This is a genomic window from Paracoccus contaminans (genome assembly GCF_002105555.1).
Taxonomy (GTDB): Bacteria; Pseudomonadota; Alphaproteobacteria; order Rhodobacterales; family Rhodobacteraceae; genus Paracoccus; species Paracoccus contaminans.
The window spans coordinates 1,087,712-1,144,599 of record NZ_CP020612.1 but is presented as its reverse complement, the minus strand read 5'-3'; the positions used below and the strand labels follow the sequence as shown (position 1 = coordinate 1,144,599).

52 protein-coding genes and 1 pseudogene (2 of these 53 running past the window's edge) are annotated in these 56,888 nt (G+C 65.2%); 31 read left to right on the top strand and 22 right to left on the bottom strand.

Annotation, left to right across the window (positions count from 1 at the left end):
• The 4 genes in view from B0A89_RS05410 to B0A89_RS05400 are tightly spaced (at most 14 nt apart) and all read left to right on the top strand, a layout consistent with a single transcriptional unit that may run on beyond the window.
• Window positions 1–222: the 3' portion of a site-specific DNA-methyltransferase gene (locus B0A89_RS05410; protein ID WP_085377265.1), read on the top strand. It extends 1,155 nt beyond the left edge of the window; the window shows 222 of its 1,377 coding nt (coding positions 1,156–1,377); the start codon falls outside the window, past its left edge; its stop codon occupies window positions 220–222.
• A gap of 1 nt (window position 223) precedes the next feature.
• Window positions 224–940 (top strand): DNA cytosine methyltransferase, encoded by a 717-nt coding sequence (locus tag B0A89_RS05405; protein WP_240558651.1) that lies wholly within the window; start codon window positions 224–226, stop codon window positions 938–940.
• Window positions 937–1,335: a hypothetical protein gene (locus B0A89_RS15125; protein ID WP_240558650.1), complete on the top strand. Its 399-nt coding sequence runs from the start codon at window positions 937–939 to the stop codon at window positions 1,333–1,335. The genes B0A89_RS05405 and B0A89_RS15125 overlap by 4 nt, the downstream gene beginning before the upstream one ends.
• Window positions 1,336–1,349: 14 nt before the next feature.
• Complete coding sequence (locus B0A89_RS05400) at window positions 1,350–1,598, top strand: DUF7220 family protein (RefSeq protein WP_420814423.1); 249 nt, start codon at window positions 1,350–1,352, stop codon at window positions 1,596–1,598.
• Here B0A89_RS05400 and B0A89_RS05395 read toward each other — a convergent pair.
• The 4 genes from B0A89_RS05395 to B0A89_RS05380 form a co-directional block, all read right to left on the bottom strand.
• On the bottom strand, window positions 1,534–1,845 hold the full coding sequence (locus tag B0A89_RS05395) for a type II toxin-antitoxin system RelE/ParE family toxin (protein WP_085377263.1): 312 nt from the start codon (window positions 1,843–1,845) through the stop codon (window positions 1,534–1,536). The two genes, B0A89_RS05400 and B0A89_RS05395, sit on opposite strands and share 65 nt — an antisense overlap.
• The gene (locus B0A89_RS05390; RefSeq protein WP_085377262.1) at window positions 1,842–2,117 is read right to left on the bottom strand and encodes a type II toxin-antitoxin system Phd/YefM family antitoxin; all 276 of its coding nucleotides are present in this window, start codon (window positions 2,115–2,117) and stop codon (window positions 1,842–1,844) included. Before B0A89_RS05390 ends, B0A89_RS05395 begins: the two co-directional genes overlap by 4 nt.
• A gap of 75 nt (window positions 2,118–2,192) precedes the next feature.
• Complete coding sequence (locus B0A89_RS05385) at window positions 2,193–2,705, bottom strand: DUF3489 domain-containing protein (RefSeq protein ID WP_085377261.1); 513 nt, start codon at window positions 2,703–2,705, stop codon at window positions 2,193–2,195.
• Window positions 2,706–2,801: 96 nt separating this feature from the next.
• On the bottom strand, window positions 2,802–3,026 hold the full coding sequence (locus B0A89_RS05380) for a hypothetical protein (RefSeq protein ID WP_085377260.1): 225 nt from the start codon (window positions 3,024–3,026) through the stop codon (window positions 2,802–2,804).
• Window positions 3,027–3,137: 111 nt separating this feature from the next.
• Between B0A89_RS05380 and B0A89_RS05375 the strand changes: the two genes are divergently transcribed.
• From B0A89_RS05375 to B0A89_RS05340, 9 genes and pseudogenes are all read left to right on the top strand, one after another.
• Window positions 3,138–3,698 carry a hypothetical protein gene (locus B0A89_RS05375; RefSeq protein WP_085377259.1) on the top strand — a complete coding sequence of 187 codons (561 nt, stop codon included), beginning with the start codon at window positions 3,138–3,140 and terminating at the stop codon, window positions 3,696–3,698.
• A complete protein-coding gene (locus B0A89_RS05370) occupies window positions 3,646–5,649 on the top strand; it encodes a phage terminase large subunit family protein (protein ID WP_085377258.1) in 2,004 nt (667 codons plus the stop codon). Before B0A89_RS05375 ends, B0A89_RS05370 begins: the two co-directional genes overlap by 53 nt.
• 2 nt (window positions 5,650–5,651) lie before the next feature.
• A complete protein-coding gene (locus B0A89_RS05365) occupies window positions 5,652–5,861 on the top strand; it encodes a phage head-tail joining protein (RefSeq protein WP_028030714.1) in 210 nt (69 codons plus the stop codon).
• Window positions 5,861–6,286, top strand: a pseudogene (locus B0A89_RS15315) (phage portal protein); the annotation flags it as partial. The gene B0A89_RS05365 and the pseudogene B0A89_RS15315, both read left to right, overlap by 1 nt.
• A gap of 76 nt (window positions 6,287–6,362) precedes the next feature.
• On the top strand, window positions 6,363–7,373 hold the full coding sequence (locus B0A89_RS05360) for a phage portal protein (protein WP_276207448.1): 1,011 nt from the start codon (window positions 6,363–6,365) through the stop codon (window positions 7,371–7,373).
• A gap of 4 nt (window positions 7,374–7,377) precedes the next feature.
• The gene (locus B0A89_RS05355) at window positions 7,378–9,390 is read left to right on the top strand and encodes a prohead protease/major capsid protein fusion protein (protein WP_240558649.1); all 2,013 of its coding nucleotides are present in this window, start codon (window positions 7,378–7,380) and stop codon (window positions 9,388–9,390) included.
• Between the two features lie 80 nt (window positions 9,391–9,470).
• A complete protein-coding gene (locus B0A89_RS05350) occupies window positions 9,471–9,806 on the top strand; it encodes a DUF2190 family protein (protein ID WP_085377257.1) in 336 nt (111 codons plus the stop codon).
• Complete coding sequence (locus B0A89_RS05345; RefSeq protein ID WP_085377256.1) at window positions 9,806–10,117, top strand: head-tail joining protein; 312 nt, start codon at window positions 9,806–9,808, stop codon at window positions 10,115–10,117. The genes B0A89_RS05350 and B0A89_RS05345 overlap by 1 nt, the downstream gene beginning before the upstream one ends.
• A 5-nt stretch (window positions 10,118–10,122) precedes the next feature.
• Window positions 10,123–10,743 (top strand): DUF6441 family protein, encoded by a 621-nt coding sequence (locus B0A89_RS05340; RefSeq protein WP_085377255.1) that lies wholly within the window; start codon window positions 10,123–10,125, stop codon window positions 10,741–10,743.
• A gap of 23 nt (window positions 10,744–10,766) precedes the next feature.
• Here the strand turns inward: B0A89_RS05340 and B0A89_RS05335 are convergent, their stop codons facing one another.
• Window positions 10,767–11,645, bottom strand: a complete 879-nt coding sequence (locus B0A89_RS05335; protein WP_157115254.1) for a putative phage abortive infection protein — start codon at window positions 11,643–11,645, stop codon at window positions 10,767–10,769.
• Window positions 11,646–11,716: 71 nt separating this feature from the next.
• Here B0A89_RS05335 and B0A89_RS05330 point away from each other — a divergent pair, with 71 nt between their 5' ends.
• The 14 genes from B0A89_RS05330 (at window position 11,717) to B0A89_RS05275 (ending at window position 25,442) form a co-directional block, all read left to right on the top strand.
• Window positions 11,717–12,136, top strand: a complete 420-nt coding sequence (locus B0A89_RS05330) for an acyl-CoA transferase (protein ID WP_085377253.1) — start codon at window positions 11,717–11,719, stop codon at window positions 12,134–12,136.
• 24 nt (window positions 12,137–12,160) lie between these two features.
• Complete coding sequence (locus B0A89_RS05325) at window positions 12,161–13,099, top strand: phage tail tube protein (RefSeq protein ID WP_085377252.1); 939 nt, start codon at window positions 12,161–12,163, stop codon at window positions 13,097–13,099.
• Window positions 13,100–13,110: 11 nt separating this feature from the next.
• Window positions 13,111–13,548 (top strand): hypothetical protein, encoded by a 438-nt coding sequence (locus B0A89_RS05320; RefSeq protein WP_085377251.1) that lies wholly within the window; start codon window positions 13,111–13,113, stop codon window positions 13,546–13,548.
• A 62-nt stretch (window positions 13,549–13,610) separates the two neighbouring features.
• Window positions 13,611–13,775, top strand: a complete 165-nt coding sequence (locus tag B0A89_RS14815) for a DUF7697 family protein (protein WP_169712137.1) — start codon at window positions 13,611–13,613, stop codon at window positions 13,773–13,775.
• Between the two features lie 27 nt (window positions 13,776–13,802).
• The gene (locus B0A89_RS05315; RefSeq protein WP_085377250.1) at window positions 13,803–16,244 is read left to right on the top strand and encodes a phage tail tape measure C-terminal domain-containing protein; all 2,442 of its coding nucleotides are present in this window, start codon (window positions 13,803–13,805) and stop codon (window positions 16,242–16,244) included.
• Window positions 16,244–16,870, top strand: a complete 627-nt coding sequence (locus B0A89_RS05310) for a DUF2460 domain-containing protein (RefSeq protein ID WP_085377249.1) — start codon at window positions 16,244–16,246, stop codon at window positions 16,868–16,870. Before B0A89_RS05315 ends, B0A89_RS05310 begins: the two co-directional genes overlap by 1 nt.
• Window positions 16,867–17,217: a hypothetical protein gene (locus tag B0A89_RS05305; RefSeq protein WP_085377248.1), complete on the top strand. Its 351-nt coding sequence runs from the start codon at window positions 16,867–16,869 to the stop codon at window positions 17,215–17,217. The genes B0A89_RS05310 and B0A89_RS05305 overlap by 4 nt, the downstream gene beginning before the upstream one ends.
• Window positions 17,207–17,344, top strand: coding sequence for a hypothetical protein (locus tag B0A89_RS14570; protein WP_157115253.1), 138 nt, complete (start codon window positions 17,207–17,209; stop codon window positions 17,342–17,344). Before B0A89_RS05305 ends, B0A89_RS14570 begins: the two co-directional genes overlap by 11 nt.
• A 4-nt stretch (window positions 17,345–17,348) precedes the next feature.
• Window positions 17,349–18,017, top strand: coding sequence for a lysozyme (locus B0A89_RS05300; RefSeq protein ID WP_085377247.1), 669 nt, complete (start codon window positions 17,349–17,351; stop codon window positions 18,015–18,017).
• Entirely contained in the window at window positions 18,014–18,223 is a 210-nt protein-coding gene (locus tag B0A89_RS05295) for a hypothetical protein (protein ID WP_085377246.1), read from the top strand. The genes B0A89_RS05300 and B0A89_RS05295 overlap by 4 nt, the downstream gene beginning before the upstream one ends.
• Window positions 18,220–19,104 (top strand): DUF2163 domain-containing protein, encoded by an 885-nt coding sequence (locus B0A89_RS05290; RefSeq protein WP_085377245.1) that lies wholly within the window; start codon window positions 18,220–18,222, stop codon window positions 19,102–19,104. Before B0A89_RS05295 ends, B0A89_RS05290 begins: the two co-directional genes overlap by 4 nt.
• Window positions 19,104–19,535: an NlpC/P60 family protein gene (locus B0A89_RS05285; protein ID WP_420814433.1), complete on the top strand. Its 432-nt coding sequence runs from the start codon at window positions 19,104–19,106 to the stop codon at window positions 19,533–19,535. The genes B0A89_RS05290 and B0A89_RS05285 overlap by 1 nt, the downstream gene beginning before the upstream one ends.
• Before the next feature lie 9 nt (window positions 19,536–19,544).
• Complete coding sequence (locus tag B0A89_RS05280; RefSeq protein WP_085377243.1) at window positions 19,545–23,510, top strand: baseplate multidomain protein megatron; 3,966 nt, start codon at window positions 19,545–19,547, stop codon at window positions 23,508–23,510.
• A 9-nt stretch (window positions 23,511–23,519) separates the two neighbouring features.
• Entirely contained in the window at window positions 23,520–25,442 is a 1,923-nt protein-coding gene (locus B0A89_RS05275) for a DUF2793 domain-containing protein (protein WP_085377242.1), read from the top strand.
• 226 nt (window positions 25,443–25,668) lie between these two features.
• Here B0A89_RS05275 and B0A89_RS05270 read toward each other — a convergent pair whose 3' ends face one another.
• The 6 genes from B0A89_RS05270 to B0A89_RS05245 all read right to left on the bottom strand — a co-directional run bounded on the left by B0A89_RS05270 (window position 25,669) and on the right by B0A89_RS05245 (window position 40,466).
• Complete coding sequence (locus B0A89_RS05270) at window positions 25,669–26,430, bottom strand: HNH endonuclease (RefSeq protein ID WP_085377241.1); 762 nt, start codon at window positions 26,428–26,430, stop codon at window positions 25,669–25,671.
• The gene (locus B0A89_RS05265) at window positions 26,430–30,359 is read right to left on the bottom strand and encodes an Eco57I restriction-modification methylase domain-containing protein (RefSeq protein ID WP_085377240.1); all 3,930 of its coding nucleotides are present in this window, start codon (window positions 30,357–30,359) and stop codon (window positions 26,430–26,432) included. The genes B0A89_RS05270 and B0A89_RS05265 overlap by 1 nt, the downstream gene beginning before the upstream one ends.
• A 2-nt stretch (window positions 30,360–30,361) precedes the next feature.
• Window positions 30,362–33,127 (bottom strand): DEAD/DEAH box helicase, encoded by a 2,766-nt coding sequence (locus tag B0A89_RS05260; protein ID WP_085377239.1) that lies wholly within the window; start codon window positions 33,125–33,127, stop codon window positions 30,362–30,364.
• A gap of 4 nt (window positions 33,128–33,131) precedes the next feature.
• Complete coding sequence (locus B0A89_RS05255; RefSeq protein ID WP_085377238.1) at window positions 33,132–38,306, bottom strand: DEAD/DEAH box helicase; 5,175 nt, start codon at window positions 38,304–38,306, stop codon at window positions 33,132–33,134.
• A gap of 8 nt (window positions 38,307–38,314) precedes the next feature.
• Entirely contained in the window at window positions 38,315–39,190 is an 876-nt protein-coding gene (locus B0A89_RS05250) for a BrxR family helix-turn-helix transcriptional regulator (protein WP_085377237.1), read from the bottom strand.
• 121 nt (window positions 39,191–39,311) lie between these two features.
• Window positions 39,312–40,466: a tyrosine-type recombinase/integrase gene (locus B0A89_RS05245; protein ID WP_085377236.1), complete on the bottom strand. Its 1,155-nt coding sequence runs from the start codon at window positions 40,464–40,466 to the stop codon at window positions 39,312–39,314.
• Window positions 40,467–40,684: 218 nt separating this feature from the next.
• Between B0A89_RS05245 and B0A89_RS05240 the strand changes: the two genes are divergently transcribed.
• Window positions 40,685–42,121, top strand: coding sequence for a DUF6880 family protein (locus tag B0A89_RS05240; protein ID WP_169712136.1), 1,437 nt, complete (start codon window positions 40,685–40,687; stop codon window positions 42,119–42,121).
• Window positions 42,121–43,050: a metallophosphoesterase gene (locus tag B0A89_RS05235; protein WP_085377234.1), complete on the top strand. Its 930-nt coding sequence runs from the start codon at window positions 42,121–42,123 to the stop codon at window positions 43,048–43,050. The genes B0A89_RS05240 and B0A89_RS05235 overlap by 1 nt, the downstream gene beginning before the upstream one ends.
• A 442-nt stretch (window positions 43,051–43,492) precedes the next feature.
• Here B0A89_RS05235 and B0A89_RS14565 read toward each other — a convergent pair whose 3' ends face one another.
• The gene (locus B0A89_RS14565) at window positions 43,493–44,575 is read right to left on the bottom strand and encodes a hypothetical protein (protein ID WP_157115252.1); all 1,083 of its coding nucleotides are present in this window, start codon (window positions 44,573–44,575) and stop codon (window positions 43,493–43,495) included.
• A 116-nt stretch (window positions 44,576–44,691) separates the two neighbouring features.
• Between B0A89_RS14565 and B0A89_RS05225 the strand changes: the two genes are divergently transcribed.
• Entirely contained in the window at window positions 44,692–44,907 is a 216-nt protein-coding gene (locus tag B0A89_RS05225) for a hypothetical protein (RefSeq protein ID WP_085377232.1), read from the top strand.
• 14 nt (window positions 44,908–44,921) lie between these two features.
• Here the strand turns inward: B0A89_RS05225 and B0A89_RS05220 are convergent, their stop codons facing one another.
• The 5 genes from B0A89_RS05220 to B0A89_RS05200 are packed head-to-tail and all read right to left on the bottom strand — an operon-like array spanning window position 44,922 to window position 49,013.
• A complete protein-coding gene (locus B0A89_RS05220) occupies window positions 44,922–45,236 on the bottom strand; it encodes a hypothetical protein (RefSeq protein ID WP_085377231.1) in 315 nt (104 codons plus the stop codon).
• On the bottom strand, window positions 45,233–45,577 hold the full coding sequence (locus B0A89_RS05215; RefSeq protein WP_085377230.1) for a DUF2190 family protein: 345 nt from the start codon (window positions 45,575–45,577) through the stop codon (window positions 45,233–45,235). The genes B0A89_RS05220 and B0A89_RS05215 overlap by 4 nt, the downstream gene beginning before the upstream one ends.
• Before the next feature lie 2 nt (window positions 45,578–45,579).
• A complete protein-coding gene (locus tag B0A89_RS05210) occupies window positions 45,580–45,789 on the bottom strand; it encodes a phage head-tail joining protein (protein ID WP_023912405.1) in 210 nt (69 codons plus the stop codon).
• 1 nt (window position 45,790) lies between these two features.
• Window positions 45,791–47,590 carry a prohead protease/major capsid protein fusion protein gene (locus B0A89_RS05205; protein ID WP_085377229.1) on the bottom strand — a complete coding sequence of 600 codons (1,800 nt, stop codon included), beginning with the start codon at window positions 47,588–47,590 and terminating at the stop codon, window positions 45,791–45,793.
• Window positions 47,583–49,013, bottom strand: a complete 1,431-nt coding sequence (locus tag B0A89_RS05200) for a phage portal protein (protein WP_240558648.1) — start codon at window positions 49,011–49,013, stop codon at window positions 47,583–47,585. The genes B0A89_RS05205 and B0A89_RS05200 overlap by 8 nt, the downstream gene beginning before the upstream one ends.
• 128 nt (window positions 49,014–49,141) lie before the next feature.
• On the opposite strand from B0A89_RS05200, the gene B0A89_RS05195 reads away from it, so the two are divergent.
• Entirely contained in the window at window positions 49,142–50,176 is a 1,035-nt protein-coding gene (locus tag B0A89_RS05195; RefSeq protein ID WP_085377227.1) for a restriction endonuclease, read from the top strand.
• Here the strand turns inward: B0A89_RS05195 and B0A89_RS05190 are convergent.
• The 5 genes from B0A89_RS05190 to B0A89_RS05170 form a co-directional block, all read right to left on the bottom strand.
• On the bottom strand, window positions 50,156–51,820 hold the full coding sequence (locus tag B0A89_RS05190; RefSeq protein WP_205949777.1) for an Eco57I restriction-modification methylase domain-containing protein: 1,665 nt from the start codon (window positions 51,818–51,820) through the stop codon (window positions 50,156–50,158). The genes B0A89_RS05195 and B0A89_RS05190 overlap by 21 nt on opposite strands.
• Window positions 51,821–52,013: 193 nt before the next feature.
• The gene (locus tag B0A89_RS05185; protein ID WP_085377226.1) at window positions 52,014–53,798 is read right to left on the bottom strand and encodes a phage terminase large subunit family protein; all 1,785 of its coding nucleotides are present in this window, start codon (window positions 53,796–53,798) and stop codon (window positions 52,014–52,016) included.
• The gene (locus B0A89_RS05180) at window positions 53,788–54,300 is read right to left on the bottom strand and encodes a hypothetical protein (protein WP_085377225.1); all 513 of its coding nucleotides are present in this window, start codon (window positions 54,298–54,300) and stop codon (window positions 53,788–53,790) included. The genes B0A89_RS05185 and B0A89_RS05180 overlap by 11 nt, the downstream gene beginning before the upstream one ends.
• 461 nt (window positions 54,301–54,761) lie before the next feature.
• The gene (locus B0A89_RS05175) at window positions 54,762–55,304 is read right to left on the bottom strand and encodes a hypothetical protein (RefSeq protein WP_085377224.1); all 543 of its coding nucleotides are present in this window, start codon (window positions 55,302–55,304) and stop codon (window positions 54,762–54,764) included.
• Between the two features lie 953 nt (window positions 55,305–56,257).
• On the bottom strand, window positions 56,258–56,888 hold the 3' portion of the coding sequence (locus B0A89_RS05170; RefSeq protein ID WP_085377223.1) for a recombinase family protein. Its footprint extends 506 nt past the window's final position; only the last 631 of its 1,137 coding nucleotides appear in the window; its start codon lies beyond the right edge, outside the window; its stop codon occupies window positions 56,258–56,260.

The following is a 56,888-nucleotide window of genomic DNA, read 5'->3' as shown; positions in this document are numbered from 1 at the left end:
GGCCGGCGCGTCTTCGCGATGGAGATCAGCCCGGCCTATGTCGATGTCGCCGTGGAGCGCTGGCAGGCCGAGTCGGGCCGCGACGCAATCCTCGACGGCGACGGTCGGACCTTTGCGCAGGTGAGAACCGAGCGACTGGGCAACGACGCCGAACCCCCGGCCGACGCGCCGGACACGGACGCAGCTCCCGAACCCGCGCGAAAGCGCAAGACCGCCGCGTGACATGCATGACCTGGCTCTACCTTCCTCCGGAGACACTTCCGGAGCCGGATACGCATGCCTCCTCGGCCTCTCGCTCTGTTCCGGCGCAGGCGGGCTCGATCTCGGGCTCACCATCGCCATCCCCGGATATCGTGCTGTGGGCCATGTCGAACGGGAAACCTACGCCGCAGCCACTCTCGTGGCGCGGATGGAAGACGCGTCCGTGGATCAGGCTGTTGTCTGGGACGATGTTGCCACCTTCGACGGCCGCCCTTGGCGCGGCGCGGTGGACATCGTCACTGCGGGCTATCCGTGCCAGCCGTTCTCCGTCGCGGGCAAGCGCCGGGGTGCCGACGACCCGCGCCACCTCTGGCCCCATGTCGCCCGCATCATCGACGAGGTCCGGCCGCCCTTCGTCTTCCTCGAGAATGTCGCCCATCATCTCCGCCTCGGCTTCCCCGAAGTCGCCAGCGGACTGGTCGGCATGGGCTACCGCCTTGCGGCAGGCCTCTTCACGGCGGCGGAAGTCGGCGCCCCCCCACAAGCGCGAGCGGCTATTCATCCTCGCCATCCGCGAAGGGGACGAGTTGGCCGACCCCGCGCGCCTGCTCTGGGACCCGGTCGAGTGGCGGGAACCGGACGGAGCTGCTGCGGCTCTGGCCGACGCCCCGGGCCAGCGCCAACGAGAACCGGCAGACGAAGCCGACGCCATCGCAGGCGGCGGGGCAGCATGGGATGAACCTCGCGACGACGGCCGCGCTCTGGCCGACGCCGATGGCGAACGACGGCAACAAGCCGAGCGCGGGCAACCGCCGCTCGGCCGACCTGACCCATTCGGCGGGGCTGTGGATGACGCCGACAGCGCGGGATCACAAGGATGGCGCGACGACACTGGCGAACACGCCGGTGAACGGCCTGCTTGGCCGCCAGGTCCTGGTGATGCCGATGGCTGGGAGCGATACCTCCGATGTGCGCCGGACCTTGAACCCGCTGTTCGTCGAGGCGCTGATGGGCTGGCCCACCGGGTGGACCGGCTTCGCCTCTGTGGCAACGGAGTGGTCCCCTTGGTTGCGGCGCATGCGCTGCGAACTTTGGCTGCTGAACTGCTGGCCGATGGATGAGGCAGTGCGATGAAGCAAACCCGCCTCATGTCGCTGGTCGAGGCCGTCGCCAACGTAATCGTCGGCTACGGCGTCGCCGTGGTCACGCAGACCTTGATTTTTCAGGTCTTCGGGCTGCACACGACGCTGGCCCAGAACCTGAAGATGGGCGCGGTGTTCACCGTGGTGAGCATCGCGCGTTCCTTCGCCTTGCGGCGGCTGTTTGAACGGATCAGGGTTGCCAATCGCTCCGGCGACCGTGGCGGACATGCAGAACCCGCACCGCCCCGTCGATGACAGCAAAGTAGATGCGCCAGCGCGTCGCCTTTCCATAGAGCGCGCGACGGACGGCCAGATCGAATTCACGCGACTCTGGAGCAATCGGATGAGCTTCAGGCATTGTGCCAAGGTCGAGAATGGTGTCGCGGATTCCCGCCAGCCATTCGTCCGCCGCCCTCGGGTTGCGATCCCGCAGGTAGGTCCATGACGCTGTCAGATCATCCGCCGCATTCGGCGTGATGATTACCGGCAAGGGGGTGGTCATTGGGTCTGGGCGAGGCCATCAAAGAACTGGCCCGCCTCGACACCTTCACCCGCACGGGCCTGCGTCAGACCCTTGCGGATCCCGGCGACGGTTTCGGCATAGTCGAGCTGGTCTTGCATCTCTTGCCACGCGGCGGCGTCCATCACGACGACCGAGGGCTTGCCATTCACGGTCAGGATCTGCGGCCGACCGGTTTCCTTGATCTGCGCGATCAAGCGCGCCGAATCCCGCTTGAACTCGGTCAGCGGGCTGATGTCTTTGGTAATGTTCATGACTGGCCTCCCGGCGCGCATCGAATTAGGTGCGAATATAGCGCCTTTTCCGATGCGCGTCGAGGGCTGCTGCACCTACTTCAGGGTGTAGACCCGCCCGCGTCCTTCGACCTTCTCGGAGGTCACCTCGAGCCCGAGCTTCTTCTTCAGGGGGCCCGCCATGGCCCCCCTGACAGTATGGGCCGCCCATTCTAGCGCGGTGGCGATCTCCTCGATGGTAGCGCCGCCCGGCGCGCGCAACATTTCGATCAGGGCTTCCTGCTTGGTGCCTTTCCGGCGCTGGACCGGTGCGGTGGCGGTTTCGGCTGCCTTCGTGGTCGTTTCGGCTTCCGTGATCCCGAGCGTGGTCTGTGCCAGCGGCGTCGCGCGCAGGGTGATCGGGCCGCGCTCCTCGTCGTACCGCCAGACGGTGTTGAGGTCGGTGGCGGGGATTTCCTCGATCAGCCCAAGCTTCAAGAGGCTCTTGCAGACATTGCCGACGGCGCCGCCCTTTAGCTTGGCGGTGACGGGAAAGACCGCGCCATCGTCGCGCGCGCAGGCCGCAGAGAGGACAACGGCTTGGGTGTCGGTAAGCTGGATCTGGGTCATGGGGTCGTCTCCGTTTTGGGGGCCGCGACCGTCGCAGCCCTCCTACGACCCCAAGCCGCGCTGGGCGCGCGGCGAGAGTGCTGGCGTTGCGGATGCTCACTCGGCGTGTTCGCCTTCCTTGAAGGCCATGTCGGTGATCTCGCGCAGCTTGGCGCGATAGTGGTTCAGGGTGCCGACGTGGCCCCAGTTGATCTCGTCGGGGCTGGTCTCTAAGTGGTCGGCGCCGAGGGCGGCGAGGCGCTGCAGCATCGCGTCGATCTCGAACTTGGCGGTGATGAAGGCGTCGAGGGCTTTGGTGTTATCGGTGGCGCGGCGGGTCATCTTGGTGGGTCCTTGGTGCGTTGCATCGTCCTTCTGGAGACACGTTCGCTCCGTCCGTGCCGCTTATCAACTCGATAAGCATATGATCTTGAATGATAATCGGAGCCGTCGATGCAGGGCATGAGCGAGCGCCAGTACGCCGCCCATGTCGGACTGTCGCGGGGCGCGATCCAGAAGGCGAAGACGGCCGAGCGTCTGGTCCTCTATCCCGACGGCAGCATCAACGCGGCGGCCAGCGACGCAAGGCGTGCCGAGTCGACGGACCCGTCGAAGACCCGCAAACCGCCCGCGCCGAAGCTGAAGCCCGTCCCCGAGGCGGCGGTGGCCGCCGTCGGCGACACCCTGCGCGAACAGGGACTGGCGGTACCGGCGGTCGGCGGCGGCACGACCTTCCTGCAGGCCAAGACGGCGAACGAGGTGCTGAAGGCGCAGGAGCGGCGCATCCGGCTGCAGAAGCTGAAGGGGGAGTTGATCGAGCGGGCCCGCGCGCTGGCGCTGGTGTTCCGGTTGGCGCGGGAGGTGCGGGACGCATGGGTGAACTGGCCTGCGCGGTCGTCGGCATTGATGGCGGCGGAACTGGGTGTGGAACCGGCCGCGATGCAGAAGGCCTTGGAAAAACATGTACGCGCCCACCTCGACGAACTCGCCGAGGTCCGGCCCGACTTCCGGTGATGATGACGCACTGACGGATTTCGACGGCGCGGGCGAGATCCTGCGCGCCTGGGGCAACGGGCTGCGGCCCGACCCGGATCTGACCGTCTCGGAATGGGCCGACCGGCACCGGATGCTCTCGGGCCGCGCCTCGGCCGAAGCGGGGCGGTACCGCACCGCGCGCACGCCCTACATGCGCGAGATCATGGACCGGCTCTCGCCCGGCGATCCCGCGCAGCGCGTCGTGTTCATGAAGGCGGCGCAGGTCGGCGCGACCGAGGCGGGCAACAACTGGATCGGGTTCGCCATCCACCAGGCGCCGGGGCCGATGCTGGCGGTCCAGCCGACGGTGGAACTGGCGAAACGGAACTCGCGCCAGCGGATCGACCCGCTGATCGACGAGAGCCCGGAGTTGCGGGAGCGGGTGAAGCCCGCGCGATCCCGCGATGCGGGCAACACCATGCTGTCGAAGGAGTTCGCGGGCGGCATCCTGATCATGACCGGGGCGAACTCGGCGGTCGGGCTGCGCTCGACCCCGGCGCGGTACATCTTCCTCGACGAGGTCGATGCCTATCCGGCCTCGGCCGACGAGGAAGGCGATCCGGTCACGCTGGCGGAAGCCCGGTCGCTGACCTTCGCCCACCGGCGCAAGGTGCTGCTGGTCTCCACGCCGACCATCCGGGGGCTGTCGCGCATCGAGCGGGAGTTCGAGGCGTCCGACCAGCGGCGCTACTTCGTGCCGTGCCCGCATTGCGGCGCCATGCAGTGGCTGAAGTTCGACCGGCTGCGCTGGCAAAAGGGCCGCCCGGAGACGGCGGAGTATCACTGCGAGGGCTGCGACGCGGCAATCGCGGAACACCACAAGACGGCGATGCTGGAGGGCGGCGAATGGCGGGCGACCGCCACCGCCGCCGATCCGACCACGGTCGGGTATCACCTCTCGGCGCTCTATTCGCCGATCGGCTGGCTGAGCTGGGAGCGGATCGTGCGGGCCTGGGACGCGGCACAGGGGTCGGACGAGGCGATCAAGGCGTTCCGCAACACCATCCTCGGCGAGACATGGGTCGAGACCGGGGAAGCCCCGGACTGGCAGCGGCTCTATGACCGGCGCGAGCGGTGGACATCCGGCACGGTGCCCGCGGGCGGGCTGTTCCTGACCGCCGGTGCCGACGTGCAGAAGGACCGGATCGAGGTCGATGTCTGGGCTTGGGGCCGCGGGCTCGAGTCCTGGCTCGTCGATCATGTCGTCATCGAGGGCGGGCCCGACCGGCACGACGCGTGGTCGGAGCTGACCGCGCTGCTGGACAAAAGCTGGCCGCACGAACGCGGGGCGCATCTCAGGATCGTGCGGCTCGCCATCGACACGGGCTACGAGGCCCCGGCGGTCTATTCCTGGTCGCGGGCGCAAGGCTTCGCGCAGGTGTCGCCGGTGAAGGGCGTCGAGGGGTTCAACCGCTCGAGCCCCGTGTCGGGGCCCACCTTCGTCGACGCGACCGAGGGCGGGAAACGCCTGCGGCGCGGGGCGCGGCTCTGGACCGTGGCGGTCTCGACCTTCAAGGCCGAGACCTATCGCTTCCTGCGGCTGGCGCGGCCGACCGAAGAGGAGATGGCCGACGGGGCGGTGTTCCCGCCCGGCTCGGTGCATCTGCCGTATTGGGTCGAGAACGAATGGCTGAAGCAGTTCGTCGCGGAACAGCTGGTGACGGTGCGCACCAAGCGCGGCTTCGCCCGGCTGGAATGGCAGAAGCTCCGCGAGCGCAACGAGGCGCTGGATTGCCGGGTCTATGCCCGCGCCGCCGCCTGGATCGCGGGCGCGGACCGCTGGTCTGAGGAGAAATGGCGCGACCTCGAGGATCAGCTCGGGGCCGCCCCCACCGACAGCGATCCCGCCGGGCAGATCAACCGGCCGGGACAGGCCCCGCAGGGCAAACGCCGATCCGACTGGCTCGGGCGGCGCGGAGGATGGTTTTGAACATGACCGACTGGACGGAAACCGAGCTATCGGCGCTGCGCCGGGCCTATGCCAGCGGCACGACGCGCGTCAGCTATGACGGCAAGTCGGTGGATTACGGCTCGGCTGAAGACCTGCTGGCGCGCATCCGGACCATCGAACGCGCCATCGCGGGAACGACGCGGCCGCTGCCGGTTGCCGGGCTGGCTGGCTTCTCGCGCGGGGATCGGTGATGTCGGCGACCTGGTTCGATCATGCCATCGCCACGGTGGCGCCGCGCATGGCCGCGCGCCGCGTGATGGCGCGGCAGGCCTTCGAGACCCTGACGCGGGGCTATGACGGGGCCGCGCGTGGGCGTCGCACCGAGGGCTGGCGCGCGCCGGGATCCTCGGCCGACACCGAGATCGGCGTCGCCGGGGCGCTGCTTCGCGACCGGATGCGCGATCTGGTGCGCAACAACCCGCATGCGGCCAAGGCCGTGGCGGTGCTGGTGAACAACATCATCGGCGCGGGCATCATGCCGCGCGCCGCGAGCGGCGACGACACGCTGGACCGCAAGGTCGACGCGCTCTTCGAGCGCTGGACGGCGGAGTGCGACGCCGATGGCCAGCTCGACTTCTACGGTCTGCAGACGCTGATCTGCCGCGAGATGGTCGAGGCGGGCGAGGTGCTGGTGCGCCGCCGCCTGCGGCGATCCTCGGACGGGCTGCCGGTAACCACTGCAGTTGCAGGTGTTGGAGGCCGACTTCCTCGACGCCACCAAATCCGGCGCCATCGGCGCGGGCCGCCTCGTGCAGGGGATCGAGTTCGACCCGGTCGGCAAGCGCCGGGCCTACTGGCTCCATGCCGAACACCCTGGCGATGCCTATGGCGCATTGCAGAACGGGTTACAGAGCCGCCCGGTGCCAGCGACCGAGATCGCCCATGTCTACGAGAAGCAGCGCACGCAGGCGCGCGGCGTTCCCTGGGGCGCGCCGGTGATCCGCAGCTTGCGCGATCTCGACGACTACGAGGTGGCCGAACTGGTCCGCAAGAAGACCGAGGCCTGTGTCACCGCCATCGTCTTCGGCGACGACGAGGCGCAGCAGGGCATTGCGCCCTCCGTGGTCGACGCCGACGGCAATCGGGTGGAGCAGTTCGAGCCGGGGCTGATCGCCTATGCGCGTGGCGGCAAGGACATCCGCTTCAACCAGCCTGCCGCCACCGGCGGCTATGGCGAATACAAGCGGGCGAGCCTGCACACCATCTCGGCCGGGTTCCGGGTGCCCTACGAGCTGCTGACCGGGGATCTGTCCCAGGTCAACTATTCCTCGATCCGCGCCGGCCTCGTGGAGTTCCGCCGCATGATCGACGCGGTGCAGTGGCAGCTCTTCATCCCGATGCTCTGCGCACCGGTCTGGCGCTGGTTCACCGAGGCCGCATGGGCGGCGGGCCAGATCCCGACACCCGATGTCCCGATGGAATGGTCGCCGCCGAAGTTCGACGCCGTTGATCCCTACAAGGATGCGATGGCCGACCTGCTGGCAATCCGGACAGGCACGATGACGCTGGCGCAGGCCATCGCCCGGCAGGGCCACAACCCGGATGCGGTCCTCGCGGAAATCGCAGCGACCAACGCCAAGCTGGATGCTCTGGGGCTGGTCCTCGACAGCGACCCGCGCCGCGTCACGAAAACCGGCAGCGCGCAAACCAGCGACCCGGCCAGCGATCCGGCCGAACCCCCATCCGACGCAGAGGAGAAATAGGGCCATGCCCGACACGATCATGGCGGCACCGGTCGCCCTTCCGATGCAACTGCGGCGCGCGCCCATCTTGCCCGCGACCGTCAATTCCGAGGCCCGATCCGTCGACGTGGTCTTCACCACTGGCGCGGCCGTCCGGCGGCGGCGCTGGACAGGCTGGGACACCTCCGTGCCCTTCGACGAGATCCTCGAGGTCAGCGACCGCGCGGTGGACCTGACGCGCCTCAATGCCGGGGCCCCGGCGCTCGACAGCCATTCGGTCTGGTCCTCGCATTCGCAAGTGGGCGTCGTCGAACGCGCCTGGATCGAGGGCAAGGAGGGCAAGGCCACCATCCGCTTCCCGCGCGAGGGGCTCGACCAGGCCGCAGACCGCATGTTCGGCCTGATCAGCGACGGCATCATCCGCAACGTCTCTGTCGGCTATTCCATCGAGCGGGTGAAGGTGGTCGAGCCCGCCGCCAAGGGCGAGGTCGAGCAACGCATCGTCGAGCGCTGGACCCCGCTCGAGGTCAGCTTCGTCACCGTTCCTGCTGATCCCCGCGCGCAAGTGCGTGCTGCCGATCAGGCCAGCTATCCCGTCGAGATCGTCGACACCCGCATGCAAAAGGAGGCATCCATGCCTGAGAGCACGACCAATGTGGCCGGGGATGTCCCCGCCTTGACCGAAACCCGCCAGCAGCCCGAACCGGCCGCCGCGCGCATGCCGGACCCCACTCCGGCACCCGACACCGAGGCCATCGCCACCCGTGCCCGCGAGGCCGAACGCGACCGGGTGTCCACGATCTACGATCTGACCGGCCGTCTGAACCTCGAGCGCGGCTTCGCCGAGGATCTGGTCAACCGCGGTGTCAGCGTGGATGAATCCCGCCGCCTGATCCTCGACCAGGTCGCGGCCAGGTCCGACGAGACCCGCACCTTCCCGCATGTCTCCGTGCCCCTTGGCGGCCGCGACGAGCGCATCACCCGCCGCGATGCCGTGGCGAACGCGCTCTTGCACCGCTACAGCCCGACGCTCTTCCCGCTGGAAGACGCCGCCCGCCAGTACCGCGGCATGACCCTGCTGGAACTGGCCCGCGAAAGCCTCGGCAATGCGGGGGTCAACACGCGGGGTCTCTCGCGTGACGAGGTGGCGACGCGGGCGCTGCACTCGACCTCGGACTTTCCCGAGATCCTGTCGGCCGTCACCAACAAGACCCTGCGGCAGGCCTATGACGCCTATCCCCGGACCTTCGCGCTCTTCTGCCGCCAGGTGCTGGCCACCGACTTCAAGTCCATGCACCGGGTCCAGCTGGGCGAGGCGCCGCAGCTTCTGGAGGTCGGCGAAAGCGGCGAGTTCAAGCGCGGCACGCTCGGGGAGAGCAAGGAGAGCTACAAGGTCAAGACCTATGGCCGAGTCGTCGCGATCACCCGGCAGGTGCTGATCAACGACGATCTCGACGCCTTCACCCGGATCCCGGCGATGTACGGCAACTCTATCGCCCAGCTGGAAAGCGACGTGGTCTGGGGCATCATCACCGCGAACCCGGCCATGGCCGACGGCAACGCGCTGTTCCACACCACGCACAAGAACCTCGCAGGCACCGGTGCCGCGCTCGATGTCGGCAGCGTGGGCGCGGCCCGCGCCGCGATGGCGCTGCAGACTGGGCTCGACAAGAAGACGGTGCTGAACATCCGGCCCGCTTTCCTGATCGTCCCGGCCGCGCTCGAACTGAAGGCCGAGCAGCTGGTCGCTCAGAACCTCGTCCCCGCTGACAGCGCAAAGGTGGTGCCGCAGTCGATCCGGACCCTCTCGCCGATCAGCGAGCCGCGCCTCGATGCCGCCAGCGCCACCTCCTGGTATCTGGCGGCCTCGCCCAACCAGATCGACACCATCGAGTACGCCTATCTCGAGGGCCAGCAGGGCGCCTACATCGAGACCCGCAACGGCTTCGACGTCGACGGGGTGGAGATCAAGTGCCGCCTCGACTTCGGGGCCAAGGCCATCGACTGGCGCGGCCTCTACAAGAACCCGGGCGCGTAACCCGCACCCCGACATGCTGAACCCTGACACGCGGGCGGTCCTGACGGGCCGCCCTTCGTCTTTCCACGAGGATCACCCCCATGAAAACCTACGTCCAGCCCGGCAACACCGTCACCCTGACCGCGCCCTATGCCGTCACCTCCGGCGATGGTCTGCTCGTCGGCTCCATCTTCGGCGTGGCCTCCGGCACCGCCGCCCTCGGCGAAGGTGTCGAAGCCGCGCTCGTCGGCGTCTACGAGCTGAAGAAGCTCGGCTCGCAGGCTTGGGCCGTCGGCGACCGCATCTACTGGGACAACACCGCCCGTCAGACCACCAAGGTCACCACCTCGAACACGCTGATCGGCGTGGCGACCGAGGCGGTAGCGGGTGGCTCGGGCGATGTGATCGGCCGGGTGCGCTTGAACGGGGCGTTCTGATGAGCGCCTTCGCTGCCGCCGTCGGCGCGCTCTTCGCCGATCCGAACATCGGGCGGGACGCGGTCTACATCGCCGACGGCGGCGCGCCGGTCCTTGTGCGCATCGTCGCCCGGCGTGCCGATGCGGTCACCGACTTTGGCGATGCCCGGCTCTGGTCCGAAACCACCCGGATCGACCTGCGGGTGGCCGAAGTTCCAGCCCCCCGCCCCGGCGACCGCATCGAGTTCGACGGCGACGCCTTCCTGATCCAGGGCGAGCCCGTCCGCGACCGTGAGCGGCTGGTCTGGACCGTCGATCTGAGGCCAGCGTGACCGCGATGAAGCTCAAGCTCGACATCGATCCCGACATCGTCGCGATGATGGCGGCCGAGGTTGCGGCGGGCGAGCGGGCGGTGTCGGCCGCGATCCGCGAGGCCGGGACAGGGCTGAAGGCGGCGTGGCGGCTGCAGATCACCGGCGCGGGCCTCGGGCCCCGGCTCGCCCGCACAATCCGGTCGGAGCAGTTCCCCAAAGCGACGCCCAGCCTGAACGCGGCGGCCGTGGTCTGGTCCAACGCCCCGGTCATCGTCGGCGCGCACGACACCGGCCCGCTGATCCGCTCGAAAAATGGGTTCTGGCTCGCGATCCCCACACCCGCCGCAGGCAAGTCCCTGCGCGGCGGCCGGATCACCCCGGGCGAATGGGAACGCCGGACCGGCCTGCGCTTGCGGTTCATTTATCGCAGTCGGGGACCGAGCCTGCTGGTGGCCGAGGGGCGGCTGAACACGAAGGGCCGTGCCGTGGCGTCACGGTCGAAGACCGGCCGGGGCCTCGTCACCGCGCCGATCTTCCTGCTGGTGCCGCAGGTCAAGCTGCCGAAGCGGCTGGACCTGGCGCGGGATGCAGCTCGGGCGCATGACGCCGTGCCGGGGTTGATCGTGGCGGGGTGGCTAAATTAGCGAACCTAATTCGCTCTGATTTCTTAACCTCGTTCCTGATTTGGCATCCGAACATCGCGACCCGTCAACATTGGATTTTGACCGAATGCAGCGCGATCAATCAGGTCAGCATGAGTAGGGTGTAAAAGCCTGACAGTCGGCAGATTGTCGAAGATCTCATACTTTACCGCATATTTGCGGAAGTTCTTTCCTTGGTCGGAGGTGCAGTTGTAAAACAAGATCAGGAGTTCCTGATCCGATAGCTGGGACCTGATCAGTTTTGCATGGTAAGGACGCGCCTCTGCACTTTCATCAATAAGTCGAAAGAAGTTGTAGAGGAAGCGAAAGTAGTGCCCTAGCTCCAGTTGGCTGTCCTTCCAAAATACCCTGTATGAAACATCCAATATCTTGGAGGGGCCGTGCTTTGGCTGCCCCTTCTTTTCATTGTCGCGATAGATTTTTGTTAGGCGAGTGTAGAATACTCTGAAGCAATCGCGCCCATTTGTGGTCACTGATGTTTCGGATGAAACAAGGTCTATAGAGTTCACAATTGAATTGTGAACAGACAACATTTGAAAGAACGTGCTTTCAAAGCTCTGCAGATTAATGGAGCGAATTTGCGCTTCCAACGCGTCGGCGGATCGCTCAAGCTCTAGTCGCGATTCTGACAACTCTATTCTTTGCAGTACGATCGTTACGAGCACACCAATAAAGGAAAGAAAAGTCAGGACAGGATTGAGCAATCCTGCAGCGAAGTCTCCCCAGGGGCCAAGCGATTTGAAGGTCTCAACATTACTCGCGCCATGATAGAAAACGCTCACAACAAAAAGAAGCGCAATCGCTGCAAGCGCAATCAGAGAGAAAAGAAACTTCCAACTTATTGAAGCCGGGGCTCGTTTTTTGTCAGCAACTTTTTCGTTCAAATCTATCTCCTTGGGGTCAGCACCACATCAGTCGAAGTGTAGAGTCACAAGATACGCGCAAGAGACCGTTTATGCCCACCCCCCGCGAAACCATCCTCGCTGCGCTGCACGCGCGGCTCTCGGCGTTGCCCGCCACCGCCCTGCGCGGCGACGTGCTGCCAGAGCGCGTGCCCTCTGCGGGCATCCTGATCCTTCGCGACGGCGAGCCGGGGGTGCCCGAGGTCACGCTGTCGCCGCTCCGCTATCACTATCAGCACCAGGCCGAGATCGAGGCGGTCGTTCAGGGTGCCGCCCGTGATGCCGCTTTCGACACGCTCTGCGCCAGTGTCGGCGCGGCGATTGCCGCCGACCGCACGCTGGGCGGGCTATGCGATTGGGTGGAGGCGGAAGCGCCTCGCCCGGTCGATCTGCCCGTCGAGGGTGCCGCCAGCCTGAAGGCAGCGGTGATCCCGGTCATCCTGCACTATTCCACGGCCGATCCACTGGCCTGACCCCTCTCACGATAGGAGAACACAATGGCACGAGCCCATGGGGCGCGGGCGCAGATGGCGCTTGCGTTCGAATCCGTCTACGGCACCGCGCCCGCCACGGGCTATCGCACGGTGCCGTTCGCCAGCACCACGCTCGGCTCCGAACAGCCGCTGATCGCCTCGGAACTGCTGGGCCAGGGACGCGACCCGTTGGCCCCGATCAAGGACGTGGTCACCGCCGATGGTGATGTCGTGGTGCCGATCGACGTCGAGAACTTCGGCCTCTGGCTGAAGGCGGCCTTCGGTCAGCCTACGACCACCGGCACGACGCCCAAGACCCACACCTTCCAGTCGGGCAACTGGACGCTGCCGAGCATGGCCATCGAGACGGCGATGCCGGAGGTGCCGCGCTATGCGATGTACACCGGTTGCGTCTGCGACCAGCTGTCGTGGCAAATGGCGCGGTCGGGTCTGCTGACCGCGACGGCGCGGCTGGTGGCGCAGGGAGAAAGCGTCGCGGCAACCACGGCCGCTGGCACGCACACCTCGCTTTCGCTGCAGCGGTTCGGGCATTTCAACGGGGCGATCACGCGCAACGGCTCGCCCCTCGGCAACGTCATCTCGGCCGAGGTGACCTATTCCAACGGCCTTGACCGGATCGAGACCATCCGATCGGACGGTCGCATCGAGGGCGCCGACCCCGGTATGGCCGCGCTGACCGGCCGGGTGGAGGTCCGCTTTGCCGACACCGCCCTGATCACGCAGGCCATCGACGGCACGCCCTGCGAGCTGGTCTTCGCCTGGAGCCTCGGCGCCAACGCCAGCTTCACCTTCACCGCCCATGCCGTCTACCTGCCGCGCCCCCGGATCGAGATCCCGGGTCCGCAGGGCATCCAGGCCACTTTCGACTGGCAGGCGGCCAAGGCCACCAGCCCCGCCCGAATGTGCACTGCCGTCCTCGTCAACACCGTCGCAACCTATTGAGAAGGCCCGTCATGCTGACCCTCGACCTTTCGAACGCGCCGCAATGGTGCGACCTCATCCCCGGCGTGCGTGTCCGGCTCCGCCCGCTCACTACCGCGCTGATGGTTTCGGCGAGGGGCGATCCTGCGATTGCCGACCTGGCCGAAGGGGCGGCGACCGAGGAGGCCGCGCTCGCCATGGCCAAGGCGCTGGCGCGGCGGGCCATCCTCGCGTGGGAGGGGATCGGGGATGCGAACGGCAATCCCATCGATCCGAGCCCCGAGGCTATCGACGCGTTCCTCGACATCTGGCCCGCCTTCGAGGCGTTCCAGACCCTGTACGTCGCCAAGGCCCTCCTGTTGGACGCGGAAAAAAACGCCTCTGCGCCCTTGCCGACTGGTCCTTCGGTGGGGGCGAGGGCTACTGCGCGGCCTGCGGAACAACCTGTCCTGACTGCCCCGCACGGCTGAACCGGCCGCTGACGCTGGAGGGTGCGCAGGTCTGGGACCTGGCGCAGCGCCTTGGTGGCCAGATGCGCGTCATCTCCGGCGCGGTGATCGGCTGGGACATGGGCGCGGCGCTGGCCTTGGGCGCGGCCCTCGGCATCTCCCCGCCTGCTATCGCCGAACTTCTGCCCGCCCTCGAGGCGGTGATGGTGCGCCGCGTCAACGAACAGATCGCAGCGAACCGCGACTGATCCCATTCCAACCGGAGCCCCGATCCCATGGCCGAAAAACGCGTCTCCGTCCGGCTCGCCGCCGTGGGCGGCCGCCAGGTGCGCGCGGAACTGGAAGGCATCGGCGAGGCAGGCTCGCGCGGGTTCGGCCGTCTCTCTGCCGAAATGGAACTCGCCAACACGCGCCTCGCGAGCTTCGCGCGCCGGGCCGGGATCGCGCTGGCGGCCGTCACGGCCGCGGCGGCGGCGGCCGGGGTGGCGATGGTTCGTTCAGGGCTGGCCAACATCGACGCGCAGGCCAAGCTCGCGCAGTCGATGCGAACGACGGTCGAAAGCATCCAGACCCTGACCTGGGCCGGAGAACTGGCGGGCGTCTCGATGGGCGAGATCGAGCAGGCGACGAAGAAGCTGACCACGCGGCTGTCAGAGGCCGCCAGCGGTTCGGGCGCGGCGGTCGGTGCGCTCCGGCGGCTGAACCTGACGGCGGCGGAACTGCAGGCCCTGCCGCTCGACCAGCGCATCGTAGCGATCCAGGACGCGCTGAACCGCCTCGTGCCTGAGGCGGAGCGGGCGGCCGTGGCCTCCGACCTCTTTGGCGACCGGGCGGCGCTGGCCTTCCTGCGGATCGACAGCGCCACCTTGCGCGATGCCGCGCGCGACGTGCAGAATTTCGGGGTGGCGGTCAGTGCGGCGGATGCGGCGCAGATCGAGCGGACGGGCGACGCAATCGCGCGGCTCAGCCTGATCTGGACCGGCCTCGTGAACCGCCTGACCGTGGCCGTCGCCCCGGCGCTGGAGACCATCGCGACCAAGCTCGCCGACATGGCACGGGCCACGGGGCCCATCGGGCAGGCGATCACGATGCTCTTCGACAACCTCGGGCGGCTGGCCACCTATGCCACGACCTTCGCCGCCGTCATGGCCGGGCGCTGGGTGGCTGGCATGGCGGCGGCGGCCCTGTCGGTGCGCGGCCTCGCCACGGCTTTGGTCTTCCTGCGCGGCGCCCTGATCCGCACCGGCATCGGGGCGCTGATCGTCGGTGCGGGCGAGCTCGTCTATCAGTTCTCGCAGCTGGTGGCCCGTGTCGGCGGGGTGGGCGAAGCATTCCGCCTGCTCGGCGATCTGGCCCGCGAGGTCTGGTCCCGCATCGGCCTGTCGCTGGACGCGGTGCTGGCGCGAATGGCGGCCGGATGGGAGGGCCTGAAGGCGGCCGGTCTCTCGGCGCTGGAAGGCACCATCGCGGGTGTCGTCAGCTTCGGCGACCGGACGGCGGCGATCTTCCAGGGGGCCTATGACGCGGCGGTGGCGATCTGGGGCAGTCTGCCCGGTGCCATCGGCGACTTCGCCTTCCAGGCCGCGAACGGGCTGATTTCGGGCATCGAGGCGATGCTGAACGGGGTCGTCACCCGCATCAACAGCTTCATCGAGACGCTGAACGCGGCCCTCGCCCTCTTGCCAGAATGGGCGACGGGCGAAGGCGGGGTGACGATCGGCACCCTCGACCCGGTGGAACTGGGCCGCCTCGGCAATCCCTTCGAGGGGGCCGCGACCGCTGCGGGCGCGGCGGCGGCGGATGCCTTCTCGGCCGCGCTGTCGCGGGCCTACTTCGAGCCGCCTGATCTTGGCCTCGGCGCAATGGCCGACGATGCCCGCGCTCGGGCCGATGGCTATCGCGAAGCGGCGGGGATGTTCGCCGATGCCGCCGGTCGGCCGCTCGCCAGCTGGCAGGCGCTGAAGGATGCGGTGACCGGCACGGGGGTCGACGCTGAGACTGCGCTGTCGGATGCCGCCGCTGCGGCCGGGGCGCTGGGCGAAGAACTGGACGATACCGGCGGAGCGGCGGGTCGCGCCGGTGCGGCCGGGCGACAAGCAGGGGCCGACACTGCCGACGGAGCCGAGCAGGCCCTGACAGGCTGGCAAGCCGTCACCGCCGCACTTGCCGATTATGCCGCGAAGGCGCGCGACATCGGCGGGGATATTGGCAGCGCGCTGGTCGGGGCCTTCCAAAGCGCGGAGAACGCCATCGGTGACTTCGTGAAGACCGGGAAGCTCGATTTCCGGGATCTGATCACGTCGATGATCGCCGATCTGGCCAAGCTGGCAGCTCGCCGCTTTATCCTTGGCCCCATTGCCAATGCCCTTTCCGGCGCGCTGGGCGGCGCCGGTGGCATCTTCGCCAACATCCTGCATGCGGGCGGCATGGTCGGCGCCCCCGGTCCCGGCCGGGTGGTCCCGGCCATGGCCTTCGTTGGTGCCCCGCGCATGCACAACGGGGGCTGGGCCGGGCTTCGCCCCGATGAGGTGCCCGCGATCCTGCAACGCGGGGAGCGGGTCCTCTCCCGGCGCGAGGCGGCCGGTTACGGCCAGTCGGGCGCCTCCACCGTCAACGTCACGATCAACGCGCGCGACGCCGAGAGCTTCCGCCAGTCCCGGACGCAGGTCGCGAGCGACATTGCCCGCGCCGTGTCGCTGGGCCGGAGGGGGATGTGATGGCCTTCCACGAGGTCCGGTTTCCGGACAACATCAGCCGCGGAGCGCGCGGGGGGCCGGAACGACGCACGCAAGTGGTCGAACTGGCCAGCGGTGACGAGGAGCGCAACGCCAGCTGGGCGAATTCGCGCCGCCGCTATGATGTGGCCTACGGCATCCGCCGCGCCGACGATCTGGCAGCAGTCGTCGCCTTCTTCGAGGCAAGGAACGGCCGCCTGCATGGCTTCCGCTTCAAGGACTGGGCGGACTACAAGTCCTGCCTGCCGTCGCAGGCCGTCGCACCAACCGATCAGCCTATCGGTACCGGCAATGGTGCGGTCAACACCTTCGCTTTGCTGAAGCGTTATACCTCCGGCGCGCAAAGCTGGACCCGCGCTATTGCCAAGCCGGTGGCAGGGACCGTCCGTCTTGCCCTGAACGGCGTCGAGCAGATGACCGGCTGGAGCGTCAACACCACCACCGGCAGCGTCACTTTTACCACCGCCCCCGGTGCGGGCGTCGCAATCACGGCAGGCTTCGAGTTCGACGTTCCTGTCCGCTTCGACACTGACATGCTCGACGTCACCCTCGACCTCGAGCGGCTGGGGTCGATCACATCCATTCCGCTGCTGGAGATCCGGCGATGAACGAAGAAACCGGCTTTGTCGCCGCGGTGCTGCGCGATCTCGCGACGTCCACCGCCGTCATCCTGGCCGCTTGGGGCGCGCTTGGCGGAGCAACCAACGCGCTCACTACCCGGATGCGCCTGCGCGATGCGCTGCGCCACATCCTGCTGGGCGGTCTGATCGCCGCCGGGATGGGCAGCCTGTCGATGGCGGTCATCACCGCCTGGCTCGACCTGCCATCCCAGGCAATCCCGGCCGGGGGTGCGGCGGGCTCCGCCGCCTATCTCGTCGGCGTCTTCGGCCCCGCCTTCATCGAGGTCGTGCTCGCCCGGCTGCGCGGCAGCAAGGGGGGCAACGGTGATGCATGAACTTCTCCGCATTGCGCGCTCATTCCGTTGCGACGCCGCCGACCCGGGCCAGACCTTCAGCCACCGCCTGCGCATCGGCCTTCTCGTCGCCGTCCTGATCCTGATCCTCTCAACACTCTTCGGGTGATCCCATGCAAATGACTGATCGGGGCCTGCTGGCCCTTGTCCGGCACGAAGGACTCGTGCCCGGACCTTATCTCGACGTCAAAAACGTCTGGACCTTCGGCATCGGCCATACTGCAGCCGCCGGTCCGCCCGATCCGGCGCGGATGCCGCGCGGCATGCCCGCCGATCTCGACGCCGGGATCCGCGAAGCGTTCCGGCTCTTCCGCGCAGACATCGTGGCCTACGAGGCAGAAGTTCTGCGCGCGGTGAAGGTGCAGCTGGAGCCGCACGAGTTCGATGCGCTGGTCAGCTTCCACTACAATACCGGTGGCATCGCCAAGGCATCGCTGACCCGCCATCTGAACGCGGGCAACCGCGCCGCCGCAGCGCAAGGGTTCATGGGCTGGCTCCGCCCAGCCGCGATCCGCGCTCGCCGCGAGGCCGAACGCGATCTGTTCCGCGACGGCCGCTATCCGACCGGTACCATTCCGGTCTGGGCGGTGGATCGCAACGGACGGGTGGATTTCTCGAGGCCCATTCGGCGACTTACCGAGACCGAGGCGCTGGCATTGCTGCGTCCGGCGAGCACTCGCGTGCCGCCGACCGTGCCACTGCCGGTACCGACCCAACCGTCTACCGCCCCGTCGTGGTGGCAGCGGCTGATGGATTTTCTCAAAGGAAAGGCAACATCATGAACTGGAACCTCGCACGAGGGCTTGTCTATCTGGCCTGTCTTGCCGCCTCCGGGCTGGCCATGGCCGGGCTGGCGGATTTCGATCTGGTGACCGGGAGCTTTGATCTGCGTCCGTTCAATCTCTATGCCCTGACTGGCACAGCCGGGGGCGTGGTCTCTTCGGCGTTGGCCTCGGTCGCCCTGTGGCGGGGCTGGGGGCGGAAGTGAAGGCGCTCCAACCTGCGCTGCAGGCCCATCTCGACGAGGGCACGACGACGCTGGCCTGGTGCTGGCGGATCGTGCGGGCCGATGGGGTGACGCTTGGCTTCACCGACCACGACCGAACCCTGACATTCGATGGCACCGATTTCGAGCCGGAGAGCGGCTTCGCGGCCTCCGAAGTGCGGTCGGGGACTGACTTGTCTGTCGATGCGCAGGATGCCCAAGGTGTGCTGTCCTCCGACCGGATCACCGAGACGGATATCCTCGACGGCCGCTGGGACAATGCCTCCGTCGAAGTGTGGCGGGTGAACTGGGCCGCGACCTCCCAGCGCCTGCTGATGCGGCGTGGCGCTATCGGTCAGATCCGGCGCGGGCGGCTGGCGTTCGTGGCCGAGGTGCGATCCCTTGCGCATGTTCTTGGCCAGACGGTCGGGCGAACGTTTCAGGCGAGTTGCGATGCCGCCCTTGGCGATGCGCGTTGCGGGGTCAATCTCGAGGCCCCGGCGTTCAAGGACACCGGTGCGATCATCGACACGCTGCGCGACCGGGCCTTCACAGCCTCAGGGCTTGGTGGTTTCACGTCCGGCTGGTTCACCTTCGGCACCCTCGACTGGACGAGTGGGGCCAATGTCGGGCGGCGGGCTGAGGTATTGTCGCATGACCTTGTCGACGGTGTCGCCATCCTGACCCTGCTGGAAGCCCCGGTGCGCGCCATCGCCGCGACGGACACCTTCACCATCCGCGCCGGATGCGACAAGCGCATCGCGACCTGCGGCACGAAGTTCGCCAATGTCACTAACTTCCGAGGCTTCCCCAACATCCCCGGCCAGGATGCGGTCCTGCGCTATGCCACCACTGACGGCGGCCACGAGGGGGCTGTGCTGTGATTTCGGTCGATTCCGACAGGGTCATTGCCATCGCGCGGTCCTGGCTCGGTACGCCCTACCACGATCAAGCCAGCCTGAAAGGCGTCGGCTGCGATTGCCTTGGTCTGGCGCGCGGCGTCTGGCGTGAGGTGGTGGGGCCGGAACCTTTCCCGATTCCGCCCTACAGCCGGGACTGGGGTGAAAGTGGCCCGCGCGAAGTTCTGGCCGATGGCGCGCGCCGCATGTTGCCGGAGATCGCACCCACCGATGCCCCGCCCGGCGCGCTGATCCTGTTTCGCATGATGCCCCGTGCCATTGCCAAGCATGTTGGCATCCTCACCGGTCCCGACACCTTCCTGCACGCCTACGAGCGGCTCGGCGTGATCGAGGAACCGCTGACCCCAACGTGGCGACGCCGCATCGCCTTAGCCTTCCTCTTTCCCCAACGCTGAGAGTTTTCCATGGCCACGCTCGTCCTCGGCGCTGTCGGCACTGCCATCGGCGGAGCCTTTGGCGGTGCGATCCTCGGCTTTTCTGGGGCGGCCATCGGCGGCTTTATCGGCTCGACCGTGGGCTCTGTGGTCGACAGCTGGATCGTGTCGTCGCTGGCCCCGGCTCAACGGATCGAGGGCGCGCGGCTCGACACGCTGCGCATCACCTCGGCCACGGAAGGCGCGGTGATCCCGCGGCTTTACGGCCGGATGCGCATCGGCGGCAACATCATCTGGGCCACCGATTTCCGGGAGGAGACCAAGACCACCACCCAAGGCGGCGGCAAGGGCGGTGGCGGCGGCAAGGTCAAGACCACCGAATACCTCTACTATGCGTCGTTCGCCGTGGCGCTCTGCGAGGGTCCGATCACCGGCATTGGCCGCGTCTGGGCCGATGGCAAGGCAATGGACTTGGGCGCCGTGACCTGGCGCTGGTATCCCGGCAACGAGGCGCAAACCGCCGATCCGTTCATTGCAGCCAAGATGGGCGCGGCCAACACCCCAGCCTATCGCGGCACGGCCTATGTCGTGTTCGAGGATCTGGCGCTGGCGACCTTCGGCAACCGCCTGCCGCAACTCAGCTTCGAGGTGTTCCGCCCGCTGGCCGATGCCGACACCGCCGAAGGCCTGACCCGCGCCGTCACCTTGATCCCGGCTTCGGGCGAGTTCACCTATGCCACCGATGCCATCCGCAAAGGTAGTGGTGGCGCGACGGTTGCCGAGAACCTGAACGCGCAGCCCGACCAGCCCGACATCGTCGTGGCGCTGGACCGGCTGCAGGCCATGGCCCCGGCGGTCGAGAGCGTCAGCCTCGTCGTGACCTGGTTCGGCAACGACCTGCGCGCTGGGGTCTGCAAGGTGAAGCCCGGCGTCGAGGTTGCCTCCAAAGCCACCACACCCGCCAACTGGTCGGTGAACGGGGTCAGCCGGGCCAGCGCGCATCTGGTCAGCCGTGACGCCGAGGATCGTCCGGTCTATGGCGGCACGCCTGCCGACTTTGCCGTGGTTCAGGCGATCCAGGAGATGAAGGCGCGGGGGCTGCGCGTCACCTTCTATCCCTTCCTGCTGATGGATGTGCCGCCCGGCAACACGCTGCCGAACCCCTACAGCGCCAATGCCGCCACGCCCGGCCAGCCCGCATTTCCATGGCGGGGGCGGATCACCTGTTCCCCGGCAGCGGGCTTTGCCGGATCGGTCGACAAGACCGGCACGGCGGCAACGCAAGTGTCGGCGCTGTTCGGTACAGCGACGCCGGGGAATTTCAGCGTTTCGGGCGAGACTGTCAGCTTTACTGGCTCGCCCAGCGACTGGGGCTTGCGCCGAATGGTGCTGCACTACGCGCATCTCTGTGCCGCAGCAGGCGGGGTCGATGCCTTCCTGACCGGCACCGAGATGCCCGGCCTGACCACCATCCGGTCCAGCACCAGCACCTATCCCGCCGTGACCGCCTTCAAGACCCTTTCTGCCGACGTGAGGACCATTCTCGGCGCGGGCACGGAGATCGGCTATGCCGCCGACTGGTCGGAATACTTCGGCCATCATCCGCAAGACGGCAGCGGCGATGTCTATTACCACCTCGATCCGCTCTGGTCGGACACCAACATCGACTTCGTCGGCATCGACAACTACCTGCCCTTGTCGGACTGGCGGGATGGCTTCGATCATGCAGATGCGCTCGAAGGCTGGCCTGCGATTTACGACCGCGCCTATTTGCAGGCGAACATCGCGGGCGGTGAAGGGTTCGACTGGTTCTATGCCAGCGCCGCCGACCGCTCCGCGCAGATCCGCACGGCCATCACGGATGGCGCGGTGGGCAAGCCGTGGGTCTTTCGCCCCAAGGATATCCGCGCCTGGTGGACGAACCCGCATTACAACCGGCCGGGCGGGGTGGAGAGCGGTGCATCCACTGCATGGATCCCGCAATCGAAGCCCATCCGCTTCACCGAACTGGGCTGCCCGGCCATCGACCGGGGCACCAATCAGCCCAACGTCTTCTTCGACCCGAAATCCTCGGAAAGCTTCACGCCGTATTTCTCGCGCGGGTGGCGGGACGACGCGATCCAGCGGGCCTATCTGGAGGCGAGCTATTTGCATTGGGGCGACCCGGCCAACAATCCGACCTCCGGCATCTATGGCGGCCGCATGGTGCATGCGCCGGAATGCGCGGCCTGGACTTGGGACGCGCGGCCCTATCCCTTCTTCCCCGAACTGACCGATGTCTGGACCGATGGCCCGAACTGGCGGCTGGGCCACTGGCTGACCGGGCGGCTGGGGGCGGTGTCGCTGGCGGCGCTGGTGCGGAACCTCTGCCTGCGCGCCGGAATGCCTGAAGCTCTGATCGACGTGTCCGGCCTCTGGGGGGCTGTCGAAGGTTACGCCATCACCGCGCTGGAAGCGCCGCGATCATCCATCAGCACGCTGGCCCGACATTTCGGGTTCGATGCCATCGAGACCGAAGGCATGATCCGCTTCGTCATGCGGGGGAGGGCGTCCGTTCTCACCGTGGCCCATGACGACCTCGTGGCATCGCGCGAAGGCGAGGCGCTGGAACTGGTCCGCGCGCAGGAAACCGAACTGCCGCAGGCACTGAAATGGCAGGTCGCCCGCGCCGACGAGGACTATGACGCGGCGCTTGTCGAGGCCCGCCGTATTACCGTCGACACCACCCGCATCGCCTCGGAAAGCTTCCCGATGGCGATCCCGCCCGAGGAGGCCGAACGCCGCTGCCGCCGCGCGCTGATGGAGGCCTGGATCGGGCGGGAGACAGCCTCCTTCCGTCTGCCGCCGTCGCGACTGGCGCTAGACCCCGCCGATGTGATCCGGCTGGTCCATGACAGCCGCGAGATCGAGTTGCGGCTGGTGTCCATTGCGGATTCCGAGGGGCGCGGCATCGAGGCCGTCCGCCAGGATCGCGCCGCCTACGATCTGCCGCCCGGCGATCCGCGACCGGCCTCGCTGACCCGGTCGGTGGTCTTCGGCGCCCCGGACGTCGTGCTTCTCGACCTGCCGCAACTGTCCGAAGACCAGCCTGCGCATCGGCCGATGGTCGCGGCCTATTCCGTTCCTTGGCCGGGCGAGATGGCCGTATTCCGCAGCCCCTCCATCGATGGGTTCGCCTTGCTGACCACCTTCGGTAGTCGTGCCCGGATCGGTACACTGGTGTCGGACTTCTACCCGGGCCCGACCTCTCGCTTCGATCTCGGCAATGCGCTGGTCGTCGATCTGGCCTCCGGCACGCTGGAAAGCGTCACCGATCTGACCCTGTTTGGCGGTGCCAATGCGCTGGCAGTGGAATCCACACTGGGCAAATGGGAAATCGTGCAAGCGGGTGTCGCCGAACTGATCGCCCCCGGTCGCTATCGCCTGACCCGCCTGTTGCGCGGTCAGCGTGGAACGGAAGGTGCTATTGGCAATCCGACCCCGCTAGGCGCGCGGGTGGTTGTGCTGGACTCTGCCCTTGCCCCGCTGCCGATCGCCGAAGCCGATCTCGGTCTGCCGTGGAACTGGCGAATTGGTCCCGCGGCGCGGTCCGTCAGTGACGCCAGCTACACCGCGCTGGCCTTCACGCCAGCCGGTCGCGGCCTCGTGCCCTTCGCCCCGGTGCATGTCGCGCAGCCGTGGCGCACGGCGCGCAGCCCGGGCGATTTGACGATCCGCTGGACGCGGCGATCCCGCGCGCTGGTGGCCGATGCCTGGGAACAGGTCGAGGTGCCGCTGGCCGAAGACCTGGAAAGCTACGACGTCCAGATCCTCGACGGAGCTGTCGTCAAGCGCACGCTGAGCAGCAGCACCACATCCGTCCTCTACACCGCTGCCCAGCAGACCGCCGACTGGGGCGCGCCGTTGGCCCCCGGCCAGACACTGGCCATCCGCATTTACCAGCTCTCGAACCGCCTCGGCCGCGGCGATCCCGCCGCTGTCACCCTCCAGTTCTGAAGGCCCGTCATGTCTGACACCTCCACCCACCTTGGCCTGCCTTACCTGCTGGCGGCCCAAGCCCATAAGCATGTCACCCACAACGAGGCGCTGCGCCTGCTCGACGCCATGGTGCAACTGTCAGTCCTCGACCGGACGCGCACCACGCCGCCTGCGAGCCCCTCCGATGGCGACCGGCACCTCGTGGCCTCGGCGGCGACGGGTCTCTGGGCCGGCTGGGATCTGAACGTGGCCTTCTGGGTCGATGGCGTCTGGCTGCGCCTTGTTCCGCGGCAAGGCTGGCTGGTCTGGATCGCGGCCGAGCAGGCTTTTGTTGTCTGGAATGGAAGTGCCTGGGACCCGGTCGGCGTGCCGCAGGATGTGTCTGACGCGATCTTCAGCCTCGTCAACGACGCCGATCCGACGAAGAAGGCGCTGTTTTCGCTGTCGGGGATCACCACCGGTACGACACGCACCTTCACACTGCCGAACACCTCGTCGGAACTGGCGATCCTCGCGGGCACCCAGACCTTCACGGGCAATAAGACCTTCTCCGGCACGCTGACCGCCTCGGGCACTGTCACCGTCTCTGCGGCCTTGGCCAGCATCGGTACGGCGACGACGACCGCCACCTACGGCATTGGCACAGGAGCGACGACCACCGGCGTCACCAAGACCGTGAACCTCGGCACAGGCGGCGCATCAGGATCGACCACTATCGTCAACGTCGGCTCGGCCACGGCGGGGGCCGCAGGCACGACGGTGGTGAACACGCCCACGGTCACCTTCGCCAATGCGGTCACGCAGGTCGGCATGCCGCAGGCGAACCTTACCGCGCAGCACTTGGGCCTCGGCGGGGCCACGGCCGACAGTTACAACCGGATGTCGGTCAACACGCCTGCGGTGCTTCTGAACAACGCAGGCGCAGGGATCGAGGCGACGGTGAACAAGGCGGCCGCGGGGAACGACGCCGCCTTTGCTTTCAAGACCGGGTTTTCGGCGCGGGCGTTGATCGGGCTTCTCGGCAACGACGATTTCAGCTTCAAGGTCAGCCCGGACGGGTCGGCCTTCTACGACGCGATCAGGATCGACCGGACCAATGGCCAGCTGGAATTGCCGCAGCCGACGGTCCTGCCGGGCCTCAGCGCCGCGCCGACCCCGCCGCCCACCGGCAAGGCCACCCTCTATGCTCGCAACCGGGCCGGCGCACCGTGGATCGATGTCATGCGCCCATCGGGCCGGGACTTTCCCCTGCAGCCGCACTTCGGGGTGAACCGCATTGCGACGTGGTCGCCATCCGTCACGACAACAATCACCACTGAAGGCATGCCGATCACCTCGGTCGGCACCGTTTCGCACCCGACGCTCGCCGCCACGAACCTCGCTGCCAGCATGCGCCGCTGGCGCCTGACTTCGGCGGCGGTCGTGGACTCGGTCGCCGATCAGCGATCGGCAGGCTGGGCCTGCTGGCGCGGAAATGCGGCAGGCCTCGGGGGCTGGACCTTCGTGACGCGTATCTCGCTCACGACCCTGCAGGCGACCGGCATGGGGTTCTTCGGCCTCTACGGATCTACGGCCGCGCTGGCCACCACCCTGACTTTGGCGGCCGCCATCAACTGCATCGGCATCGGATTCCAGCGCGGGACGCACACCCGTTGGCAGCTGGTCGCGAACGACGGCACCGGAGCGCCGACCCTGACCGACATGGGCGCGAGCTTTGCCATTGCCACGGGCGGGGTGCTGACCCTGTTCATCGCCGCCCCACCGAATGGGTCATCCGTCTGGGTGCGGGTGGTCGACGAGGTCTCAGGCGCGATCTTCGAGCAGGAGATCACCGCTGACCTGCCCGCCGCGACGCAGTTCCTGTCGCCGCGGCTGTTCATGAACACCGGCGCGACAGCCGCCGCCGTCGCCTACGACTGCGCCGGGGTTTACCTCGAGACCGATTTCTGATCCGGCTTCATGGAGAACCAACTTGTGTGAAGCCCGGGCCGGGCGACATCAAAATGGGAAGCGCCGAACGCCTCAACCGCAGCGCATCGCCCGGCCCGGCTCACAGGTTCACGGTTTCAAGGAGCGGCAGGGATTCGCTGCGCCGGAATGGTTGCACGACAAGGCTGCACCTGTCTCGTGCGGCGGTGGGCACAATTGTGCACCTGTCAGCGGATCGAGCGAGGTTTCACGGTTCGATGTCCTCAAAGGCTTCTGTCCGATGCCAGACAAGGCGGGCGCGGTGTTTGTCGGTCAACGGGATGGGAGATTGCCAGCGCAGCTCTGCGCGCGCCGTCTCGCTCAGCTTTGGCGAGAATTGCGGATGTCCGTCATCATCGAACGTAACTAGCCCCCGGTCGAAGGCCGCATCCCAAAGGGCCGAAAGCAGCAGGCCGTTATGTACGTCCAGCCGGTCGGCGTCGCTGGCGCAATCCTTCCAGGCGATGATGTGGCTTGCGCGCAAGAGCGCCGGATCGGTGATCCCGGTCAGCGGGCAGCAGCCTTGCCAGTAGGTCATCAGACGGTCGCGGAAGATGTCCTGACCAACGCGCTGGATGATCAACCTCTCGGCCTCGGTGCTCTTGGGCAGGTTGGCCACGGCCGCACGGAATTCCTCGAGCGGGCCATCGGGCAGCGTTACGCCCAACTGGTAGACCCGAGGCATCACGGCATAAAGCGCGGTCAGGTCCGGGAAGGCGTAGCGGACGAGGCCCGGGCCCGGCACTTCGGCCGTCGGCAGGTTCAGATCCTCGACAATACCAAGGTGATCGAGGGCCAGGAACCACGGCCCTTCATGTCTTGCCGCCGCCAACCACACCGTGCCCTTCGCGGTGGTGGATCCATAGCGCGCCCAGCCGTCCGCTTCGCCCAGGGCGCGGCGATAGCCGTTCTGCCAGGCAGCCTTCTGGCATTCCTGGCTGACGACGAAGGATTGGGGGGCCTCGATCATCACATCCCCATCGCCGTGAATTCGCCGTTCGCCTCCATCCGGTCCCAGGCGGAAAGGACGAGGCGGCGGGTGCGGTATTCGCCGTGTTGGCGGATTTCCTTTTCCTTCAGGACGCGGAAGGTTTCCGAGGGGTAGTCGGGGCCCTTCACGTCGGCGGGGTCGAGGATGTAGCGCAGCTCGTCGCGGGTCAGGCCGTAGGCGCGGGCATAGAAGGCGTCGAGATCGGCACGCAGGCGGGCGCGGCGGTCCTCGTCCCAGGCGAAGGGCGGGCCGTCATGGCCCAGATCACGGGCGAAGGGGGCGAGGCTGTGCGAGGTGTAGGTGAGTTCCAGCACCTTCGGGGTGATGAAGGCGAGGCGGGATTCGGTGTAGAAGTTGGGGCGGAGCACGGGCAACTGCTCAACGTGAAAGAAATTGATATTCACCCCACCAACTTTTCGGCGAACCACAAAATCAAAGCAAAGGGATGCACAGTTTGCATACAGGCAGGCGTACAAGGTCGCTGGCTGATCGGATTTCATCAGGTTCAAGCTATCCCCAAAGCCCGCAATTGGCATAAGGGTTGGAATGAAAGAGCGCTCATTTCCGATGCCTGTTACCTTGTTGAACACCAGCATTGCCCCAAGCGAGTAATCATCCAGCGCTGCTTTTACATCGGTTTTTGAAACCCAGTAAAATGGCTGAACCTCGTACTCGGGGTTCATGTGGTGATGAAGTTCCGTATCAGGCAGGACTCTATTGCCACGTTCATCTCCGCGACTTTCGTATGACGCCGAACGATGGTCGTAGATATCAAACATCTTAGCCTCGAACAGGGGCAGGTATACCTCCGGACTCGACGTGATTTCTCTGGAAGTCCAATTAGCCCCTTCTTGGGAATACCCTAGGGCCGCAAGGGATGAAGTTGTCTGAAACAGATGACTGTCGTTCGCCATATGAAACAGAATTGAAAATTTGACACCCCAAGGGTTGCCATCTGCCCCGAGTTCATTTTGCACTAAGATTGTTGAGTTCTCATAGATCTTGGTTGTGATTTCTGCGTCTGCTCGGGTTCTAAATACTGAGGCGGTTTTTGTATTTGGGTTCAATCGAGCAATCTGGGTCGATGTCAGGCTGAAGTTTCTCTCTGGCTCCGCCAATTGCGACGGCGACGTGATGTAAAACGCAAAACGTGCCGTGCCTTCGTTCCGACCAAGCGTCAGCAAACTAAACTTAAAGCTGCGATGCACACCAACAAAGAGCGGTGCGGAATTCTCAAAATCCACCAGTTGCGCTAGCCGCCTCTCGGAAACCAGGTGTGCGAAAAACGGCGCGGTGGTCGCATCGGTAGCGACGCCTGTTGGCACGATGACACCTGCCCGATGTCTAGATAATTTGGCGAAGAGTTCAGCAAAAAGGGCATAGGTATTGACGTCACCCCTGCCGGTCAGGGCGAAGCGACCACCGTCCTCGCCCGACACTCGGACGAATTCGCTGGTCGCCTCTGCCTCGCGCTTCGCGGTTTCAAATGCCAGATGCAATGTGTGTTCGGGACTACCCTCCGGTGTTGCGCCAAGCGCCTTGATCAGCTTGCTTCGTTCCGACTTATTCTGGGCACCAGAAATTTCAGGAGAGCGGCTGGCGAAGAACTCCTGCTCCTGCAGCTTGATCCGCTCCCACGGCGGGTTGCCCAGCACGACATCAAACCCGCCGCGCTGCATCACATCGGGGAACTCCAGCGGCCAGTGAAAGGCGCGGGCGCGGCGGGCAGCCTTGGGCGCGTCCAGCATCGCCTGCCTGATCTTGCCCTGATTGAGGGCCAGCCACAGCTCCTCGGTCGTCGGCACGGTGCGGGCCGAGGCCCCCGCCGGTGCGCCGCCCACCTTGGGCAACAGGAAGGCCGCGACATAGAGGTTCGCCGCCGTCGTCGCGCGCACAAAGGCCTGCCCCTTGCGCAGCTCCTTGAACCGCGCGGCCTTGGCCCCGATCTGCTCCACCGTATCCTCGGGCAGATCGCGGAACCCCGAGAAATCCAGCGCCAGCGGTTTCATCTCGGGCATGGCGACTTGTCCCGTGCCGAAGTCGAACCCGCCTTGCCCCGAGGTCGCGGCGCGGTTGGCCTGCAGGTAGTAGCGCGCCGTATCCTTGTCGTCGCCCGTCAGCGGCTTGTAGGCGGCATCGGGGATACCGTCCTGCAGCACCTTCAGGTCGAACACCCCCAGCAGCGCATCGCCGCAGCGGATCTGCGCGTCAAAGAAGCCGAGGGGAAGGCCGGGGTCCACCGTCTCGATCCACAGCGCGACCTTGGTCAACTCTACCGCCATCGGGTTGCGGTCCACCCCGTGCAGGCAGGACCGCGCGACATCGCGCAGGGCGTGGCGGAAATCGGCGAGCGAGGGCGTGCCATCGGCGCGGATGCGCGCAAGCCGCGTGGCGATGCGGCGGGCGGCGGCCAGCAGGAAGTGGCCCGATCCGCAGGCGGGGTCGATGACCGAGAGCTTCAGCAGCGCCTTGGCGGGATCGTCCGCCTCGGCCTCGGTCTTGTCGAGCACGGGGTCGAGTGCTGTGTCGAGCAGCGCCTGAACGAGGCTGTCGGGCGTGTAGTAGGAGCCGGTGGTCTTGCGCTGGTTGCCCTTTTGCTCGGCCGCTTCGGAGGCGAAGACCAGCGTCTTGCCGTCATCGCCGAGCTGCGGCTGCAGTTCGAGGAGGGATTCGTAGACGGAGCCGAGTTCCTCGGTCTCCATCGCGCGCCAGTTGACGGGAACCATGCCGGTTTTCTGGTCAAGCCAAGACAGGCGGTAGAGCGCCTCCATGAAAGCGCGGTTGCGCAGGCGGGCGGTTTCAAGGTGGGGCAGCTTGTCGCCCGCGAATAGGCCGCCAAGGGCCGGGAGCGCCAGCGCCTCTTGCCCGTGGGTGAGCGCGTGGAAAACGATCTTGATGCCCTCGTAGCGATCGTGATGCTTGTCCCACGAGGCGGCGCGGTAGCATTGGGCGCGCAGGGCGGCGAGGCTGTAGCCTTCGGCATAAAGCTTGCGGGCGTCGGGCTTGGCCTTTTCAGAGTGCAGGAGGTTGCGATCCTCGGCCACCATCAAGAAGATCAGGCGGTAGACGAGGCGGAGAAGTTCGTTGAACCATTCGGTCAAGTTGATCTCGCCCGATTTCAGCTTGTCGCGCAGGTCGGGGTTGGCCTCGAGGAAGCCGGAGCCGAGAACCTTGAGCGCGATCTGGACCTGGACGGCCAGCCGGTCGCGGGCGACCTCGCCTTCCTTGGACCCCGCGTCGCGCCAGCGCTCCAGCGCGCAATCGGTGGCCGGGGCGCCCGCGACGCCAAAGCGGGTGCGGTGGATCAGCAGCCAGAGAACGGCGAAGGAGGCGGCATCCTCGTTGGTGAAGATCTGGGAGAGGTCGGCCTCGATATAGGCCGGGCGGGTCAACGATGCGTTGTCGCGCATCAGGCGGATCAGGGTTCCGTTAGTGACAAGGCCCCAGAGGGTATCGTCATGCTCGTTCAGGTGGTCCTGAAGGGCGAAAGCGGGCGAGCGTGTGCGGTCGGTCGATAGGGTTGCGCTGCGCCGGTCGAGCTTTTCGTCAGACGGGGGCACGACCACAATCGGCACCCGGCCACCCGCAATGAAGGAAAGGGCGCCCTCCGCTGGGGCGAAGTCATCGAAGCCGAAGGTTTCCTGCAGGAAGGCCTTGATGAACCGACGCGTCGCATCGGCCGAGGGATTTGCGATCCTGGCGAAGGTGTCGAAGTGCGACTGGCCGACCCGGAAGGCGGTCGAGATTTCCTCGCGGATCGTCAGACCCTTTCGGATGCGATAGTCGGCCTCGGTCTGCTCAGATGCCTCGCGGCGGTCCACGCTGGCAACCATGGCAGGCGCGATAAGATTGCCTTCGAGGCTGAGCGAAGGCCAGGCGGACATGTCGACGACGGGTTTGCGCGCCATGATCAGACCTCGCTCGGCATCAGGACGAAGAGACCGATGACGTCAGGCGGGAGAACAGCCTCCACCGTGACGCGCGAGGCGGAACCCGCCGCAGCGCGCAAGCGGGCATGATCCTGCATGAGTTCTTCGGCTCTGGTTCTGACGAACTCAGCCAAGGGGCCGTCGAGCAGGCCGGGCAGATCCTCCTTGGCCTTGGCGATGAAGCGGTCGCGTGCCGACGGAGCGAGGTCAGCGTCCGCTGGCGTGTTCAGAAGTTCGCGGGCGGCTTCGCCAGCAGCAACGATCCGGCCACCCTGTATCGCGACCAGGGCGGCCTCCTCGGCAAGGAGCAGGCGCTCCTTCCGTGCATGGACGGTCAGCTTGAACCGGATCCGAAGGAGTGCCAGCCGGGTCATCTGCTGGACGGCGGAGGTAGGCCAAGCGCCAACCCGACCGATTCCGAGACCGGACAGCGCCTCCGGGTCGAGTGAGGCCTCGACCAGCGCCTCTGCGAGGGTTGCGGTCAGGGGATGTGTCCTGGTGAGCAGCTCAGTCCCCGATGGCGCGGGTTCAGTCATCGCAAGACGGACCGAGCCAGCCAGGTTGCGCTGGGCGAGACGTTCTTTCAGGCCCGCTTCCAACGCATGGACATGGGCGATCAGAAGCGTCTTGCGCGGTTCCAGCGGCACGCCGAAACGCGACATTGCCCGTTCGATGAATATCTTGGCATCCTCTGGCGATCCGAGCAGGGTGCGGACCTTCTCCCATTCCGGGGCAACCTCCTGCGGCTTCATCGCATTCTGGGCGAAGCGCGCGCGGGATTTCTTTTCGTTCTCGGAGGCGTCACGCCACCGCGCCTCCATCGCCCGGGTGCCGTCTTCAAGGCGCAAGTCGAAGGCCAGCTGCTGGGATTTACCCTGCCGCAGCATTACGGCTGCCATCAGGGCGTCGGTGACCGGCCCACGCTCGTCCGGCAAAGGAACGGTGATACCAGTCGCCTTGCGGATTTCTTCCGCCTTGCGCAGGACGACATCCAGGACGGCCCCGTCGATGGCGCTGTCCGGTGAGAACATCATGATCGATCGGACAAGTTCGGCTGGCTGGCCGAAGCGATCAACACGCCCCTCGCGCTGCTGATGCCGGGTCGGGTTCCAGGACAGATCGTAGTGAACGACGGTGTCGAACAACTGCTGGAGGTTGATCCCCTCGGACAAGCAGTCGGTGGCCACCAGGATGCGCTGGACTTCCTTCTCGTCGTCGGCTGAGGTCATTTCGGCCACGCGGTCACGGCGCTCGTCGGGCGTCAGAACGCCTGTCACCGCTTCGACGACCAGCTTGGGAAAGGCCTTCCGCAGGCCATCCCGAACGTGCTCGGCCGTGGCCAGGAAGCGGCAGAACACGACGGGATTCGCGCCCTTCTTGATCAGTGGCGTCAGTGCATCGATGAGGGCCGCAAGCTTCGGATCCGGCTTGTGGATCAACTCTTCGGCGTGGACGACCAAAGCCTGAAGGGCCGGATCCGTGTCAAAGCCGGTCGCAGGTTCAATATCCACCGCGTCTTCGTCGTCGGAGTCCTCATCGTAGATCTGCGGCTCAAGCCGGTCGCTCTCATTGGACATCCGGTTGCGCAGCGCACTCAAGGCGGCGGCCGGCGACGAACCCACACAGCGCATCAGGGCGAGTGTGCCCCAGAAGGCCAGACGCCTTTCCCGAAGCCCGGATCCTGCGCGGGAGACGACGCCGAAGCAGTAATCGAGCACAGCGTCCTGAAAATCGAGATGTGGCTGCGATAGCCTATAAGGGGACTCGGTGGTTTCATGCTTCGGGAAAGCACGGTTCTCGTCCCAATCGCCGGAAACGAGATCGATCCTTTGGCGCTGTACGAAATGTCGCGCCAAGCGTTCCCGGTAGCGGGCGTCCTCGAAGTTCATCGTGCCGAAGGACGGGTCGATCAGCGAAAGCAAGCGGCCGAATGCATCTTCGTCGCCCGAGTGGGGCGTTGCCGTGAGAAAGATCATCCGACGCTCCGGATCGCGGGCAAGGCCTGCGAGCAGCTCAAACCGTTGCTGCTTGCCCTTGTGCGTGCCCACCGAGGCATGGGCTTCGTCCACGATCACGAAATCGGGGCACGCACGTGCGAACCCTTCACGGCGCTTTTCGGCCTTGATGTAGTCAAGGCTGACGACGGTATAGGGGTAGGCATCGAACAGCGTCTGGGCCAGCGGAAGACCGCGTTCCAGCCGCGCGGCACTGCCTGATGTCACGGCGACCGCTTCGATCCCGAACCGATGCTTCAGTTCCCCGACCCACTGCTCGACGAGGTGCGGTGGGCAAAGCACCGAGAAACCATCGACTTCGCCACGGTCCATCAGTTCGCGAAGGATCAAGCCTGCCTCGATCGTCTTCCCGATTCCGACATCATCGGCGATCAGCAGTCGGGGCACCTGCAGACGAAGCGCCATCAGCAAGGGGACGAGTTGATAGGTTCTGGGCTCGAAAGCCAGTTGCGCGGCCGAACGGAACGGCCCCGCGCCCCTACGAAGTGTCAGCCGCATCGCATCCGCCAGGAGCGCTGCCTTCGCCTGGACAGTTGGCACGGCATCGGCGGGCAAGTCGAAACGTGCAGTGGCAACCGGCTGGGTTTCAAGCGAAGGGTCAAGGATCACCGTGTCATTCTCGCTGCCGGAAAGAGGGCGTAACGCCAGAATGCCCTCGCGCGGGGACGGCAATGCCACCCATTCCCGCCCACGGGCGCGCACCAGGTCTCCGGGAGCAAAATTCACGGTCATCAGATCAATCCTTGAACATCGAAATCAACGCGTCAGGCACGCCGTCCGCGCAAGTCTCGGGCAATTCGAAAAGGGTCCAGCCCTTGGTGTCAGCGATCTCTCGCGCAGCTTCGGACAGAGCGCTGGTGCAGGCGGCAACAAAATGGGTGCGCCAGGCAAACCGCATCTCCTGGTCCGCAAAGCTGACGGAAGCGCCGTCCGGGGCCGGAATGCCCGCATTCTTGAAGGCTACATCCCAACCGTCGATGCCGCCAGCAGGGCGGGATGATCCGGCCGCCAGTACGATTTCACCCCGGGCGAGATCGATCAGGATCTGCTTTGCCTCGGCGCTGGCGCGGTCGATCAGCTCGTGGTCTGGCTGGTTGAAATAGGACAGCAGGCACCGATAGCAGCCCCGGACACAGGCACCGCTGTCCCGGTCGACAAGGAGCGACGCATCCCCCGCAGCGATGGCGTCATCGACCTTGTCGAAATGCATCAGGGAAAGGGCTTCCCGTGCGACCTTGCCCAAGGCGTGTGGATCTTCGACGAGGCGATTCAGGACACCGGCACCGCCCTCGGTCGCTTCATAAGCGAGGATCGAGCGCCGGTTGTCCCGGGCGGGCAATGGCTCGCCGAGGATCTCACCCTCTTCAAGCTGATAGGTGACCGCGATTCCGCGCAGAAGCGCATGTTGGACGGTGGCGATCGTTTCAGGGGCATAGGCATCCGGATCGAGGAAGCGGAGCAGAAGCGCGTTCTTGCGATCACGCACGATCGGCACGATGCGCACCGGCCGCACGACATCGGGCGGCACATCGACGTCCGGTTCCTCGTCTTCCGACTTTGCCCAGTAGCCGCTGCGCGGATCGATGTTGAAGCCGAAGACGGTCTGGTTCTTGCGCCGTTTCAGGCCCTTGTTGATGCGGCTGATCTCGGCGCTGTTGGCGTACTGAAGAGCAAGAATGGATGTTTCGCCGCAACGGAAATCAGCCTCTGTCACCTGGAGCCGCCCATCTTTGCGGGGCCAGGAGAACACGGTCTGGATATCAAAGCCCTGGCGAACCCGCTCCTCGTCATTCGCGGTGATCCGGTCAGCAGGGGCCGCCTCGACGTTGTCGATCCGGAGCGTCCGCTGCACCGGCACTTCGCCCGCCATGGGTGAGTTGCAGGCGTGACAGCGTTCGACCTCACCTTCGTGGCAGGCGCCGCAGTTGGAACAGATGAAGATGTCCTTGGTGGCCAGTTCCGAGCCATCGCCGGTGCGGACCTCGGGCGGCAGCTTGGCCTTCATCACCCGGTAAGCCCGGCCCTCGTGGTAGATCAGGCTGCGCGGCCCGAACTCGGAAATCGCGAGGAACCTTGCGCGTTGCAGGAAGGAACCGGCTTTGCCCTCGCCGGGGACAAAGGCGTAGAGCGGCAACCGCGGGAAGTTGTAGCCCGGCAGGAAACCTTCGGTCGCAAGGTATCTGTAGGAATAGAAATCGGACCCATTGGTTGCCTTCCCTTGTTCAAGGATGGCGATCTGGTCGCTTGCCTGCATCTGGGCGGCCTTGATCTTGCGCCTGTCTGCACCGGAGAGGCCCGTGATCTCGGACCGGCTGTTCGCCTCCATCAACTGGGTACGCGCCGAGTTGTAGAGCTCGCGCCAACGATCAAACGCGCGGTCGAATTCCTGCGGCGCGCGCATCGCGACCTCGAGGATCAAATCATCCTCGTCGCCCATCCAGGCCGGTTTCTTGCCGTCCACTGATGCAAGGATCTGGTCCAGCACCCGCTTCATCGGCGCGCGCGCTGCCGTCACCAGGCTTGGCCGGTTGATGACCTCCATCACCTCCTGTTTCAGCGGGTATTTCGCCTCCTTCAGGTCAAGGATCTCGGGGATGTCCGGCGACAATGCCAGCTTGGCTTCTGCCAGCCAAACTGCGTGCAGGTGCGAGCGAACCAGTTCTTCGTTGGTGATGTCGAGCGCAGGCGGCCGGACGACGCCCGCCACCATGTCATTCCGGCGCTCGAAGAAATACTGATCGTGCGGGGATTGCGCCGCGCAATAGGTCACGATGACCGCCGCCTGTCCGGATCGACCGGCCCGACCAGCACGCTGTGCATAGTTGGCAGGTGTCGGCGGCACGTTGCGCAGATAGACGGCATTCAGCGCTGAAATATCGACACCGAGTTCCATCGTTGGCGAGCAGAAGAGCGCAGGCAGGAACTGATCGGACTCTCCGGACGCCTTGATCTCGGCTACGTTCTCCTTGAGCTTCGCGCGATCGTCATCCTCGAAGCGGAACCGCCACTCCCGCCACTCGCGTTGCTTTTGCGAAACCTGAGCGGTGTGTTCACGTCCCTCCAGACCCCAATAGGTGCTGCGGCCCCGTTTAAGATCGGTCGCAATGGCGTTATAGAGGTCGTGGAAATACCGGTTCCCCTGCGCCTGTCCGGTGCGGACAGCTTCTCCGGGGACCAGACGTACTGCTGAAGGCGACAACCGCCACCCGAGGAGATCAGCCTCGATCTCGACAAGCGAGACCAGACCTTCGCGTGCCATCAGTTCCAGAAGCCCGGTCATGACGGCAAGGTACTCGTCCTTGTTCAGCTTCGTTCCGATCATGCTCCTGCGATTGATCGACCGGCCGATCCGGGAGTTGTGGCCGGCACGGATGATGGTCTGCTCTTCTCGCAGCCCGACACGATCCTTTCCGGGCGCCTGCAGGAACAGGGTAGACCGGCTTCGGGGCGTTTCCTTTTGGTCGATGGCCCAAGGCGCCCGCAACAGGTTCCGCGACTTTTGGCCGACTGTGTCTAGAACGGTCAGATCAAGGGCCTCGGTGCTGACGGCCAGACCTTCCAGCATTGCGCCAAGGATTTCCTTGAGCAGCTTCTTGCAGGCTCCTGCATCCAGGTCTCCGAGCGCCGGATGCACCGCCATCAGGGTTTCGCGGTCTTGCGCGATGTCGTCGAGCCCAATGAATTCGACGTCGACCAGCTTCAGGACCGACAGGCTGGGATTCGTATAGCGCCAGCCCCGCCGCAGGTCCGTCCAGACCCGGTGGGCAAGCACCTTGGCAAGTGAACGCTGGGCGTCCTCGCGCACCACGGCGCCAGCTTCGGGGTCTAGCATCCAATGGATGCGGGCTTCCTTGTTCGATGCTGTGAAGCCGAGTGCTTTCACCACTCGCAGACCGAACTCATCCTCAGCCATGCCGTCAGCGCCCGCGTCGATGACAGCACGCAGGATGGCGCCGCGCAGCAAGCTGACAAACAGGTAGTCGTTGAAATGTCCTGCCTGAAGGGCAGCGTCCTGGCGGTTGTCCGTGAAACCCAGCAGCTTTCGCTTCTCGGCGGGAACGCCGCTGGCATCGCCATTCATCCACTCAAGGGCTGTCGACACGAGGTGGGTAGTTGCCGAGCTTCGGCCTTCACCCGAAAGGCCGGCAAGCTTGCTGCGCTCCCGCATGCTTGGATGGGGTTGATCCAGGCAGCAGGGACAGAACCCGAACTTGCCTGGAATGAACCAGAAACTGACGCCGTCCGGGCTGTAGCGTCCATCGGGTCGCACCGTGACCTGCTCCGGCAGTCGGCCCTTGCGGTTGGCGCGCAGGCGTTCGATGCCGTTGCGCTCTTCGCGCCAATCTTCCGGGTAGGTCTCCACGTCGCCGGTGAAGGCGTAGTCCGGGTCATTTCCGCCAACGGGCGTCAGATAGCCGGCTATATCGCCATCCGGGTCCGGGATCGGTGTGTCATCAATGTTTCTGGGTAGGAAGCGAAGCCCGTCGGCATCCTCGGATTTAGTGACGACATGGACCTCGTGGCCGCATTCCCTGCAGAACCGTGTCGGATAGAGGCGATGGCCGGGGGCATCGGGGTCTTCCAACTGGCCCTCGAACAGAACCCGCCTCGGGCGACCGGTCAGCGTCGTGAAGATCTCTCCGGCGCCGGAAATGAACCGATGCAGCTTGAATGCGAGGAAGGCGCCGGACCCTTCGCCGCCGCGCTCGGTCTCTGGTAGGCTGACGCGGGTCAGGAATTGCTCGAAACCTCTCCTGCATGTTTCCTTGTCGAGGCCGCTGTCTTGCGCAAGCTGTTCTACAGCATCGTCGAACGGGACGGGCTTCTTGCGCTTCAGTTCCTGGCCGTCATCAAGGCCGATCGCCAGCTCGGCCCAGACAGCAAGGGGATGTCGCCGCAGCGCCTCATCTGTCAGTGTTTCCGGCAGGTCGCTGCCAAGCGTTGTCGCGAGTTGCGGCCGAACATCTTCCAGCTTCAGGCGGTCGTCCGTGGCGCGCTGAAGGGACTCGTCGATGACGGCATCAGGGCCGATAGACGCCCCGAACAGGCGCGAGGCGACATCGGCCACTGCTTTCGCGCGACCGGCCTCTGATCCCTCGCTTGCCATGGTGGCCGACGTGCCGATGCAGATCGGCGCTTTGGCCGGTGCACAGCGGTTCCGAAGGCGGCGCACGAGGATCGCCACATCGGCGCCCTGACGGCCGCGGTAGGTGTGCAATTCGTCGAGCACGATGAACTCGAGCCCGGTGGCATTGTCGATGACTTTGGTATCAAGGGCATCCTGCCGTGTCAGGAGCAGTTCGGCCATCATGAAGTTCGTGAGCAGGATATCGGGCGGATTGTCAGCGATCCGCTGGCGCTCTTCCTGGCTCTCCTGACCCGTGTATCGCCGGACCACAGGCTTCAGCTCTTCCGGCAACCCGGATTGGGAAATGAACTTCTCGATTTCTTTGATTTGGCTGTTTGCGAGGGCGTTCATCGGGTAGACGATGATGGCGCGCGTCTTGCGCGGCTGCCCTGCCTTGCGCGAGCGAACGATGGCATCGACCACGGGGACAAAGAAGCACAGGGATTTACCTGAGCCTGTGCCCGTCGTCACGACAAAGCTTTGACCCGCCCGAGCCTTGGCGATGGACTGTGCCTGGTGCCGGTGAAACCGGATGGGCGTGGCGCCGATCCTGAAAATCCGGGCCGTTGCCTCGTCCAGATCCCCCGACGCGACAAGGTCATCCACCGTGGGGCCTGACAGGAACTTGGGGTTCAGCGAAAGAAGGGCGTCGGGCCAGAAGCGGCCGTCGTCATATTGGCGCGTGACTTCGGCGGCGATGTCCGGTGCCCGGATGGTGCTGAACGACCGCGAGAAGCGCGCATAGGAGTCGATTAGATTGTGGTCGAATTCAAAAGCTTTCATGGAAAATCCTACTGCTCCTCTGCCTGACCCTGGCGGCCGAGGATCACGTCACGGTTCAAAAGCACGATCTGCTGGTCGTGAGGCTTCCGGGCGGCGGGATCGGTATCGAGCCCAAGTCGCCTTAGCGCATAGTAGAGCAACGCCCGACGAACCTTGATCTCAGCCTTGCCGCCGAGCATGCCATAGTCGAGCGCAATCACCTTGGCCTGCGTCTCTGACAGGGCAGGGTGGGGGCCGATTTCCAGCGTTGCAAAGGTGTGCCAGTCCTGATCGTTGTAGCCCAGAACGTCTGCCGTGCGCGAGCCGCGGATGTCGAGGATCCGGGACAGCAGGAAATCCTTGAACACCTCGTCACCGAAGCAGAATGCGCGGGCGTGCCAGCGGAAACCGTCGAAGGCGATGGCATGCGGCGCGATCCAGCGCGACCGGGGCTCCGGATTGGACAGGGACTGATACTGCACCTCGATTGCTTCAGACTGGCGGATCGCATCGACCACGGACCGGAGGGTTGCAGGATCTACGCCGCGCGCCGGGGTGGGGGCGGAATCGTAGGCGGGCAGTCCGGCGATCCAGCAGTCGTCTTGATCAAGGATGCCGTCGGCGACCGACCGCAGCTGGGCGAGGTACCGACCGGCATCGAGCTTGTCGAACACAGGCTTGAAGCCTGGTTGGCGCACATAGGTCCGCAGGCTGCGGTCGTAGTCCATGTTGTGGGGGGCGAGGCCGATGTAGCGGCTCAGGTCGGATGACGCCTGGTTCACCGACAGCCCGAACTGCTCCATCACATCGCTGCGGTTCACATGCCCCTCCCAGAACAGGCGGAACTCGATGAACTCGAGCCTTTGCTCGACCCCCCAACGAAGCTCCGACCTGTCGTCGCTCACCACGCTCTCCCGTCATCGGTCGATGCGCATGGAAATTATGCGCGCCCAATTTCTGGGCCTTCCTCGACCGTAGCGGCGCGATGCTTGGGGATCAATCGAAAAGGGAATGGCTGGCGCGCAATTATCCCAAGGATTGCCGCAGGTTCTGCGCGACCGCGTCGGCCGCCATCCGGACGGGTTCCGCCGCGAGATGGGCGTATCGCGCCGTGGTCTGGACCTGCGTGTGGCCGAGGAGCTTGCCGATCATCGGCAGGCCTTGACCCGACGCCACGGCCGTGGACGCGAAGGTGTGGCGCAGGTCGTGGATGCGGACGTCCTTTACCCCTGCGCGGGCGCGGACGCGCTGCCAGAAGGGCTGGAGATCGCTCAGGGGCTTGCCGGGCAGAGTACCGGTGATCACCCAAGGGTTGCCGTCGACGCGCTGGGCGCCCCGGAGCAGGTCTACGACCGGCTGTCCGACGTGGACGACCTTCGCACCTGTCTTTGAATCCGGCAGGCGCAGGGCAGGGACGTCGAGATCGACGTAGGACCATTGCAAGGACATGATCTCATTCAGGCGGCATCCGGTGAGGATCAGCAGACGCGCGGCGAGGATGGCTGAGGGCAGTTCCACCCCTTCCGCTTCCATTTCGCGCAGCACCTCGCCGATCCGGCGCAGCTCGGCCGCACTCAGGAACCGTTCGCGCTTTTCCTCGGGATACTTCCGGATGTGCTTGCGCGGGTTGGTCCCGTCCGGCCGCAGGCCCCACATCTCGGACAGGCTGAACATCTTCGAGATCACCTCGAGGCAGCGGTTGGCCTGATAGGGGATGTGCCGCAAGTCGTGGTGGAACTTTGCGACGTCTGCCCGCGTGATCCCAATGACCGTCAACTGCCCGAGGGCGGGCAGGATGAAGCGCTGCAGGTTCCGGCGATACTCCTTGCCCGTACTGGCCTTCACGCGGATGGCGATGTGTTCCTTGTCGAACCGTTCGGCCAATTCCTTGATCGTGATCGCCTTGCGCCCTGCGTCGCGTTCGGCCGCCGGGTCCAGTCCGTTGCGCGCAGCGGCGACGATGGTGATGGCGCGGGTGCGCGCCTGCTCGCAGGTCAGCACGGTGCTAGGCCCGAGGCTGATACGCCGCGACCGGCGCCCTGCGCGGTATTGCACGACGTAGCCTTTCCGCCCGCTTGGCAGCACCCGCAGCCCGAAACCAGGGATGTCGCTGTCCCAGACGAAGTATTCAGCGGTTTGCGCTTCTGCGGCGTCGACGATGCGCTTTGTGAGCTTGGGCATGAGAGATCGGCTTCCGGGTTGACTGGTTTCCACAGTGCCCAACGCGGAGGGCTAGTCAACGAACACATTGATATTGCGTGGAAAAAGGAAAATCCACGTAATGCCACGCAGGGGCTGAATCGCAGGCGTGGGCGAAAACTCTGGCCACGGCGAATCAGAACGCAGGTTCCGGTCTTCCGACCGCGCTGCTAAGGTCCGCGAAAAGAAACGGAATTCCGATGGCGTCGAAATCCACCCTCAATGAAAAAAACCTGGAGGCGCTGGGCGCTGAGCGTCTGGCGCAACTGCTGATCGAGATCAGCACCGGCGATGCCGCTGCCAAGCGCAAGCTGCGGCTGGCGCTCGCCGGAGCGGAAGGCCCAAGGGAAGCGGCGCGGGAGATCAACAAGCGGCTGAGCAGCATCGCAAAGGCACGTACCTTCGTGAACTGGCAGAACCGCAAGCCGCTGGTGAAGGATCTTCAGACCCAGCGCAGCGCCATCATGGAACAGATCGCTCCGCATGATCCGGGTGAGGCATTGGCGCTCCTGTGGCGGTTCATGGGACTGGCCATGCCAGTGTTCGAACGCTGCGATGACAGCAGCGGCACCGTCATCGACATCTTCCACCAGGCATGCGCCGATTTGGGCGAGGTGGCCAAGGCGGCTGACGCGGCGCCGGAGGCACTGGCGCGGCAGATTCTCGATGGGCTGCAGGACAACGGCTTTGGCCAGTACGACGGTCTGATCGCCATTATCGCCCCGGCGCTGGGCCCGGAGGGCGTTGCGCATCTGAAGACACTGGTCGAGGAACTTGGGCGCACGCCCGTGCCAGTACCGCCAAAGAGCGAATGGCAGGCCGTCGGCTGGGGCAGCGGCGGCACACGCTATGCTCACGAGATGGAGGAACGCGCGCGGCGGAGCACGGTCGAAATGGCACTGAGGGACATCGCCGACGTCCAGGGCGACGTCGACGGCTTTATCGCGCAGTATGACCCCAAGACCCGCAAGGTACCAAAGATCGCGGCCGAAATTGCGCAGCGCCTGCTGGCGGCGGGCAGGGCAGGGGACGCGCTTGGCTTCATCGAGCGGGCGGAAGTGGACAAGACGCGCTGGATCCCGCCCGAGTGGCAGGACGCGCGCCTTGCCGTGCTCGAGGCGCTTGACCGGAAAGTCGAGGCGCAGGCATTCCGCTGGGCGTGTTTCGAGCGCGACCTGTCGGGTGAGCACCTGCGGGCCTATCTGAAGCGTCTGCCGGATTTCGACGACATCGAGGCTGAGGAGCGGGCGATGGCGCATGCCGCTGGCCATGCCGACCCGCTTGCAGCCCTGGCCTTCTTTCTGAATTGGCCATCGCTTGGCCACGCCGCGCGAGTGCTGATCGACCGGCAGGACGAGGTCGATGGCGATCACTACGAATTCCTCGCCCCGGCGGCCGAGACATTGGCCGAGAAGCATCCGCTGGCCGCGACGGTGGCGCTGAGGGCGATGATCGATTTCACGCTGACCGAGGGGAGGCAGAAGCGTTATGGCTATGCTGCCCAGCACCTGGCGACCTGTGCGGACCTGGCCGGACGGATCGAGGACTTCGGACTGGTCGAGCCGCATCACGCCTATGCCGCGCGCCTGAAGGCGGAGCATGGCAAAAAGACCGGCTTTTGGGGTAAGCTCGCCTGATGCAGCACTATGACATCATCCCGGATATTCACGCCGATATCGACCGCCTGACGCGAACGCTCATCACCCTTGGCTATGTGCCCGGCAGTGCGTCATGGTCACATCCTGAAGGCCGCATCGCTGCATTCCTCGGTGATTTCATAGATATGGGTCGCACGAACCGTTCGGTTCTGACCCTCGTCCGCGCCATGTGCGATCAGGAGCATGCCGTGGCGATCATGGGCAATCACGAGTTGAATGCGCTGCTCTACCATCGGCCGGGCCTGAACGCCGATGGCACGGACGATGGCTACATGCGGGCTCATTCGGCAAAGAACCGGGACCAGCACCAGACGTTCCTTGATGAATTTCCGGTTGGGCACCCGGACACGACTGAGGTGATGGACTGGTTCCTGTCGTTGCCGCTGTTCCTTGATCTGGGTGGCCTACGTCTCGTCCATGCCTGCTGGGATGAGGCGCGCATTGCGACGATCATGGATCGCCGTCCGGACGGCCTGCTCACAAACGGCGATCTGCAGGAAATCGCGCTGGAAAATGATGCCAGTGGGTTTGCGGAGGCTGTCCTGACAACGCTGAAGGGGCCGGAAGCGGAACTGCCCGCGCCGCATCATTTCCATGACATCAAGGGCCACCGACGCACTGCGCTGCGTCTGAAATGGTGGCAATCGGACGCCATGACCTGGCGCGACGCGGCTTTGTCGGTGCCGGACCCTGAAACACTGCCTGCGACGCCAATCGAGGGCGACGTCGCTTTTCGCGCCTATGGGGCCGAAGCAAAGCCGGTGTTCTTCGGGCACTACAAGCGGTTGGGCACCCCGACCATCGACGCACCCAATGCAGTCTGTCTCGACTATCCCCGCGTGACCTGCGCCTATCGTTGGGTTGGTGAAGCAACGCTGGATCCACAGAACCTGGTCGTGATCGACTGACCTGCCATGAATGATCGCTGTGCTACCGGAAAATCACTTCGCTGCCCGGTGGAAGCATAGTGGAAGCACGAGGGTGAAAACCGCTGCGAAATCCTGACAATCCGCGCGCAGGCCGCTTCGGTTGGCCCGGCTTGCAACTGGCGGAAACCGCGCAACAACTCGCGATCCTGCGCGACCGTTCATGGTTCGTTCGACACGACTCATAACCTGAAGGCCGCAGGTTCAAATCCTGCCCCCGCAACCAAATCTTCATACAAGATATCAAAGGCTTAGGCCATAACAGAGCGCCCCACGGGGCGCTTTTCGCGTTGCGACACAGAACAAGATCTTTCTGCGCGATTCCAAAGGCTTACAGCCGTTCCGATTTCCTCCGTGCAACACCCATGCGACATGGGAATCGCAGGATGTTCGTGGGACGTTCCTGTTGGCGAAGGCGTGTCGCTCACGGCCGTACCCCGGTCATTGCGACCATTGCGTCCTCGAAGGCAGCCTGCGCCCCGGCCCCCTGACGCATCCAATACTCGTGCTTCTCGTTGTGGACCACATGCCCGAAACCGTGCTGCGTCATTGTGGCTGGATCGCCGTGATCGCAGATGAAAACCTTTGAGAAGTACCAATGCGATGCTTGGCGGTTCAGACCGCCCACTTTCGCGCCGCGGAAGGACACCATCAGCTGCATCCGCCCTGCCTGACACCCATACTCCGGGTGATCGACCAATCTCCGGAAGAAGTCGGCTACTCCGGGCGGAAGGGCTCTGATGGCTGCCTGAAGATCGCTGGTCAATTCTGGCCGCGGTGGCATTGCACCTCGCTTTACGCGGTGTGATCGATCTTGTCGTGGCGGTGATGCCGGTGCGGAGATCCTACCTTCCGACGTCTCTCCACGAAACAGCCGCGCAGCGATTTCCCAAGATGCCATTTTATCGGCCTCCGATGCACGCGCGCTCGGGTGCAATCCGACTGCGTCAAACCTCAACCCTGCTGTCTGCATGCGGTCGCGCGCCTTGCCGCCCAGCGCCAGGACGAAGGCTTTCGGGAAAAGGTCCAACTGGCGCGCAAGATAGGTCTCGGTACATGCCTTCTCAACCCGAGGGAGGTGCTTACCCCCGGAAACCTCGGCCGGGCAGAGAACAGCGTTGGTCGTCCAGGTCCTCCGGAGTTGGACGTCGAGGCCATCTGTCGGCCAGAAGGCATCAAGGATGCGGCGCATGTTTCGATGAAACGGTGTGGGGCGCCCGGCCCTGTCTATCCCAAAGTTCTGCATCGCTTCGCGAAAAATGCGCACCGAATTCTGGACCATGTCCTGCGGCGTTCCTTGATAGCCGGTGCTGTTTGGCGGGTCGCCGGGTTCTGCGGTCACGATGATCAGGCGCACTTCATCAAGCGAGCCCAGTGCGCCGCCGAAGGCACAGGGCACCAAGCCCCGTGCCGGTTCCCACGTACAGGCACCCGCGCATGCGCCGTCGAAATGCGCGCAGGGGCGATAGGCTGGTTCGAGTATGTCAAGCAGCGGCTTTGGAAGCATTGCCCAATCGATCAGGTTGGTGTGCTCCGATGAAACACCGAAATGCCGTCCGAAAACAACTTGCTATATCAAGACGGCCCAGCCGTCATGTCCCCGAAGCCAAATCGGGAGCCGCCATGCCCAAGACGAACGACGCCGCACTGGACACCTTCATCGCCGCGAAGACCGAGATCGACGCCATGATGGCCCGGTTGGCCGCCCACAGCGCCGACCACTTCGGCTACAACCCCGAGGAGGTGCACTGGGGCCATGTCGGCACGATGGAACATTACCGTGCCCGCCTCCGCGAGATCACCGACATGGCGTTCGGCGAGGGCGAGCACGCCGCCTGAACATTCCTTCCCGACTAGGTTGACTGGCCAAAGCATGTGCCCATGGCCAGCTTGGCGATGGCGGAATGTGCGCCCACGAGGTGTTGATCCTTCGGCAAGTCCCAAGTCGGGAACAGTCCGGCGACGGCCGCCATGTGGTTCTCCAACTCGCTGATGACCATCGTGATGTTCCGCGTGCCGTTATACTCCTCGGCCAACCTCCGGAGGTCGGCGCACAGGGCCATGACAGCCGCATAGTTGCGCATAGCCTGAAGCTTGCCTGCGTCCTTGCTGTCCTGAACCAGTAGCCCGAGGCCATCCAGCACCGCGCGTATGTCCCGCTCCATCATGCCGCCACCGTTGCCACGCCATCGAGGCGCACCGCGACGCTGGTGATGCCGTTCCCGGCGGCCTCTGTCGCGATGCCCACCGGGAAACGCCCGGTGCCCGGCACGTTGATATTCTTGGCCGTGTTGTCCCAGGACACGCGGGCGCCGACCGTCAGCACGGCGGCGGTGGCTTTCGGCAGTTGATAGATGCCCGTCGTGGCTAGTTCGACCGGTTCGCCCACGGCGGCCACATAGGCGGCGACGCCGAAGATGTTGCCGATGATCGCCCCCTCGCCAGCGCCAATGCCGCCTGCGGGAGCAGCCGCGGTGATGACGTCGCCTTTCTGAATATGGTTCTTCATGGTCAAAGCCCTTTCGAGGATTGGATGCGGACCACGGCGATGCGGGCCGTGGTGCCGGTGATCTGGCGGTTGAGGTCGCCCAGCGCGGCTGCCATCTCGGCGTCGCTGGCATAGGTGACCCGCTTGCCGTCGTATTCGACGGTGCGGATGCCCTGATAGCGGGCGGCCATCAGGGCGTCGCGCCAGGCGGTGAGTTGGGCGAGGTCGGCCACGTCACGCCCCGGGGTTCTGGAACCAGCCGCGGTGGTCGATGAAGCCTGCGCCGAAGTCCAGGATCACCCGGATTTCCACGCCGTCCACGTCCCAGCCCGAGCGGCTTTCCACCTGCGGCCCTTCGTTGCCCGAGAGATAGGCGAACTCGAGGCCGTCGATCTCGCCGGGGTCGGCGGTCACATACCAGCGGGTTGCGCTGGACAGGCGTGGTTCGACCACCAGCGACATCGCTCCCGAGAAGGGGTTCACATCGGTGGCGGTGGCGGGCGCGATGGTCGCCAGCCACTTCTCGGCCACCGTCTCCAGCGCGGGTGGTACCAAAAGGTTCTTCGGCGTCACGCGGATCACGCGGCCCTCGATGCGCTTCTGGGTGCGCAGGGCCAGACGCGCGGCCGATAGGGTGGTGTCCGAGATCACGGCACCTGTCGTCGCGCGGTTGCCGTGATCGACATGGAACAGCGCCTTGTTGTCCGACAGCGTCGGGCCGTTGCCGCTGTTCGCCTCCAGCAGGGTCACGAGGATCCGTGCCTCGGTCTCGGCGGCCCCTTGGCCCATGCGGCGGGCGAGGTCTGCGAAGGCGCCGAGGTCGTCGTTCACAAGCACCTGCCGGGTGGTGCCGATCTTCTTGGCCCAGGTCTCGATCTTGTAGGCCTCGCGCGCCTCGGCCATGGTTCCAGACTTGATCTCGCCCGCCTCGTTCAGCTTCTCCAGGAGCGGCGCTTCGCCCAGCATGATCTTGTTCACCGCCCGGAAATCCCGCGCCGAGGTCTGGCGGCCGAGGCGGCGGATGCCGGAAGGGGCGGCCTGGTAGGCATCGCGCAGCACGCGGCCCACGGTGTTGCCGAGGATGATCGGGAAGTCGGACGTAGTGTGCAGGGCGCGGGTCACCAGGCTGGCTGGCGACAGCGCCATGGTGGATTCGCCCCGCAGGGTCAGCAGTTCCTTGGCCATGTCCACCGGCGTGGCATAGGCATAGCGGCGGGCAGGGTCCGACAGCTTATGGCGCGGGTTGATCCGGGCATAGAGGGCCTCGCCCATCTGGCGGGCACGCAGGGCCGGGTCATCGTGGCTATCGCCCATCTCGACGCGGACCTGTTCGGTGCGGATCGTCGGCGCGCTGCGGTTGGCAAGCGCCTCGAAGGCGGCACGGCGGGCGCAGTCCGCATCGGCGGCGGCGTCGATCTGGCCGTCAATCCACGCCTGGTCCAGCCCGGCGATGCGGGCGATGGAGCGGATCTCGGTGTTGATCGCGGCGCGGGTCTGCGCCTCGGGCGGTGCGGGGGTGTTGGTGTCGGTCATGTGGGTCTCCATACGGATGTGGGCGCCGGGATCGGCGGGCGTAGGCACCAGGGAAATCTCGTGAGGGGTCCAGCGCACGGCGGTCAGCACGCGCGCGCCGTTCTCGGTGGTCTCGGCCCATTCCTCGACCGAATAGCCGACCGAGACATGGCGCAGGATCCCGGACAGCACGTCCTGCCAAAGCGGTTCCACCTCGGGGCGGGCCGAGAAGCGGATCAGCGCCGTGCCGCGCTGTCCATCGACGGCTGCGGATTGCACGCTGCCCAGCACATCGCGGACAGCGGACTGGCGATGCGCATCCAGCACGCTGGCCCCTTGCAAGCGCGACAGGTCCACCGCCTCAGGCGCAAGGCTGAGGCGTTCGACATAAGGGCCAGCCATGTCGCGGCGGCGCACGGGTGCACCGGTGGACCAAATCACCTCGACGGTGCGGTCATCGCGGTTGGCGCTCGCCGGGGCCAGGTCGGCGCGGCGGTTCAGCAGGGTGACGGTGTCATTCATCGGCGATGTCCTCTTTCTGGACAGGCGAAGCACCGAAGTTCAGGCCCAGCGCATCCGAGCGCGCCTTGTCGGCGGCAATCTCGGCATCGACCTGTTCGGCGTCGTAGCCCCGTTCGGAGATGGCCTGCGTCCTGCTCTTGAGACCGGCGTTGATGGCGAGGATCTCGGCCTCGACGTCCTTCTTGGGATCGACGTAGTCGAACTTGGGCGGGAGCCATTCGCACCCGAGATAGGCCGCGGGATCGCGGTCGAAGTCCCGTGCGGGCAGATCGCCCGACAGCACTGCCAGCCGCACGAAGCGTTCCCAGACCGGGCGGCAGAGCAGATGGACGACCACGTTGTGCTGCAGCTGCTCGACGCGGCGGCGGAACTCGATCAGCCCGGCGCGGATCGAGGAATAGGTCACGCCTTCCAGATCGCCCGAGACAAGTTCATAGGGCAGACCCATCCCGGCTGCGACGGCGCGCAGGTGGTTCTTCACGAAAGGCGCGTAGGCATCGTGCTCGGTCGGGTTGGAAAACCGGATGTCGGTGCCGGGCGGAAGGGGGATCAGGCTGCCGGGCTCCATGCCCACGGTCAGCGCACCGTTGGTGTTGGTGCCGGAAAGCCCGCCTGCCGTGCCGTCAGGATCGGTGATGAAGCCGGTGAACAGCGCCGCGACCTTGGCCTTCACCAGCGCCGCATCCTCGAACTGGTCCAACTCGTGCAGGCGCAGCAGCACCGGGGCCAGCCAGGTGATCCCGCGCAATTGGCCAGCCGCCAGCGGCTTGAACAAATGCAGGCAATCGGCGGCGGGCAGCCGCAGCGGTTCCAGCCGCAGCGAGGTCAGCGGATCGCCGGGCCGGTCGCGCATGACCCAATAGGCGGTGCGCTGCCCAGCGCCGTTGAACTCGATCCCGGCTCGGATGCGCGCGCCGCCGCCGATGTCGCGGTGCAGGTCCAGCGGCACCTGGTCCCGGTCCAAGAGGTCGATGTGCAATGGAACGGTGGCGGCATCGCGCACCACTCGCAGCCGGGCGAAACTCTCGCCGCCCTCGACCATTGCGCGCACGGCCATAGCTTGCAGACCGTAGAAATCGGCCAGCCCGCCCGGATCGGCATGGTCCGTCCAGCGCAGCCACAACACCTGCAGCCGTTCGCGCACCGCGCGATCAGGGTGCGTGGATTGCGGCTTGATCCCCGCACCGACGACATTGCCCACCAGACTGTCCACAGCAGCCGCGACCCAAGGGTTGTTCCGCGCATACCATCCCGCACGTCGCGCCGCCGTGGTCGCGCCCGCAAGGATCGCCGTGTTCAGCCCGTCGACCGTCCGCGCCCCCTCCCAACGCCGACCACCACCCGCAGCGTCAAAGCCGCGCGTGCGCGTGAATCCTAGGAGGCGATGAAGCAGCGTCCGCATGGTGCGCAGTGTCTCATGCACGGCGTCCTCGGGGTATCCGAGCGGATGGGAAGGATCGGGATTGGAAATTGCTGGGCTAGAACGCGGCGGCTAGTCGATCATTGATCCAACTGCTAGCCTTCTCAAGAAGTTGAGAATGCTGAGGCACGATGAGTCAGGATTACGCACGAGCAATCGCCGATAGTGGCCTTACGATTTATGATCCCATTGAGGTTGGCGATCCAGACCTTTGGATCCCAACACCCGAACTTGAGGTACTCCTAGACGAGCGGCTGCGCGGGATAAGCCTTGCCGGCCTGGCCCTTCGTACACGATCAAAGGTCGTCAAAGAGAACGTCTGTCGCGCTCTGGGCTACCCCGTGCCCTCAAGCTTCAAGAAGACCCAGCCCCGCTTTTTGGGCCAAATGTTCGACACCTACGCCCAGAAGTCGAACAACCTTCAAGTCTGGAATGAAGAGCTCTCCCCGACGCGCCGCTATGTCATCCTGCGTGTCGATGAGGCTGACCAAATCGCAGGGGTTAAGGTTGTCAATGGCGAGGAGCTGGCGCAGCTCGACACCACCGGTACTCTGACACAAAAATATCAGGCGAGGCTGATTCCTGGGGCAGCGCCTGAGGAGTTGATTTCCCCGACTGACACCGACGCCCTCCTGCCTCATATTCGGGCCGGGGCGAACCTAGCCCAGACCGTCAGCCCGATAGACCACCCGACGCACGGCCTCATCCTGCCCATTGGCGAGGTTTTCGAGAGGCTACGTGGCGCGGTGGGTCGGTCCTTCCCAGATGCTGGTTGGGATCAGGAACGCAACAGGGGTGCCGCGCTGCACCGCATCGTCTGCGAGCTTCTGGGCTATGCCGACTACCGCGACGATGGGCGCTTTCCGGATGTTCGGAACCAGTTGCTGGAGGTCAAGCTACAGACCTCGCCAACCATCGACCTGGGGTTGGTGAGACCTGCCAGCGAGGAGCCGCTGGACGTGCCACAAATCGCCGGAACGCAGGTCCGCCATTGCGACGTGCGCTATGCCCTGTTCTATGCGCAAACGGATGGTGCTGCGGTGACGCTGACCCACCTGTACCTGACCACAGGAGCGAACTTTTTCTCACGATTCCCGCAGTTTGGCGGCAAGGTCCTCAACAAGAAGCTTCAGATACCGCTCCCGTCAGACTTCTTCTACAGGTAGGCCGAACGCGGACCACACCATCCGGTCAATACGCTTTTCAAGGGCTGGGTCGGGGCCGTTGGCCATCCGGGCGTAAAGGTCGCGGCAGGCGGTCACAATCTCCCGTGCGCCGCTGCTCTCTGGGTCTGGGAGGGGGAACTGTTCGACATACTGTGTGATAAACCGCCGCCGCCCCGCATAGAGCTTATTGTTGAAGCGGAGGTCATAGAAGCGCTCGATGAAGGTGGAGTTGGCCACGCCAACCGCGAGCCACAACAGGTCTTCATCCCCCGTCAGCCAATAACAGTCGCCGTTTACAACTGTACCCTCAAGGTCCAGCCAGAAGGTGGGCCGCTCGGAAATGTCCCTGAATACCAGCTTTGGCGCCGGCCAGTCGGCCGGGTTCTGCGGCACCCAGATTTCATACCACTGTCGCCCTGCCTCAATCACATAGCTGCGGTCTTCTAGGGTCTGCCGGTGCTGCTCCAGATAGGCAAGGCTGGCCGGATACAGGGACAGGTCCACGGCCTGCTTTTTGCCATCAACCGCCTGATGCGGGTACAAGACTAGCTGGTTGTGTGGCTCGGACCGGAACCGCCGCGCGATGTGGTGCGTCGTCAAGGGTCGGTGCAACTCTAGCTCGCAGTCCCATTTTTTAGGAAGAAATACCTTGTCGGCGCACGTCTTGATCCCGACCCTGATCTTGCCAATGTCGCGGAAGGTGCCCCAGGCGTTCTGTTCAACGGTTGCCAGCCAGCTTTCCACACCTGCCGACGCCAGCCGCCACACCCCGAAAGGGTCCCCGCCCGTGTCTAGCGTCCCATGTTGAACAAGGAAGGTCCGGCCATCGTCAATAGACACCGCACCATGTTTTCCAACTGCTTCTATCGGAGTAGCGGCCGTATGCGCGGGCTCATCCTTTGTCTGGTAAATTGTCACGAAGGACGGTGTGGCGGACTTCGCCCCTGCGCCCCGAGCGATCAGCACGGCAGGCAGCACGGCAGCATCGAACAGCTTTGTGTCGCCCAAGTCATAGACTTCGCGCAGCCGGAGGCCAGTCATCATCCCGGCGCGGGCGGATGCGCCGCCCTTCGTCGTCATGAACCGGTTTGAGACAATGAAACCGGCCGCGCCTTCTGGTGCCAGAACTGTCGCCATGCCAAGAAGGAAGGCGTGGTATAGGTCAACCCGCCCAGTCAGCCCAAACTGCTGGGCGAGTTGCTGCGCGCGGTCGGCACCGATGATTTGTGTGCGCACATACGGCGGGTTGGCGATGATGATGTCATAAGGTTCGGCACTGGCGAACAGCCCACCCGCGAAGTCGTCGAGCACATGGTCCAAGAAGCTGCCGAGGCGAAGGTTCAGGATGGCCTGCGGATGTTCGAGCGACAGGCGCCTGCGGGCCACAGCCAACGCCAAATGGTCTGTTTCAAATCCGAAGACTTCGACAGGCCCGTCAATTCGATCTAGTATCGCGAGGAGCAACTCGCCGTGTCCTATCGCGGGGTCAAGAACCCTGATAGCCCGCCCAGAAACAAGGTTCGCGTTTGCTAGGATGCGGTCAGCCACGAAGTCAGCAAGCGCCCGGGGTGTGTAGGTTGCCCCGTCGGATTTGGTCTCCCCAACGTCGCCATAGCGTTTCGTGAACCTCACCGCCTCTGTCACTGGATCATCCTGTTCTTTTATTGTTCTCGGCAAGCTTACATCGGAACGATTGGGAGTTCCACTTCGAACCGGGCGGATGCAAGTCCATTTACCGTCTTCGCTTTGAAGATGTGTGATGGCCTTTGTGTGCAGGTTCCGAGCATGTTTCGCGCCGCGCCAAAATCCTTTTGCACTGACTGCCAGCGGAGGCGAGTTATCCCATCCATGCAGAACGGATCGCCGTACGCATTGGCTGCACTGGTACGCCAACCCTTCCCTCCACCTCCTCGTTCAACCGCATCCCCATGCTGATCAGGCCGTGCAGGGCGGCGTGGGCGTAGACGAAGGTGTCCAGCGCTTCGTTGCGTTCGCCTTCGCGTTTGGGTTGCCAGGAGCGGATGGGGCGGCCCTTCTCGAAGCGGGTGACGACACGTTCGGCGGTCAACTGGCGGAAGTAGTCGGCGTCGAGGCGGCGGGGGAAGTGGATAGCTCCGGGGCCAGGTTCGGTCAGTTTCAGGCGCGCGTAAACGGCATCCTTCACGGCATCGACGCCGACGATGAACAACGGGATCTTGCCCTTGTTGGTGCGGGTCGGGCGGCGGGGCCAGACCGGGATGCCGGGGCCGCCGCGGCCCTTGATCGCCCAGACGCGGCGGGCGAGGCGGGTGCGGCAGAACTCGTAGGCCATCTTGGTGTGGTGGCCACCGGTATCCACCGCCACTGCGCGCACCGGCAGATCTCCCCAAGTGCCGTTCAGCACGCCGTCTAGGTCGGACCAGAGGCGTGGGCCGGAAGGGTCGCCCCACAAGACGCGATAGTCGATCACCCACGCTTCCTCGTCCCGGCCCCAGCCGACGATCTGCACCTCGATCCGGTCGCCCTGCACGTCGACGCCTGCCGTCAGCACAGCCACGCCGGGGGCGAGGTCGCTGCCCCAATCCTCGCGCCGGGCCATCACCGGATCGGCGGGAACGGTATCGCCCGCCTGGTCCTCCCAGGACTCGCCCAACTTGGTGTTGACCCAGACCTGCAGGCGGGCGGGATCCTTTGCGACGCGGGCGTGCTCCTGCGCGATCTCGGCCCATGTCTCCCACGGGGAATAGAGTGATGACAGGTGGAACCCCGCGGTGCGGCCATCACCCAGCGCGGTTGGTCGCCATTCTCCAGCGGCCAGCAGGCGTGGCTTGTCGTGCTCGTGATGCACGCCGCCGCAGGCATCGCAGACCAGGTAGGCGGCGTCGCGCTGCCCTTCTGGCCAGCGGATGCGCGCCCACATGATCGGGGCCATTTCGCCGCAGTGCTGGCAGGGGACGTGGAAATACCGCTGATCGCTGTCGAGGAAGGCCGCCTCGATGCGGGAGTGACCCTTCAGAGTCGGCGTGGACACCATGTAAATCTTGCGCCGCCCCCGGAAGGTGGAGGTGCGCTGAATGGCCAGATCGACGGGGTCCCCCTCGCCATCGGCATCGCCGGGATAGCCGTCCACCTCGTCCAGGAACAGGTAGCGCACCGGCGTAGACCGCAGGCCGACTGCGCTGTTCGCGCCGGTCATCACCAACTGGCCGCCGGAGAAGGATTTGCGGAACAGGCTGTTCCCGGCATCGCGTGACCTCGGGGCCGAGACCAGATCGCGCAGGGCAGGGGTGGCCTCGATCAGCGGGTCGATCCGCACCGTCGTGTTGCGCCGCACCATATCGAGCGAGGGCATGACCAGCATGGCGATGCCGGGCGCATTCTGGATGATGTAACCCAGCCAGTTCAGCCCAGCCTCGGAGCCTCCGGTCTGAGCGCCCTTCATCAACACCACCCGTTCGTAAGGGCTGGAGGTGGACAGCGCGTCCATCACCGCGCGCAGGTAAGGCGTGCGGTCCGTGCGCCAGCGGCCTGGTTCCGCAGAGGTGGGCGGCAGGATGCGGTGGCGGTCGGCCCAGTCCGAGACCGGGATGGGCGGTTCCGGGCGGATGCCGCGCCGCCACGCAAGGTCGATGTCAGGCACCATCGCCAAAGCTCCCGAGCGGAAGGTCGGCCAAGTGTTCGAGATGCTCGCGCATCATCCGGTCCAGTGCGGCGAAGGTGGCGCGCGGATCGGCCCCGACCTCGGCCGCCAGCAGCGGCGCGGTGCGCTGCACCCAAGCCATGTGGGCGTCGCGTTCGGCACGGGCGCGGGCGAAGACGGTGCGGGTGGCGGCGGCGGTTTCGACCAGCAGGCCCTGTTCCTTCTCGAAGGCCAGCTTGGCGCGCTGCACCTTCACGATCTCATGCAGCCGCTTGGCTTCGGCCAGCCTGGTCGAGACGCGGGCGGGGGTCGCAGCGGCACCACCCTTGTTGCGGCGGGCGGGGTCGAGGTTGTCCTCGATCCAGGCGAGGCCCACCGCCACGTCGATCTGACCATCGGGGCGCACCGGCAGACCCTCGGCCACCAGTTGCGAGATGCGGCCTTTGGTCAGGCCGACGCGGGCGGCGAAAGCGGTCTTGGTCTCATGGCTGTCGAGTTTAGTCATTCTCGCCCCCTGACGTTGGCGGGCCAATGCGCTGCGCTCCCCCGCATACAAATCGGCCCGGGAGGAACCGCCGCCTTCCCGATCCTTCCCGATTGAAGCCCCTCAGACCGGCCCGAGGGGCGCGGCGCATGACGCAAGAATGACGCAGGAATGACGGGTTTTGGGGCGTAAGTGCTTGATAGTGTTGAGATGACGCACCTGCCCGGGAAACATTTTATATAAGGGGTAATTTGGGCCTTCAGGGTTGGGTGGTTTTCCCCCTTTATCAAAAAGGTTTGAGCCAAGTGCGTCATCTCAACACTTTCAATGGGTTGCGCGCCAAAGTCCGTCATTCTTGCGTCACCACTGCGTCACTGTGATGCCGAGGAAGAACCGGCCTGCGCGCACGAGAGGCTGTACCTTGGCTGTGACAAACGTAAATCAAAACGGAAGCCACATCCGAGGCGCTTAGGCTTTCCGGATCAGGCCAGATCGCTTTCGCTAGTAACATCTTGAGACGGCATGTCGCCTACTCCCGTCGGCACATAGCCGCCGGGGAGGAACGCTCGGTCTTTCGGCCAGTAGCCGTGGCCACTTACGTTTACAACCTTGTCCTTCATCCGGGACATGCGCACAGACAGCGTATTTAGATCGGAACTCTCATCCGGGCTTCCGATGGCGATGTCACGGTCGAGCAGCGCCTTGTAGAGCGCGGACCGATCCAACGGCACTTCGGCTTCGGAAAGCAGCTCAGTTACGACACGCTCAAATTCGACCATCGGCGTCTTGGGACTCTTTACGCGAGGCAAATTGGGCTCGGTGACGCTAGGCTCATGCTGCGCCTCCTCCTGCGTTTTCACCGAATCAGTAACCGTTCCAGTGTGTGCTGTATGCGGAGCGCCAGAGGAGAGGTAGCTCTCAGCGATACGCTGTAGCTCTTCATATTGGCCCAAGATCCTGTCAATCTCAGCCAGGCGCGCTACTACCCGTTGACGCTCAGACTGGAGTTTTTCGATGGCGTTCATGGCGATCTTCCTCTTGTAGGTGCGGATGTAGCACGATCTGGGCGGCGAAACAACGCTCCTAACGCCCCGCGCCTACACATGGGATTTTCGTAAGCCAGCGCTTGCGCGTGGCCTACGTCTGCGATATGACTGCGTGTGCGGGCAATCCCGCCAAGATGCCTCAGAGGTGACGATGAGAAGACACCGGGGTCCGTCGCGTTGACAACCGCCCGACGCGGGGGACCTTAAACGGGAAAAGCCAGACCAAAGGCCTGGCTTCCCATAGTAGGCGGAAATCAGCGCGGGCCGTGACCCGTGGAAATCCTCCTGTCTCGCAAACAGAGTATTCCACAAACCCCGGCCCGCATCAAGCGAAACCCTCTTCCCTAGAAAGGAGAAGGGCATGATCGGGCATATCTGGATCAGGCGTTATACGCGCCGCCGGTTCGGTTGCATCGAGCATGTCTGCGCCCATTGGCGCAGCTTGCCGAAGTAACCTGAAGGCGGAGGTGGTCTGTCGCGCCATGCGTTAGCGGCCCGGCAGGCGGAATCTTTCTTAACCAACCTAGGCGGCACTTCGGTGCCGCCATTTTTATATGGCATACAACATCGGTAACCTGTTTGACGTAGGCAATCTAGCTGCCAGGCTGGACAGGATTCCCGTTTCCTCCCAACGATTAGCGGCTGTTCCGTGCGACACGACGCCGACGTCGTGACCAAGAAAATCGGCTAACAAGCTGAAATTACGATATTATCTTGGGCGCAGGGGTAGCCCTCATAACCTGAAGGTCACAGGTTCAAATCCTGTCCCCGCAACCAAAAATAATTCAGTAGTGATCTCAATAGCCCCCTAGCTAACGCCGGGGGCTTTGCCGTTTCTGGGGCCCCTGCCCGACGAAATGCGCCGGCCGGTTGCCAAGCTCAGCAGACCCGCCAGATCGCCCTGCACGTCGATCGTCAGGGGGGCTCACGCTTCATCCGGCGTCAGGACGATCCGCTCGATGAGTGCCCGCAGCGCCTCCTTTGCGGCGTCCATCTCTTCGGCATGCCCCAAAGCCTCGAACGAGGGCCGCAACCCGCTCCTGATAGACCCCCGCCATCGCCTGGTGAAACAGCACCGGTTCCTGTGAGGGGCGGTCCGCGAGAAGCCTCTCGAGGTCCTGACGCCGTGCGTCGAGCGCGATCATGGTTGCCTTCAACTGATCCCTCGGAACACCGTCCAGGATCGCCTGCACCAGCTTGGCGTGGTCCTTCTTCACCCGCGCGAGTTCGCCCTCGAGAGCTGCACGGCTTGCGTCCGCCTGGGTCGCCAGCCGGTTGCGCTCGACGACGTATTCCTCGCAGAACAGCCGGACCAGATCCGGGTCCATCAGGTGGTTGGCAAGGGCATCAAGAACCTTCGATTCCAGCAGGTCGCGCTTGATCGCGAGCCGGTTTGTGCAGACTGCCGCGCCCTTGTTCCGTGCGGCGGAGCAGCCGAACGCGTCGGCGGACATCTTCGAGAACCCGCTGCCACAGCAGCCGCACCGCATCAGCCCGGAGAACAGGTAGCGGGGACGGCGGCGGTCCCACACCGGCGTGTCAGTCTCTTTGCTCTTCATTGCC

What these genes read in the sequence shown, in the direction of transcription:
- B0A89_RS05405 (WP_240558651.1), top strand. Translation starts at nt 224, where the DNA reads ATGCATGACCTGGCTCTACCTTCCTCCGGAGACACTTCCGGAGCCGGA.
- B0A89_RS15125 (WP_240558650.1), top strand. Translation starts at nt 937, where the DNA reads ATGAACCTCGCGACGACGGCCGCGCTCTGGCCGACGCCGATGGCGAAC.
- B0A89_RS05400 (WP_420814423.1), top strand. Translation starts at nt 1,350, where the DNA reads ATGTCGCTGGTCGAGGCCGTCGCCAACGTAATCGTCGGCTACGGCGTC.
- B0A89_RS05395 (WP_085377263.1), bottom strand. Translation starts at nt 1,845, where the DNA reads ATGACCACCCCCTTGCCGGTAATCATCACGCCGAATGCGGCGGATGAT.
- B0A89_RS05390 (WP_085377262.1), bottom strand. Translation starts at nt 2,117, where the DNA reads ATGAACATTACCAAAGACATCAGCCCGCTGACCGAGTTCAAGCGGGAT.
- B0A89_RS05385 (WP_085377261.1), bottom strand. Translation starts at nt 2,705, where the DNA reads ATGACCCAGATCCAGCTTACCGACACCCAAGCCGTTGTCCTCTCTGCG.
- B0A89_RS05380 (WP_085377260.1), bottom strand. Translation starts at nt 3,026, where the DNA reads ATGACCCGCCGCGCCACCGATAACACCAAAGCCCTCGACGCCTTCATC.
- B0A89_RS05375 (WP_085377259.1), top strand. Translation starts at nt 3,138, where the DNA reads ATGCAGGGCATGAGCGAGCGCCAGTACGCCGCCCATGTCGGACTGTCG.
- B0A89_RS05370 (WP_085377258.1), top strand. Translation starts at nt 3,646, where the DNA reads ATGTACGCGCCCACCTCGACGAACTCGCCGAGGTCCGGCCCGACTTCC.
- B0A89_RS05365 (WP_028030714.1), top strand. Translation starts at nt 5,652, where the DNA reads ATGACCGACTGGACGGAAACCGAGCTATCGGCGCTGCGCCGGGCCTAT.
- B0A89_RS05355 (WP_240558649.1), top strand. Translation starts at nt 7,378, where the DNA reads ATGCCCGACACGATCATGGCGGCACCGGTCGCCCTTCCGATGCAACTG.
- B0A89_RS05350 (WP_085377257.1), top strand. Translation starts at nt 9,471, where the DNA reads ATGAAAACCTACGTCCAGCCCGGCAACACCGTCACCCTGACCGCGCCC.
- B0A89_RS05345 (WP_085377256.1), top strand. Translation starts at nt 9,806, where the DNA reads ATGAGCGCCTTCGCTGCCGCCGTCGGCGCGCTCTTCGCCGATCCGAAC.
- B0A89_RS05340 (WP_085377255.1), top strand. Translation starts at nt 10,123, where the DNA reads ATGAAGCTCAAGCTCGACATCGATCCCGACATCGTCGCGATGATGGCG.
- B0A89_RS05330 (WP_085377253.1), top strand. Translation starts at nt 11,717, where the DNA reads ATGCCCACCCCCCGCGAAACCATCCTCGCTGCGCTGCACGCGCGGCTC.
- B0A89_RS05325 (WP_085377252.1), top strand. Translation starts at nt 12,161, where the DNA reads ATGGCACGAGCCCATGGGGCGCGGGCGCAGATGGCGCTTGCGTTCGAA.
- B0A89_RS05320 (WP_085377251.1), top strand. Translation starts at nt 13,111, where the DNA reads ATGCTGACCCTCGACCTTTCGAACGCGCCGCAATGGTGCGACCTCATC.
- B0A89_RS14815 (WP_169712137.1), top strand. Translation starts at nt 13,611, where the DNA reads ATGCGCGTCATCTCCGGCGCGGTGATCGGCTGGGACATGGGCGCGGCG.
- B0A89_RS05315 (WP_085377250.1), top strand. Translation starts at nt 13,803, where the DNA reads ATGGCCGAAAAACGCGTCTCCGTCCGGCTCGCCGCCGTGGGCGGCCGC.
- B0A89_RS05310 (WP_085377249.1), top strand. Translation starts at nt 16,244, where the DNA reads ATGGCCTTCCACGAGGTCCGGTTTCCGGACAACATCAGCCGCGGAGCG.
- B0A89_RS05305 (WP_085377248.1), top strand. Translation starts at nt 16,867, where the DNA reads ATGAACGAAGAAACCGGCTTTGTCGCCGCGGTGCTGCGCGATCTCGCG.
- B0A89_RS05300 (WP_085377247.1), top strand. Translation starts at nt 17,349, where the DNA reads ATGCAAATGACTGATCGGGGCCTGCTGGCCCTTGTCCGGCACGAAGGA.
- B0A89_RS05295 (WP_085377246.1), top strand. Translation starts at nt 18,014, where the DNA reads ATGAACTGGAACCTCGCACGAGGGCTTGTCTATCTGGCCTGTCTTGCC.
- B0A89_RS05280 (WP_085377243.1), top strand. Translation starts at nt 19,545, where the DNA reads ATGGCCACGCTCGTCCTCGGCGCTGTCGGCACTGCCATCGGCGGAGCC.
- B0A89_RS05275 (WP_085377242.1), top strand. Translation starts at nt 23,520, where the DNA reads ATGTCTGACACCTCCACCCACCTTGGCCTGCCTTACCTGCTGGCGGCC.
- B0A89_RS05270 (WP_085377241.1), bottom strand. Translation starts at nt 26,430, where the DNA reads ATGATCGAGGCCCCCCAATCCTTCGTCGTCAGCCAGGAATGCCAGAAG.
- B0A89_RS05265 (WP_085377240.1), bottom strand. Translation starts at nt 30,359, where the DNA reads ATGGCGCGCAAACCCGTCGTCGACATGTCCGCCTGGCCTTCGCTCAGC.
- B0A89_RS05260 (WP_085377239.1), bottom strand. Translation starts at nt 33,127, where the DNA reads ATGACCGTGAATTTTGCTCCCGGAGACCTGGTGCGCGCCCGTGGGCGG.
- B0A89_RS05255 (WP_085377238.1), bottom strand. Translation starts at nt 38,306, where the DNA reads ATGAAAGCTTTTGAATTCGACCACAATCTAATCGACTCCTATGCGCGC.
- B0A89_RS05245 (WP_085377236.1), bottom strand. Translation starts at nt 40,466, where the DNA reads ATGCCCAAGCTCACAAAGCGCATCGTCGACGCCGCAGAAGCGCAAACC.
- B0A89_RS05240 (WP_169712136.1), top strand. Translation starts at nt 40,685, where the DNA reads ATGGCGTCGAAATCCACCCTCAATGAAAAAAACCTGGAGGCGCTGGGC.
- B0A89_RS05235 (WP_085377234.1), top strand. Translation starts at nt 42,121, where the DNA reads ATGCAGCACTATGACATCATCCCGGATATTCACGCCGATATCGACCGC.
- B0A89_RS14565 (WP_157115252.1), bottom strand. Translation starts at nt 44,575, where the DNA reads ATGCTTCCAAAGCCGCTGCTTGACATACTCGAACCAGCCTATCGCCCC.
- B0A89_RS05225 (WP_085377232.1), top strand. Translation starts at nt 44,692, where the DNA reads ATGCCCAAGACGAACGACGCCGCACTGGACACCTTCATCGCCGCGAAG.
- B0A89_RS05220 (WP_085377231.1), bottom strand. Translation starts at nt 45,236, where the DNA reads ATGATGGAGCGGGACATACGCGCGGTGCTGGATGGCCTCGGGCTACTG.
- B0A89_RS05215 (WP_085377230.1), bottom strand. Translation starts at nt 45,577, where the DNA reads ATGAAGAACCATATTCAGAAAGGCGACGTCATCACCGCGGCTGCTCCC.
- B0A89_RS05205 (WP_085377229.1), bottom strand. Translation starts at nt 47,590, where the DNA reads ATGAATGACACCGTCACCCTGCTGAACCGCCGCGCCGACCTGGCCCCG.
- B0A89_RS05195 (WP_085377227.1), top strand. Translation starts at nt 49,142, where the DNA reads ATGAGTCAGGATTACGCACGAGCAATCGCCGATAGTGGCCTTACGATT.
- B0A89_RS05185 (WP_085377226.1), bottom strand. Translation starts at nt 53,798, where the DNA reads ATGGTGCCTGACATCGACCTTGCGTGGCGGCGCGGCATCCGCCCGGAA.
- B0A89_RS05180 (WP_085377225.1), bottom strand. Translation starts at nt 54,300, where the DNA reads ATGACTAAACTCGACAGCCATGAGACCAAGACCGCTTTCGCCGCCCGC.
- B0A89_RS05175 (WP_085377224.1), bottom strand. Translation starts at nt 55,304, where the DNA reads ATGAACGCCATCGAAAAACTCCAGTCTGAGCGTCAACGGGTAGTAGCG.